General features: G+C 68.5%; 48 protein-coding genes and 3 pseudogenes (2 of these 51 only partly in view). 20 read left to right on the top strand and 31 right to left on the bottom strand.

The features are described 5' to 3' along the window. Both ACFHWT_RS11060 and ACFHWT_RS11055 read left to right on the top strand, forming a co-directional pair. Positions 1-248, top strand: partial view of a DUF2469 domain-containing protein gene (locus ACFHWT_RS11060; RefSeq protein ID WP_123604412.1) — the 3' portion only. Its footprint begins 76 nt before the window's first position; the window shows 248 of its 324 coding nt (coding positions 77-324); the start codon falls outside the window, past its left edge; its stop codon occupies positions 246-248. Positions 249-372: 124 nt separating this feature from the next. Continuing rightward, on the top strand, positions 373-930 hold the full coding sequence (locus tag ACFHWT_RS11055) for a M23 family metallopeptidase (protein ID WP_416594515.1): 558 nt from the start codon (positions 373-375) through the stop codon (positions 928-930). Here the strand turns inward: ACFHWT_RS11055 and ACFHWT_RS11050 are convergent. The 4 genes and pseudogenes from ACFHWT_RS11050 to ACFHWT_RS11035 all read right to left on the bottom strand — a co-directional run. Continuing rightward, complete coding sequence (locus ACFHWT_RS11050; protein ID WP_416594514.1) at positions 913-2115, bottom strand: aminotransferase class V-fold PLP-dependent enzyme; 1203 nt, start codon at positions 2113-2115, stop codon at positions 913-915. The genes ACFHWT_RS11055 and ACFHWT_RS11050 overlap by 18 nt on opposite strands. Before the next feature lie 84 nt (positions 2116-2199). After that, on the bottom strand, positions 2200-3189 hold the full coding sequence (locus ACFHWT_RS11045; protein ID WP_416594513.1) for a tyrosine recombinase XerC: 990 nt from the start codon (positions 3187-3189) through the stop codon (positions 2200-2202). After that, positions 3186-4448, bottom strand: coding sequence for a DNA-processing protein DprA (dprA, locus tag ACFHWT_RS11040; protein ID WP_416594512.1), 1263 nt, complete (start codon positions 4446-4448; stop codon positions 3186-3188). Before dprA ends, ACFHWT_RS11045 begins: the two co-directional genes overlap by 4 nt. Beyond that, positions 4448-5305, bottom strand: a pseudogene (locus ACFHWT_RS11035) (ATP-binding protein); the annotation flags it as partial. The pseudogene ACFHWT_RS11035 and the gene dprA, both read right to left, overlap by 1 nt. 258 nt (positions 5306-5563) lie before the next feature. Between ACFHWT_RS11035 and ACFHWT_RS11030 the strand changes: the two are divergent. Next, positions 5564-6916, top strand: a complete 1353-nt coding sequence (locus tag ACFHWT_RS11030) for a recombinase family protein (protein ID WP_416594511.1) — start codon at positions 5564-5566, stop codon at positions 6914-6916. Positions 6917-6978: 62 nt separating this feature from the next. Here the strand turns inward: ACFHWT_RS11030 and ACFHWT_RS11025 are convergent, their stop codons facing one another. The 7 genes from ACFHWT_RS11025 to ACFHWT_RS10995 form a co-directional block, all read right to left on the bottom strand. Next, positions 6979-7167: a hypothetical protein gene (locus ACFHWT_RS11025; protein ID WP_416594510.1), complete on the bottom strand. Its 189-nt coding sequence runs from the start codon at positions 7165-7167 to the stop codon at positions 6979-6981. Between the two features lie 850 nt (positions 7168-8017). Beyond that, positions 8018-10285, bottom strand: a complete 2268-nt coding sequence (gene fxsT / locus ACFHWT_RS11020) for an FxSxx-COOH system tetratricopeptide repeat protein (RefSeq protein ID WP_416594509.1) — start codon at positions 10283-10285, stop codon at positions 8018-8020. Positions 10286-10303: 18 nt separating this feature from the next. After that, entirely contained in the window at positions 10304-10756 is a 453-nt protein-coding gene (locus ACFHWT_RS11015; RefSeq protein WP_416594508.1) for a hypothetical protein, read from the bottom strand. Between the two features lie 42 nt (positions 10757-10798). Then, complete coding sequence (locus tag ACFHWT_RS11010; RefSeq protein WP_416594507.1) at positions 10799-12043, bottom strand: hypothetical protein; 1245 nt, start codon at positions 12041-12043, stop codon at positions 10799-10801. Continuing rightward, entirely contained in the window at positions 12040-12378 is a 339-nt protein-coding gene (locus ACFHWT_RS11005) for a helix-turn-helix domain-containing protein (RefSeq protein WP_416594506.1), read from the bottom strand. Before ACFHWT_RS11005 ends, ACFHWT_RS11010 begins: the two co-directional genes overlap by 4 nt. Then, the gene (locus tag ACFHWT_RS11000; RefSeq protein ID WP_416594505.1) at positions 12378-13496 is read right to left on the bottom strand and encodes a tyrosine-type recombinase/integrase; all 1119 of its coding nucleotides are present in this window, start codon (positions 13494-13496) and stop codon (positions 12378-12380) included. The genes ACFHWT_RS11005 and ACFHWT_RS11000 overlap by 1 nt, the downstream gene beginning before the upstream one ends. A gap of 381 nt (positions 13497-13877) precedes the next feature. Then, a complete protein-coding gene (locus ACFHWT_RS10995) occupies positions 13878-15566 on the bottom strand; it encodes a replication-relaxation family protein (protein WP_416594504.1) in 1689 nt (562 codons plus the stop codon). 776 nt (positions 15567-16342) lie between these two features. Here ACFHWT_RS10995 and ACFHWT_RS10990 point away from each other — a divergent pair. Beyond that, positions 16343-17203 carry a hypothetical protein gene (locus ACFHWT_RS10990; protein WP_416594503.1) on the top strand — a complete coding sequence of 287 codons (861 nt, stop codon included), beginning with the start codon at positions 16343-16345 and terminating at the stop codon, positions 17201-17203. Positions 17204-17223: 20 nt separating this feature from the next. On the opposite strand, the gene ACFHWT_RS10985 is transcribed toward ACFHWT_RS10990, so the two are convergent. Beyond that, complete coding sequence (locus ACFHWT_RS10985) at positions 17224-17700, bottom strand: hypothetical protein (RefSeq protein ID WP_416594502.1); 477 nt, start codon at positions 17698-17700, stop codon at positions 17224-17226. A gap of 1371 nt (positions 17701-19071) precedes the next feature. Between ACFHWT_RS10985 and ACFHWT_RS10980 the strand changes: the two genes are divergently transcribed. Continuing rightward, complete coding sequence (locus tag ACFHWT_RS10980) at positions 19072-20247, top strand: phosphotransferase (RefSeq protein ID WP_416594501.1); 1176 nt, start codon at positions 19072-19074, stop codon at positions 20245-20247. A 78-nt stretch (positions 20248-20325) separates the two neighbouring features. Here ACFHWT_RS10980 and ACFHWT_RS10975 read toward each other — a convergent pair whose 3' ends face one another. The 10 genes from ACFHWT_RS10975 to ACFHWT_RS10930 form a co-directional block, all read right to left on the bottom strand. After that, positions 20326-21411 carry a zinc-binding dehydrogenase gene (locus tag ACFHWT_RS10975; RefSeq protein ID WP_416594500.1) on the bottom strand — a complete coding sequence of 362 codons (1086 nt, stop codon included), beginning with the start codon at positions 21409-21411 and terminating at the stop codon, positions 20326-20328. 24 nt (positions 21412-21435) lie between these two features. Then, complete coding sequence (locus ACFHWT_RS10970; RefSeq protein ID WP_416594499.1) at positions 21436-22638, bottom strand: DegT/DnrJ/EryC1/StrS family aminotransferase; 1203 nt, start codon at positions 22636-22638, stop codon at positions 21436-21438. Continuing rightward, complete coding sequence (locus ACFHWT_RS10965; RefSeq protein ID WP_416594498.1) at positions 22635-23027, bottom strand: cupin domain-containing protein; 393 nt, start codon at positions 23025-23027, stop codon at positions 22635-22637. The genes ACFHWT_RS10970 and ACFHWT_RS10965 overlap by 4 nt, the downstream gene beginning before the upstream one ends. A 29-nt stretch (positions 23028-23056) precedes the next feature. Then, a complete protein-coding gene (locus ACFHWT_RS10960) occupies positions 23057-23989 on the bottom strand; it encodes a phosphotransferase family protein (protein WP_416594497.1) in 933 nt (310 codons plus the stop codon). Then, the gene (locus ACFHWT_RS10955; RefSeq protein WP_416594495.1) at positions 23986-24969 is read right to left on the bottom strand and encodes a Gfo/Idh/MocA family protein; all 984 of its coding nucleotides are present in this window, start codon (positions 24967-24969) and stop codon (positions 23986-23988) included. The genes ACFHWT_RS10960 and ACFHWT_RS10955 overlap by 4 nt, the downstream gene beginning before the upstream one ends. After that, a complete protein-coding gene (locus tag ACFHWT_RS10950) occupies positions 24966-25598 on the bottom strand; it encodes an AAA family ATPase (RefSeq protein ID WP_278172127.1) in 633 nt (210 codons plus the stop codon). Before ACFHWT_RS10950 ends, ACFHWT_RS10955 begins: the two co-directional genes overlap by 4 nt. Beyond that, the gene (locus ACFHWT_RS10945; RefSeq protein WP_416594494.1) at positions 25582-27084 is read right to left on the bottom strand and encodes a glycosyltransferase family 2 protein; all 1503 of its coding nucleotides are present in this window, start codon (positions 27082-27084) and stop codon (positions 25582-25584) included. Before ACFHWT_RS10945 ends, ACFHWT_RS10950 begins: the two co-directional genes overlap by 17 nt. 50 nt (positions 27085-27134) lie before the next feature. Further along, positions 27135-28046, bottom strand: coding sequence for a glycosyltransferase family 8 protein (locus tag ACFHWT_RS10940; RefSeq protein WP_416594493.1), 912 nt, complete (start codon positions 28044-28046; stop codon positions 27135-27137). Beyond that, complete coding sequence (locus ACFHWT_RS10935; RefSeq protein ID WP_416594492.1) at positions 28043-28222, bottom strand: hypothetical protein; 180 nt, start codon at positions 28220-28222, stop codon at positions 28043-28045. Before ACFHWT_RS10935 ends, ACFHWT_RS10940 begins: the two co-directional genes overlap by 4 nt. Before the next feature lie 669 nt (positions 28223-28891). Further along, on the bottom strand, positions 28892-29050 hold the full coding sequence (locus tag ACFHWT_RS10930; protein WP_416594491.1) for a hypothetical protein: 159 nt from the start codon (positions 29048-29050) through the stop codon (positions 28892-28894). A gap of 701 nt (positions 29051-29751) precedes the next feature. Between ACFHWT_RS10930 and ACFHWT_RS10925 the strand changes: the two genes are divergently transcribed. From ACFHWT_RS10925 to ACFHWT_RS10915, 3 genes are all read left to right on the top strand, one after another. Then, positions 29752-30630, top strand: a complete 879-nt coding sequence (locus tag ACFHWT_RS10925; RefSeq protein ID WP_416594490.1) for a helix-turn-helix domain-containing protein — start codon at positions 29752-29754, stop codon at positions 30628-30630. Then, positions 30630-30830, top strand: a complete 201-nt coding sequence (locus ACFHWT_RS10920; protein ID WP_416594489.1) for a DUF397 domain-containing protein — start codon at positions 30630-30632, stop codon at positions 30828-30830. Before ACFHWT_RS10925 ends, ACFHWT_RS10920 begins: the two co-directional genes overlap by 1 nt. Before the next feature lie 336 nt (positions 30831-31166). Further along, positions 31167-32462, top strand: coding sequence for a hypothetical protein (locus ACFHWT_RS10915; protein ID WP_416594488.1), 1296 nt, complete (start codon positions 31167-31169; stop codon positions 32460-32462). Between the two features lie 43 nt (positions 32463-32505). Here the strand turns inward: ACFHWT_RS10915 and ACFHWT_RS10910 are convergent, their stop codons facing one another. Further along, positions 32506-32820, bottom strand: a complete 315-nt coding sequence (locus tag ACFHWT_RS10910) for an MTH1187 family thiamine-binding protein (protein WP_278172118.1) — start codon at positions 32818-32820, stop codon at positions 32506-32508. A 1605-nt stretch (positions 32821-34425) separates the two neighbouring features. Between ACFHWT_RS10910 and ACFHWT_RS10905 the strand changes: the two genes are divergently transcribed. Together ACFHWT_RS10905 and ACFHWT_RS10900 are read left to right on the top strand one after the other, a co-directional pair. Next, on the top strand, positions 34426-35475 hold the full coding sequence (locus tag ACFHWT_RS10905; RefSeq protein WP_416594487.1) for a ComEC/Rec2 family competence protein: 1050 nt from the start codon (positions 34426-34428) through the stop codon (positions 35473-35475). A gap of 26 nt (positions 35476-35501) precedes the next feature. Then, positions 35502-36248 (top strand): hypothetical protein, encoded by a 747-nt coding sequence (locus ACFHWT_RS10900; RefSeq protein ID WP_416594486.1) that lies wholly within the window; start codon positions 35502-35504, stop codon positions 36246-36248. Positions 36249-36294: 46 nt separating this feature from the next. On the opposite strand, the gene ACFHWT_RS10895 is transcribed toward ACFHWT_RS10900, so the two are convergent. From ACFHWT_RS10895 to ACFHWT_RS10875, 5 genes and pseudogenes are all read right to left on the bottom strand, one after another. Beyond that, positions 36295-37287: a ComEC/Rec2 family competence protein gene (locus ACFHWT_RS10895; protein WP_416594485.1), complete on the bottom strand. Its 993-nt coding sequence runs from the start codon at positions 37285-37287 to the stop codon at positions 36295-36297. A gap of 303 nt (positions 37288-37590) precedes the next feature. Then, positions 37591-39459 carry a DEAD/DEAH box helicase family protein gene (locus ACFHWT_RS10890; protein WP_416594484.1) on the bottom strand — a complete coding sequence of 623 codons (1869 nt, stop codon included), beginning with the start codon at positions 39457-39459 and terminating at the stop codon, positions 37591-37593. A 1005-nt stretch (positions 39460-40464) separates the two neighbouring features. Next, a complete protein-coding gene (locus ACFHWT_RS10885; protein WP_416594483.1) occupies positions 40465-41328 on the bottom strand; it encodes a DUF2637 domain-containing protein in 864 nt (287 codons plus the stop codon). Between the two features lie 183 nt (positions 41329-41511). Further along, positions 41512-42183: pseudogene (locus ACFHWT_RS10880) on the bottom strand (magnesium chelatase domain-containing protein); the annotation flags it as partial. 235 nt (positions 42184-42418) lie between these two features. After that, positions 42419-42781 (bottom strand): YraN family protein, encoded by a 363-nt coding sequence (locus ACFHWT_RS10875; protein ID WP_416594482.1) that lies wholly within the window; start codon positions 42779-42781, stop codon positions 42419-42421. A 767-nt stretch (positions 42782-43548) separates the two neighbouring features. On the opposite strand from ACFHWT_RS10875, the gene ACFHWT_RS10870 reads away from it, so the two are divergent. The 8 genes from ACFHWT_RS10870 (at position 43549) to ACFHWT_RS10835 (ending at position 51236) form a co-directional block, all read left to right on the top strand. Then, positions 43549-43899, top strand: coding sequence for a hypothetical protein (locus ACFHWT_RS10870; protein WP_416594481.1), 351 nt, complete (start codon positions 43549-43551; stop codon positions 43897-43899). A 223-nt stretch (positions 43900-44122) separates the two neighbouring features. Then, complete coding sequence (gene rpsB, locus ACFHWT_RS10865) at positions 44123-44971, top strand: 30S ribosomal protein S2 (protein ID WP_416594480.1); 849 nt, start codon at positions 44123-44125, stop codon at positions 44969-44971. A gap of 39 nt (positions 44972-45010) precedes the next feature. Next, on the top strand, positions 45011-45841 hold the full coding sequence (gene tsf, locus ACFHWT_RS10860) for a translation elongation factor Ts (protein ID WP_416594479.1): 831 nt from the start codon (positions 45011-45013) through the stop codon (positions 45839-45841). 196 nt (positions 45842-46037) lie between these two features. Next, entirely contained in the window at positions 46038-46805 is a 768-nt protein-coding gene (pyrH, locus tag ACFHWT_RS10855; protein ID WP_370461410.1) for a UMP kinase, read from the top strand. 79 nt (positions 46806-46884) lie between these two features. Then, positions 46885-47442, top strand: coding sequence for a ribosome recycling factor (gene frr / locus ACFHWT_RS10850; RefSeq protein WP_416594478.1), 558 nt, complete (start codon positions 46885-46887; stop codon positions 47440-47442). After that, complete coding sequence (locus ACFHWT_RS10845; RefSeq protein ID WP_416594477.1) at positions 47442-48830, top strand: phosphatidate cytidylyltransferase; 1389 nt, start codon at positions 47442-47444, stop codon at positions 48828-48830. Before frr ends, ACFHWT_RS10845 begins: the two co-directional genes overlap by 1 nt. Before the next feature lie 83 nt (positions 48831-48913). Next, complete coding sequence (gene rlmN / locus ACFHWT_RS10840) at positions 48914-50041, top strand: 23S rRNA (adenine(2503)-C(2))-methyltransferase RlmN (RefSeq protein WP_416594476.1); 1128 nt, start codon at positions 48914-48916, stop codon at positions 50039-50041. 37 nt (positions 50042-50078) lie between these two features. Beyond that, entirely contained in the window at positions 50079-51236 is a 1158-nt protein-coding gene (locus ACFHWT_RS10835) for a DivIVA domain-containing protein (protein WP_416594475.1), read from the top strand. A gap of 79 nt (positions 51237-51315) precedes the next feature. Here ACFHWT_RS10835 and ACFHWT_RS10830 read toward each other — a convergent pair whose 3' ends face one another. Beyond that, positions 51316-51537, bottom strand: coding sequence for a DUF2631 domain-containing protein (locus ACFHWT_RS10830; RefSeq protein WP_416594474.1), 222 nt, complete (start codon positions 51535-51537; stop codon positions 51316-51318). Between the two features lie 250 nt (positions 51538-51787). Between ACFHWT_RS10830 and ACFHWT_RS10825 the strand changes: the two genes are divergently transcribed. Further along, positions 51788-53380, top strand: a complete 1593-nt coding sequence (locus ACFHWT_RS10825) for a Rieske 2Fe-2S domain-containing protein (RefSeq protein ID WP_416594473.1) — start codon at positions 51788-51790, stop codon at positions 53378-53380. A gap of 17 nt (positions 53381-53397) precedes the next feature. On the opposite strand, the gene ACFHWT_RS10820 is transcribed toward ACFHWT_RS10825, so the two are convergent. Continuing rightward, the gene (locus ACFHWT_RS10820; protein ID WP_416594472.1) at positions 53398-55011 is read right to left on the bottom strand and encodes a phytoene desaturase family protein; all 1614 of its coding nucleotides are present in this window, start codon (positions 55009-55011) and stop codon (positions 53398-53400) included. Between the two features lie 54 nt (positions 55012-55065). On the opposite strand from ACFHWT_RS10820, the gene ACFHWT_RS10815 reads away from it, so the two are divergent. Beyond that, positions 55066-57261: an MMPL family transporter gene (locus tag ACFHWT_RS10815; RefSeq protein ID WP_416594471.1), complete on the top strand. Its 2196-nt coding sequence runs from the start codon at positions 55066-55068 to the stop codon at positions 57259-57261. Here ACFHWT_RS10815 and ACFHWT_RS10810 read toward each other — a convergent pair. Beyond that, positions 57236-57671 (bottom strand): annotated as a pseudogene (locus tag ACFHWT_RS10810) (YhjD/YihY/BrkB family envelope integrity protein); its annotated part runs 383 nt beyond the window's last position; the annotation flags it as partial. The gene ACFHWT_RS10815 and the pseudogene ACFHWT_RS10810 sit on opposite strands and share 26 nt — an antisense overlap.

Below are 57671 nucleotides of genomic sequence, written 5' to 3'. Positions count from 1 at the left end.
GCCAGTTTTCGTACGTCGTCGAGACCGAGCGTCGCTTCTACCTGGCGAACCAGGTCGACCTGCACGTGCGCAATTCTGACGGCGAGGTGTACTTCGAGGTCGAGATGCACGATGCCTGGGTGTGGGACATGTACCGTCCTGCCCGTTTCGTGAAGAACGTCAGAGTAATGACGTTCAAGGACGTAAATGTGGAAGAGTTGGACAAGCCGGAAATCTCACTACCGGCAGATTCCGGGTTCAGCGGCTGACTTCAATGGCCGGTCCATAGCAGATCGACTGCGACGAAGTTTCGTTTTCCACAGCTGAGCCAGCATCCACAGTCTGTCGTCCGCCCGTCGAGGCCCTGCCCCGGTCGGGTGCCAGCCTGTCGGGATGAGATTCCAGCTCCTGCCGATGCTGGTCGCGGCGATCCTGTTCAGCACTACGCCCACGGTCCCCGCCACGGTGTTGGTCGCCGCCCCCGGGCCACAACCGACCGGGTCCGTGCGCCCAGCCGCAGACCCGCGTTTCCACCCGCCACTGGCCGGGGCCGTCCCGCTGAGCCGTCGATTCGACCCGCCCCTGGTGCCGTGGGGGCGCGGACACCGGGGCGTCGATCTCTCCGCTGACGTCGGCGCCACCGTGTACGCCGCCGGGGCCGGCACGGTCAGCCACTCCGGTCGGATCGTCGACCGGGGCGTGGTCAGCATCAGCCACCCGGGTGGATTCAGGACCACCTACGAACCCGTGGACGGCTGGCTCGATGTCGGCACCACGGTCAGCGCAGGCCGTCCGATCGGCACCGTCACCGAAGGCCATCCGGGTTGTCCTGCCGACGCCTGCCTGCACTGGGGCCTGCGGTTGACGGACGGCAGCTACCTCGATCCGTTGCTGTTGCTCGGCAACGGACGTGTTCGCCTGCTGCCGCTCGGGTCAACCGCCCCGGCGTAGCAGCGCGGGCAGCAGTTCCGCGAGCCGGTCGTAGTCTGCTGCCCGGTTGTAGACCTGGGCGCAGATTCGCAGCCACGCCCGGCCGGACCACCAGGCGACCGACACTTCAGTGGCCAGCTCGTCGGCGATCCGACGACGCAGCGCGGCCGCTGCGACAGCGCTGTCAGCCACGCCAGCCGGTAGCGGGACCAGCCGCATGGCCAGCTGGGCCGACTCTGGTCGGTGCGGATCGGGTACGGGCAGCCGCTGCTGCGGCACGCCCAGCGCGTCGGCGATGGTCCGCTGCCCGTAGCCGACCAGTGCGGCGTTGTGCGCCCGGACCCGGTCCAGGCCGAGGCTGCGTAACGCGTACAGACCGGCCGGCGCGGCCAGCCATGCGGTGTAGTCACGGGTGCCCTGCCACTCCACCCGCGACGGGAACCCGGATTCCTGCTCCCAGGAGACCCCCAGCGGCTCCAGCCGTTCCCGCCACTGGGGCGCGACCGCCAACAGCGCCGTCCCGCGCGGCGCGAACGCCCACTTGTGCAGGTTGCCCACCCAGAAGTCGGCGCCGATCCGGTCGACGTCGACCGCCAGCATCCCCGGTACATGGGCGGCGTCGACCAGGACCGGTACGCCGACGTCACGGGCCACCGGGACCATCTCGGCGACCGGGAAAACCTGCGCGGTCGGCGAGGTGACCTGGTCGACCACCAGCAGCCGGGTCCGGCCCGGCCGGAGTGCGGCGCGCAGCCGCTCGACGACCTCCTCGGCCGGCGCCCCCAGCGGCACCGCTACGACGCGTACCGTCGCGCCAGTGCGTCGGCACTCCCGCCCGACCGAGAGCGCGACCGCGCCGTACCCGTGGTCGGTCAACAGCACCTCGTCACCGCTGCCCAGATGTAGCGTCTGCAGCACGGTCGCGGCGGCGACGGTGACGTTGTCGACCAGCGCGGCACCTGCCGGGTCGGCGCCGAGAAAAGTGGCCAGGTGGCGGCGGGTGTGGTCGATCCGGTCCAGCAGACCCTGGGTGAAGAACCGCTGCGGGTTGGCCTCCACCTCGTCGCGTAGCCGCTGCTGCACCCGCTGCACCGTGACCGGGACCGCGCCGAACGCGCCGTGGTTGAGGTGGGTGACCGCCGGGTCGAGGGAGAACAGCATCCGTGCGCCGGGTAGCGGTTCGGGTGGGACCAGGCCGCCGCTCATCGGCACATTCTAGGCGAGCCGCCCCGGACCGGTCCGGTGAGCGGCTCCATACGGTGAACGGGCCCGGCTGCCGGGCTGGCAGCCTCAGGCCCGCGGGTGTGCCTGCCGGTACGCCGCCCGCAGCCGCTCCACCGACACATGGGTGTAGAGCTGGGTGCTGGCCAGCGAGGCGTGCCCGAGCAACTCCTGGACCGATCGCAGGTCGGCACCACCCTCCAACAGGTGGGTGGCCGCTGAGTGGCGCAGTCCGTGCGGGGTGATGCGGGGTACGCCCGCGTCGCGGGCAGCTGCGGCGACGATCCGGCGCACCACTGTGGCCTGGAGCCGGCCGCCCTTCGCGCCGAGCAGTAGCGCCTCACCGGAGCGGGGCGACGCGAGCGCCGGTCGCCCCCGGGCCAGCCACTCGTGGATCGCCGCCCCGGCCGGCACCCCGTACGGCACGGTCCGCTCCCGGCCGCCCTTGCCCAGCACCCGGAGTACCCGTCGGCCCGGGTCGAGGTCGGCGAGGTCGAGCCCGCAGAGTTCACTCACCCGGAGCCCGGTCGCGTACAGCAGCTCCAGGACCAGCCGGTCGCGCAGCCGCAGCGGGCCGTCCGGACCGGTGCCGGTCGGTTCCCCAGTCGGCTGAGCCTCCGAGTCGGTGCCGTCGCCGTCCGGCATCAGCTGCGCGGCCTGCTCGACCCGCAGCACCGCCGGCAGCGTCCGGTGCGGTCGAGGGCTGGCCAGCGCCGCACCGGGATCGGCGCTGGTCAACCCAGTTCGGTGCGCCCAGCCGCTGAAGGCGCGGGCGGCCGCCGCCCGCCGAGCCAGTGTGGCCCGGGCGGCGCCGAACGTCCGCTGCCGAGCCAGCCAGCTGCGCAACACCGTGAGGTCGAGTCCGGCGGGTGAGCGGACCCCCATCCGGGCGGCGTGGTCGAGCAGCGACACGACGTCACCGACGTACGCCCGTACGGTGTGGGTCGAACGGTTGTCGACCAGAGCGAGGTGCCGCGCGAAGGCGTCCACGGCGTCGCGCAGGCCGGACGGCAACCCAGCGTGCCGCGCGGCAGTGCCCCGGCCGCCGTCGTCGCTCACCCCCCGACCGTCGGCCCGGCGGCCTGATCGGTCAAGTCGCCACGCCGACCGACCCCGGTGGCGGACCGGGGCGGCAACCGGTAGCGGCCATCCGCGCCGGTGAGCAGGCCTCGGGCCTGCAGGGCGGAAACCGTACGCATCGCGGTGCGGATGTCGACGCCGGCCCGGCCGGCCAGTTCGTCCAGGTCGACCGAGCCGCGGCCGGGAACCGCTTCCAAAACCCGCGCCGCCTGCGGGTCGAGTGAGTCACGGGGACGCTCGGGCCCGCGCGGTGGCGGTGCCAGGTCGATACCGATCCGGCCGATCTCCTCCTGCACGTGGGCGACCCCGGCGACGAGCCGGGCCTGCGGGTGGTCGCGCAGAATCTCGTGACAGCCGACCGACACGGCGGAGGTGATCGGCCCCGGCACCACCATGGTCGCCCGACCCAGGGCCAACGCGCGCCGGACCGTCTGGGCGGCTCCGCTACGGGCACCGGCCTCGACCAGCACGGTCCCGGCCGTCGCGGCGGCAATCAACCGGTTGCGGGTGAGGAACCGGTGCCGCAGCGGCTCGGCGCCGGGCAGCCACTCACTGACCAGCAGCCCGGACTCGGCGATCTGGTCGAACATCGCCGTGTTGCCGGTGGGGTACGGCCGGTCGATCCCGCAGGCCAGCACCGCCACCGTGCAGCCGCCAGCGGCGAGCGCACCGCGATGGGCGCAGGCGTCGATGCCGTACGCACCTCCGGAGACGATCGTCCAACCCTGCTCGGCAAGGCCGTGGCCGAACTCCATGCTGACGTGACGTCCGTACTCGCTGGGTGCCCGGGAACCGACCACGGCGACCGACCGGGCCAGCGCCTCGGCGAGCGGCCACGGCCCGCGGACCCACATGGCCAGCGGTGGTGCGCCGCCCCGGGAACCTCCGGAACCGGTGCCGCCCGGCCCGCTGCCGGGGCGACGGGCCAGCCGGGTCAGGTCCTCGACCTGGCCTGGCCAGTCCGGATCCTCCGGTGTCACCAGCCGGGCGCCGACCCGCGTCGCCCGGTCGAGGGCGGCGGCGGCCACCTGCAGCGGATCGGCGGTCGCCAGCCGCGCGGAGCTCGCCGTGCGGGTCGAGTCGTCCGGACTCCGCCCGCCGCGCAGTCGGGCCAGCGCCTCGACCGGGCCGACCGCTCCGACGAGCCGGTGAACGGCTTCGTTTCCCGGCTCGGCGAGCCAGGTCAACGCGATCCGGGCCAGCCGGCTGCCGGCCGGGTCCGGCTCGGTGTCCGGCATCACAGCTCGCCCGTTCGTAGCTGGATGGCTTCGTCGATGTCGGCCGAGTCCGGCCGGGACCGTCCGTCCAGGTCCGCGATGGACCAGGCGAGTCGCACAATGCGGTCGAAGCCCCGGGCGGAGATCGCCCCGACGTCCAGCCGGCGGCGCAGCGCGGCGGTCTCACTGGCGGGTAGTCGCCACGGTGGACGTCGCAGCGCGGGCCCGGGGACCACCGAGTTGGTCCGCCACCCGTGGCCGGTCCAGCGCTGCCGGGCGGCTTCGCGGGCGGCGGCCACCCGGGCGGCGACCGTCGCGGTCGGTTCCGCCGGCGTCTGGGTCGTCATCAGGTCCGCGGCCCGCAGCGCGGTGAGGCTCACCTGCAGGTCGATGCGATCCATCAGGGGACCGGACAGTCGGTTGCGGTAGCGGCGGCGAACCACGGGCGGGCACTCGCAGAACTGATCGCCCGCTGGCCGGGCGCACGGGCACGGGTTGGCCGCCAGCACGAGCTGGCAGCGGGCCGGGTACTCGGTGACCCCCAGGGCGCGGGTGATCAGCACCCGCCCCTTCTCCAGCGGCTGCCGCAACGAATCCAGCACCCGGCCGTGGAACTCGGGTGCCTCGTCGAGGAACAGGACACCGTGATGAGCCAGCGAGACCGCGCCGGGTCGGGCCAGCCCGGAACCGCCGCCGACCAGCGATGCGACGGTCGCCGAGTGGTGCGGGGCCTGGAACGGCGGTCGGCGTAGCAGCGCGCTGCCCGGTGGCAGCGCCCCGGCGATCGAGTGCAGCGCGGAGACCTCCAGCGCCGCCGCGTCGTCCAACGGCGGCAGGAGACCGGGCAGCCGTTCCGCCAGCATGGTCTTGCCGTACCCCGTGTTCTAGCACAGTATCTAGGCATGGCTAGTTCCTCTCGGCGTCGGGCGATTCTGCTGGCGCGTCTGTCGGACAACAGGGAAGATGTGGACCTCACTGACGAGGGTATCCCTTCAGGACTGGATGACCAGCTGCGCCGTATGCGCGATCGGGCCGGTCAGCTGGGGTGGGACGTGTGGAAGGTGATCAAGAATCCGCGTCTGTCCGCCTACAAGCGACGGAAGATCACGCTGCCGGATGGCCGGCGGGAGTATCGGGTGTTCCGGCCTGATCTGCGGGAGGCCCTGGCGGACCTCGCGGCGGGTCGGGCGGACGCGTTGTTGTGTCTGGACCTTGATCGGGCGTTCCGTGATCCGAAGGACTTGCAGGACTTGATCGATGTGGTGGACCACTCGCCGCACGACATCGTGGTGGAGTCCGTCACCGGGTCGCTGCATATGGAGAAGGGGCGGGACAACTTCGACGCGGAGATCCGGGTTCTGGTGGCCAACAAGGCGTCGCGGGACACCGCGCGCAGGGTCGCCGCCGCGAGGGAGCGTCAGGCCCTTAGCGGCCGGTACGGCGGCGGGAAACGCCCGTTCGGGTTCTGCTCCGGACCGCCGAAGACCGTCCCGGACGGCGGACGGACGGACGAGGCGGTGTGCGCGTGGCACGGCGGACGGGACTGCCGGTCCGGCATTACTCCGATCAAGGCCGAGACCGACGTGATCGCGGACTGCTCGCACAGGTTGTTGCAGGGGGTGAGCCTGCGGTCGTTGGCCGCTGAGTTGCGGGACAGGGACGTGCCGACGGTGACCGGGGCGAAGTGGTCGGCCGAGACATTGCGCGACGTGGTGTTGCGTCCGCGCAACGCCGGTCTGATCGTCTACCGAGGCGAGATCCTCGAAGGGGTAACCGCGCCGTGGGAGCCGATCGTGGCGCGGGAGACGTTCGAGGCGGTGCGTGCGCTGCTGACAGATCCGGCGCGGGAGACGGCCCCGGGCGCTCCGCCGCGTTGGACCGGATCGGGCATCTACCGGTGCGGGTTGTGCACCCCGCCCGGCAGCGAGACGGACAAGCCGGTGACCTGTCATGTGACTCGTGGTGGGACGAACCCTCGGTACACCTGCCGGGAGTACAGCCATGTGGCCCGCAACGCCTACCGGACCGACGAGGTGGTGTTCGCGCATGTCCTGTACGCGATCACCCATCCCCGCGCGTACGAGCTGCTGGCCCCGTCCGCACCGGACGTGGACGTCGTCGCGTTGCGGACGGAGAAAGCCACGATCCGCAAGAATCTTGAGCGGATGGCCGAGGACGAGGTGTTGGGGCTGCGGACGAGGGCGCAGGTGCTCGCGGCGACCCGTAAGGCCAACGCCAGGGTCAGCGAGATCGATGAACTGCTGAACGTGACGGTGACCGAGGACCCGCTGGCCGAGGTGGTCAACGCTGTAGATCCGGTGAAGGCATGGAAAGACATGCCGTTGGCGAACCGGCGGATCATCGTGGACCGGCTGTGCACCGTGACGATCATGCCGGCCCGGTCCGGCCGCCGCTTCGATGTCTCGTCGGTGCGCGTCGATCCGAAGCACTCCCTGGGCGCGACCCCACCAGAGTTTCAGGCCGCATAGACGCGAGCGGCGACGTGAGGGGAGCCCGTGTAGGGCTCCCCTCACGTTTGCGGGGCTTGGCGTCATCGGGCTGGCGGTGGCCACAGCGAGGCGATCGTGTCCCGCTGTTCCTCAGTCAGCGGCGGCCACTGGTCGACGTTGGCGGTGACGTGGGCCATCAGTGCCTGGTCGCGGAGGATGGCCCGGAGTGCCGCGAGTTCGGGGTCGTCGGTGTCGCGGGGCGCGGCCATCGCGGCGAGGCGTGCCCGCATGATCGCTTTCACCTCCGATGTGTCTGTGTCCCGCTCGTGGTCGTGGTTGGGTGGGGTTGGCGGGTCCGGTCGGGTGATGCGGGCTGTTGTTCGGGTGCGGGGTGGGTGGGTGGCCAGCGGTAACGTCCCCCTGGCGTTGGGCTGGCCGGTCGGGTGGTCGGCGGGGGTGGGGTCGCCGTCTCGGCCGGGAGAGGCCAGGTCCGGCGACCGGTCGCCTCGTGGGCGACGGCGTGGGTCAGGTGTCGTCTGGCTTGTGGCCATCGTCCTCCACGGTCGGTTCCGCTGGTTTCCGGTTCACTGCGGTCATCGCTCGCCTTTCCTTCAGTTCAGAATGACGCGGGGGCGTTACCACCCGCGCTACCCGTAGCCTCCGGTAACAGCCGTTTCCGGCATGAGGCGACACGGGAGAACAAAGCCCGACACAGGCCGGGACAATGGAGTGTGATGAAGTGCACAGATTCGTGTCCGGGTATCAAGGTCGAGGCGTTACCAGGCGCGCGTAGGCGTTACCGCCTCCGGCTGGTGCTACGGGGCTACCGGTAGCGCCCAGACCACCAGGGCGACGGGCGTTACCAGTACGCCGGCACCGGTCAGGTGCCTTGTCCGGGCGGCCGGTGGCACCCCCTGCGACACGCTCGTGGTGCTGTACGCGACTCGTGCCGTGCTGTACCGTTCCGCATTGATTGGTCCGTGCCCCGTAGCGCGGTTGCGGTGACGACTCGCCGAATAGCCAGGCCGGTTGAGCAAGTTGTAGTACGGGTTACCAGATCTCGCGTACGCGCCGTCCGGCCGCGACTGGCAGGGCCGCGTATTCGATTGGTGCGAGTTCTCCGTCAGCGGTGCGCCCTGGTTACTGATTGTTGCCGCAATTGCTCGTCTGACTGCGCCAGTGGGCAAGGCTGTGGTGGGTCGCCAGGGTGTCGGGATGGTCGGGGCCGAGCACTCGCAAACGGTCATCAAGCAGCTGCTGGAAGGCTTCGGCCGCGCCGGCCGCGTCACCAGCCTTACCTCTCCAATACGCCAAGTGGCTCCGGGTGGCAAGAGCGCGAGGGTGGTCGGGGCCGAGCACTCGCAAACGGTCATCAAGCAGCTGCTGGAAAGCCACAGCCGCGCTGGCCGCGTCACCGGCCTCGCCCCGCAAGCGTGCGATGTTGCTGCGGGTGATAAGCGTTTCGGGATGGTCGGGGCCGAGCACTCGCAAACGGTCATCAAGCAGCTGCTGGAAGGCTTCGGCCGCGCCGGCCGCGTCACCAGCCTTACCTCTCCAATACGCCAAGTGGCTCCGGGTGGCCAGGGTGCCGGGGTGGTCGGGGCCGAGGACTCGCAAACGGTCACCGAGCAGCTGCTGGAAAGCAACGGCGGCGCGGGCGGCATCGCCACTCTTACCCAGCGACCAGGCTAGGTTGCTGCGGGCGATAAGCGTTGCGGGGTGGTCGGGGCCGAGGACTCGCACAAAGTCATCAATCATCTGTTGGAAAGCAACAGCCGCGCCGGCCGCGTCACCCGACTCCCCACACCAGCGAGCGAGACTACTGCGGGTAGCCAGCGTGTCCGGGTGTTCGGAGCCAAGCACCCGCAGCCGGTCGATGAGCAGATGCTCAAGCATGACGACGGCGCCGACCGGGTCCCCGGCCTCGCCCAACCAGCGCGCGAGCTCGCCCCGAACGGCCAAGCTATCGGCGTGGTACGGGCCAAGATGCCGCTCGGCGGCGGCGCGTAGGTCAGAGATGTAGTTCACAGCGATGGTGACGAGTCCGATATTGCCGAGGCTTTCGCCGGTCTTGGATAGGACGGGGTGGCCACCGTCCTCCTGGTTCCAGAGCAAAGCGCCGGTAGTCGTGTGCAGGTGGATCGTGTTGGTACGCAAGTGTTGAGCGTGGACGGCGTCGCGTTCGGTCCGCGGCCACAGCTCAACCAGAGCGTCAGCGGCGGTGACAGCGAGCGTGCGCCGGTGCTCGTCGGGGGTAGCTTCCCGGGTCGCGCGTTGCACTAGGGCGTGGACACGCAGGGCGGCGCTGCCAGGTGCGCGGGCGTCTGGTGTGGTGCTGGTCAGGCTGAGCCGGTGCAGTGCCCGGATCGCGTCGTGGGTGTCGTCGGCGTTGACGGGCTGGCCGAGACGCTGCTCGCAGTAGTCGATGACGGCCTCCGTGGCGAACAGGTCGAGTGGGATACCGTTGGGGTCGAGCAGGGCGGCAATCTGTAGCAGGATCCGGGCGAGGCCGCCGGTGGTGGCGTCGGCCAGGTCGACCGACAGCGTGTACGTGTTGGCGACCGCTGTGGGCTGGTCGTCCGGTAACACAGGCGGGCGTAGTGTGCCGAGCCGGCGGCGGGCCAGCCGTTTGCGGTAGCCGGCGCAGGTCAGGTCCTGGTCGAGGATGTAGGTAGCGGCCTGCGCCAACGCCAGCGGCAGATACCCGAGGTCGGCGGCCAGTTGGGCGGCTTCGTCGAGCCGGTGCTCCGCGTCGCCGAGTTTCCGGTGCAGGTAGGCCGCCGCCTCGTCGGGGGTGAACAGATCCACGTCGATCAGCGTGCGGCCGTGCAGCAGGGCGGTGTCACGGCGGCGGGTGGTGACCACGGTGCGGCCGGTGGTGGTGGCCGGTGGCCACAAGCCGCGCAGATCGGTCGGGTCGGTGAGGTCGTCCAGGACGATCAGCCATCGCCGGTCGGTGCCGGCCAGCCATGCCAACAGCTGGGCAGCCGCCTGTCCGGGATCGCTGTCCTCCGTGCCGGTGACGTCGGCGGCAGCTTGGGCGTAGCTGGTCAGGATGCTGGAGCGCGAGGTCGCGGTGACCCACATCAGCAGGTCGACCTGGCGATCCCGCCACACCTGGTGGGCGAGGTTCGCCGCGAGTTGGGTCTTGCCGACCCCGCCTAGCCCGGCCAGGACCTGACACACCACCACCGTCTCACCCACGGTTGCCGCAGCCAGCGCATCATCCGCCGGGCGGCGCTGGCGGCGGTCGGCCAGCACGGGTACCACCCCAACCTGGTGCGGCCAGGACACCTTACGACGGTCGTAGAAGTGGTTGTGCTGGGTGTTGCCGTCCCCGACCTGTAGTCCCCGCGCGTGCGAGGCATCGACCCGGTCACCATCCGGGTTGTCGCTGCGGGCGTTCACCGTCGTGGCCCCAGGGTGTTAGTTGAAGGCGTTGGTCTGGGAGTTGTGGTCGCCGACCTGGACGCCCTTGGCTTGGCTCGCGTCGACCTGGTACTTGCCGGCTCGTGCCCCGTCCGGGTCGGTGAGTTCGAGCAGCCGACGCGCTGCGGCGAGGACCTGCTCGTCGGTGTCCGCGCTGCTTTCGGTTAGCCCGTCACCGAGTGCCGCCTGCCAGCGGCCGGGCTCGGTCTCCCGCGCGTTGAGGGCCTCCCGCGCACTCGGACGATTGGCTAGGCGGCTTCGCAACAGGTTCTTCAGCCCGAGGTAGGTATCGGTTACCGCCGTCTTGGCCACGTCCGTCGAACCCGCCGTGGCGCCTGCCACGAGCGCGGCGATGATCACCTCAACATCAGTCACCATGATCACCTTCTGTGAGGGAGACCGGCTGATTCTGTCACCACCGGGCAAGTCGATGCTGGCGGGCTTCGCCACCGGACCGCGTGGTTCACCACGCGACGTGCGATCGGCTCTGCCCTACCTGTGGACGTAGCGGCTCCAGGTGGCGCCGGCGTTGCCGACCTGGCGGGCGGTGCTCTTCTCGTGGAAGCCGAGCGCGTCGGCGACGACGGGTGCTGGGGCTTGCAGTACGAGTTGGCGTATCGCGGAAACCCGGGCGTCCCTCATGGGGAAGCCGAGGGTGCGCAGGCGCCGGTAGATGGTGGTGTAGGAGACGGGTTCGCCGGGGAGCTTGCCGGGGAACAGCCAGGTTGTCCCGGAGTCGGTGGCGATGGCGGCGAGTTGGTGAAGCAGTTCGGCGAACGGCTCGGGCACCGGGGTGGGCGGGTCGCCGAGGCGAATCAGGAGTTCGCCGTCGTTGTCGGTGAGGTCCGTGGTGGTGAGTCGGTGGACGCGGGTGAGTGGCTGGGCGTAGAGCAGTAGCAGGCAGGCGGCGACCCGGGTCGGTAGCGGCGTGGTGTCGTCGGTGACGTAGCGGCGTAGCAGAGCGAGGCGACGCTGCTGGGTAATGGTGGTGCCAGGCTGGAACACGACCCGGTGCGGGGTCAGGTGCCGGGGTAGGTGCCCTTGCTCGATGGCCCAGGTGAGGAAGCCGCGTACCCGTTGGCGTTGGTGGACCCGGTGGGTGGCGTACCAGGTGTCGAGGTTGGCCTGGGTGAGCGCGGCCGGGGCGATGCCCTGGTCTTGCAGCCAGGTGAGAAACCCTTGAGCCTGGGTGAACTGCTGGGTGGCGTACGGCTTCGCGGTGGACCGCAAGGGCCGGTTGGCGGCGGTGGCGCGCAGCTTGGGAAGTTGGTGCCAGAGCGCGAACTGGCGCAGCAGCCGCTCGTGCGGGTGGTCGGCGAGCTGGGCCAGCCGCCGGTGCAGCCATACCTCGGTGTCGGCGAGGTGCCGGTCGACCGTGGGGAGCACTCCGCAGGCGATCAGCCGGTGCCGCAGGTGCTGGGCGGCGACGTGGTGGGGCCACCGGTTCAGCTCGTCGTGGGTCAGGAGGATCCGGCCGGTAGCCAGCGCGGAGAGCAACTCGGCTGCGTACGGTTTGTAGAGCCACATCCGGGCGGTGTCCAGGCGGGGTCCGGCCAGCAGTGCCGCCGCCAGCGGTTCGAGGGACGGGTTGATCCGACCGGTACCATCGTCGAGGACCTGCGCGATCCGGATGGTCAGCCGGCAGCGGTCGCAGGTTGGCCACCGTCCCGGGCGCCCGGGTGGGATTGTCCCGCAGCGGCGGCAGAGGACCAGCTCCGCCGGGGGTGGGGTGCTCATTGATCGGGCCGAAGCCGGGCCCGCTTGGGCCGGAACGCCGCCAGGTCCGCCACCGCCGCATCCCCGGAGGCGACGGCCTTCACCGGAGCCGCGTTCTCCGCCCGGGTCGCGATCAACTGCGCCGGGGTGACCTCGAAGATGTCGCACAGCGCGGCGAGGACCGGCAGCGACAGCCGCTCCGGGGTCTGGGTGACCAGCCGCCACACCTGCACCGCCGACAGATCGATGCCGCGTTCGGCGAGCAGTGGCATCAGGTCAGAGGCGTTGAACAGCCCGTTGGCGGCCATCACTTCCCGCAGCCGCCACTGGTAGGACACCTGCCGCTTGACGCCCATCACCCCGTCCTCTCCGGTCGGACCGCAGCCCGCATCGTGTCATCCAGCGCCCGCCGCAGAGTTCGGGTGCGGAAGTCCGACGACACGCAGGTGTAGATCGCGGTGGTGGAGGCGTGCTCATGGCCGACCTGCTGCTGCACGAACAGCGGATCCCACCCGTCCTCGATCAGGTGCGTCACGTAGGAACGGCGCAGGGAGTGGAAGTCCAGCCCTGGCCCGAACCCCAGTGCCCGCCGGTACTCGGTGAGCCGCTTGTTGACCGCGCTGGTGGTGATCCGCTGGCCCCGCTCGGACGGCCACAGCGCGGGCGAGCCCGCGCCGGGCATCAGCGGCCTGGCCTCGCGCACCCACTGCTCCAGGACCTCAGCCGTCCACGGCCAGACGGTCAGCACGCTGCGCGGCTTCGGCGCCGAGCCCTTCTTCGCCTTGCCGTACCGGACCCGGCAGACGCCGAACTCCCCGAACTCCGGTGCGTGCGGGTTGGTGCCGAAGTCGACCAGGTCGATCATGGCGATCTCGGTGCGGCGCAGGCCGAAGCCGTAGGCCACCTTGAGCAGCGTCGCGTCGCGGAACAGCGCCAGCCAGCCCTTGCGCCCGGCGGCCCGCACCCGGGCCACCTGCTCATCGGCGTGGTCGAACAGAGCTTGCAGCTCATCAATGGTGAACGCGCGCCGCGACGGGTCACCTTCCGCGTCCTGGACGTGCACCGCGCTGTTCCACTCGTGAACCACCTGCACCGGGTGCGACCCGAACCGCCTCTCGCACTCGACCACCCAGTGATAAGCCGGATCGGTCAGGTAGTCACAGAACGCGGCGACCGTCGAGGAGTAGTTCCGGATGGTCGAACGCCGAAGCCCTCGCACCGCCCGCAGATCGCCGAGCCAGTCGTCGAGCATCTGCGGACGCCACGACCACGGCAGCGTGTCCGCGTGCGCCACGAACGCCCGTACCGCGTTCAACCGCTTCTCAATCGTCGTGAACGCCAGATTCCGGGCGAGTTGCTGCGCCCGCCAACCATCCAGCATCGCAGTGAAGACCTGCTCCTCCGGACGCAGCAAGGCGACCCCGTCGACCAGGTGAAGTCCTGCCGCACCCGGCGCCGCCGCACCACGACCCATCTACGCTCACCCTCCGTCACTTTCACCAAACGAAAGGATCTTTCATCAGATGAAGGACGGAAGGCAAACCGGCAGGTCAAGCCAAGGCTGCTCGGTTGCCACGATCATGGGCCGGACGAGGCGCGGATGGCCCTTCGCACCGCCCGAACGCGTGCCCGAAGTCCGCCAACCCGCAGCCCCGAGGCTAGATCAACTGCCCATGCAGCCGGACTTCCTCGACGCGCTCTCCGGGGGTGACCACCGTGGCGAGTGCTTCATCTGATGCGACCCGCCGCGCTCGCAGCAAGATATGGCAATTGGCCGCCAATCTCGCGCAGCGAGATATGCGGATTGCTTATCAATCTCGACCGGGCGCGGTCGAGATTCCGATGGTGCGGGTGGTCAGGGGTCGTCGGCTGTCTGGGCGAGCAGCGCGGTGATGAGGTCGGCCAGTGGGGTGATCGAGTGTCGCTGGGTGTGGGGTAGTCGTTGGTGGTGGTGGCAGCCGGGGCAGTTGCCGGTGTCGTTGGTGGGCAGGGTGAGGGCGCAGCGGGCGCAGGCGGTGAGGTGTTCGTCGTCGAACGCGGCGGTGAGGGTGTCGCGGTGGGTGTGGTGGCGTTGCCACCAGGACAGTGCGCGCCACCGCTGGTCGACCTGTTCGTCGCGCCACTCGGGATAGGTGAGCCGGACGCGGTAGTGGTGGCGGTTGAAGGGCTGCCAGTCGCGCCAGACATCGGCCTGGACGTCCTCACGGCTGCGGGACTGGTCGAGCCAGCGGTGTTCGCCGGGGGTGAGCAGACGTTGTCCTGCGAGGTGGGTGGCGGCGGTGTACCAGGCGGGCCGGTCGTCTCCAGTTGCGGCGAGGTGGGCGAGGTGGTTGACCTGGTGGGACCAGGCGGTGTGGTGCGCCCGGGTGAGCGCGGCACGCAGCGTCGTGGCGGTGGCGGTGTCGTCGGGGTGGTGTCGCCACCAGTCGGCGAGCGCGGCCAGAACGCTGGTGGTGTCGAGGTCGGGGGTGAACGGGTTGCGAGGGTCGTGGTCGCGGTCGAACAGGTAGGCCAGCAGATCGACGGCGGCAGGGCCGAGGTCCGATTCGAGTTGCTGTGGATGGCGGCCTAGATCGCGCAGGGTGTGGGAGCGTCGGCGGTCGAGCTCGGCGGCGCGTTCACGCCGGTAGGCGGGTTGGGCGGCGGCGGTGACGGTGGCGCGTTCGCCGAGGATCGCGGTGAGGGTGGTTTCGGCGGCTTCGGGGTCGGTGAGGTTCCAGGCGTGGGTGGTGACGGCGCGGGCGGGGTCGCGGACGAGGCCGGTCGCGGCGACGACGAGCCGGCCGTGTTCAGCGATCAGGTCGAAGTCGGTGACGTGTCGCGGGTAGAGGGTGGAGGGTTTCTCTTCGCGCAGGTGTTTGGCGGCGTTGCGGGTGAAGGTGACGGCCCGGTGGGCGGTGGTGGTGAACAGCAGCAGGGGTGGGCAGTGCGGGAACCGGCCGCGCCACGCCTGGTCGCGGGCGTAGGCACGGTAACGGTCGAGCTTGGCCTTGAGCTGGGTTTGGGTCATGGAGGCGAGATCGATCTCCACGAACGCCGCCGTCGCCCTCCCATCGGGCAGGACGGCTTCGTACACCGCGTCAGGAGTGAGGCGCTTGGTGGTCGTGCCGCCCCACGCGGAGGTCGGGCCGTCCCATTCCTGCCAACCGGCCCGGTCGGTGGCCCAGCCGGTCATGGTGAGTCCGGCGGGCGGGCCGTTGTCGCGCAGGGCGAGCCACACCTCGGTGATCGTGGCGGCGTGGGCGGAGAACATGGCGGAGGGTCGGCGGCCGTCCGCCAGGGCGGTGCCGGTGATCAGGCGTGCTCCGGCGGGGCGGAGCCACCAGTGGTGGGGTGCGCTGCCGCTGTGGCGGCCGGGCCGGTCGTAGTCGACCATGCCAGCGGCACGCAGTTGTTCGAGCCGGTACAGGACGGTGCGTGCCGGGGTGGTGGTGGCGCGGGCGAGTTGGTCGGTGGTCATGACCCGGTGGTCGTTGAGTAGGAGCAGGAGTTGTTCGCTGGGGCCGCCGGAGGCCCGCAGCCGTTGGGTGGTTCCGGACGACATCAGCGTGGTCCTTTCGCTGTCGCGCTGATAAGCGCATCCCTGGGGAAGAGTTGACATCTATGTCAGTCGCCGGCCGATGAAGGATGGGCGAAGCGGCGTTGACCTGCGTGTTCACGCCGTGTTGGGTTGCGGATCGGGTGCAGAGCAGTCCGCAACCCCTGACAGCCGCACCACGCCGGGCACGGACCGACACCCGGACCGGGCACCTTCTGTCAGCACCTGGACCGGGGTGAACCCCGCGAAGACCGCTGTTCAACCTCGAATCATCCGGTTCAACCACTAATCGGACACTCTCTGTCGGTGGTGGACTTCTGTCAGGCGTGGGTGGTGACAGACACCGTCGGGGACCTGACAGCCCCGCACCGCCACCGTCGCGACGGGCTCGGGTGTTGGGCGGGGTGATGGGTGTCCGTTGGGTGGCAACAGCCCCAGCACGGGGCGAGCTGCCCCTTCACCAAGGCGATTACAAATCCGGGGCGCCGATTGGAAAGCCGCAGGCCACAGCCCTTCAACCTGGTACGCGATCCGTCGACTTCATCCCGGTACGCGCGGACTGTCACCCACCGTGGGAAGACCCGGGTCCTCTACCTATAGAGGGGAAGCGTGGGTGGTCGAACTTTCCGTCCGCGCGAAAAGAATCTTGGACACCTGCGCGCGTAGGCTCGTGACCACGGCCAGAAGCGCAGCCCGCTCCAGCGGTGAGCAGCGACGAACGGGGCACCGGCATGGGATCACCGCGCCGCACCAACAACCGGCGCCGCTGACAGGGATACTCCGTGTCCGCCCCGCACCAGCCGACCACACTGTCCAACGCCGGACTGGGACCACCACGACGGCGGGCCGACCTCACCGTCCTCGGCCAGATCGAAGCCCAGGCCCGCACCCGCATCACGCTGACCGTCCCGAGCAATGTCATCGACCCGGACATGCCGCCGGCCTCGCTGCCGATGGTCGACTTCCGCCTCCACGTCATGCGCGCCCCCGGGCATGTTCGGGACCGGGCCTGGCGGCACCTCGCCGAGGCCGCCCGCGCCCACCGCGGCGACTGGAACCTGTACGCGCTCGGCGTCGCCTACCCGAAACTCCGCGCCCAGGCCAACAAGCTCACCGCGTACCTCGCGCCTGGCCCGGCTGCCCAGGCGCACTACACCCTCGCCATCGAGTTCCTGTTCGCCCTGCACCGCCTCGACCTGACCACACCGCAGCTCTTCCCCCGACTGATCGACGCCGCCTACACCCACGCCAGCGGACGCAAACGACGCCGCCTACCACCGCTGTATGACCTTGACGCGCTACCCGACGACCGCGTCCCCCGCTCTGGGCACGGCAACCCCGAACACGACGCCCACCTCGACGACGTCAACCAGGAAACCGTGCACGACGTCCTGGACCGCCTCGTCACCCACTCTGATCGGCGGACGATCAGCGACACCCAGGCCACCCTGATCCGCCGCACCTACCTCGACGGCGAAACCCTGCGCCACGTCGCCGCCGACCTGCACCTCAGCGAACCCAGCGCCTCCAAACAACGCACCCGCGCCGCCACCACCATCGCCAGACTCCTCGGCAGGCACGACCTCACCGAACCCACACCCACAGGCCCGGCCGCCCGACACCACCCGCCGGAGCGGAGATAGCCGCCTCGGTGCCCGCCGGGTCAATCCGGAGGCAGGCCGCCGTCGGCGGTCAGCGTCGCCCTGGTGCCGAACGCCAACTCGATCCCGGTGCGTAATAGGGCCAGAGCATCCAGTGCCGGCGGATCATCCTCAGAGATCCACATGCAGTGATCTTCTAGGTCGTCCACGCACACCAACACCGGCCCGGCGAACGGCTCCCACGGAACGACCATGCTCCAGTCGTCCATCCCACCCTCGAAGCAATGCACGTACAGGACCACCCCGCCGCGCCCAGCGACACGACCAAACCGGCCACCGAGGGCGATTACACGCGGAGCTTGATCGAAGGCAACCTGAGCGTCAACAGCGGAAGCCCACCGGACCCGCACCGCCGCAGCCGCCACGAAGTCACTCAGCCCATCACGCGGAGCCTGGGGGTCCGGATGCGCCAGCTCCCACGCCAACCGCTCCGCCAACCTCCGCCGACGCCGCTCAGCCCGCCGGTCGACGTCAGCCACGGCGGCCTCCGACGGTCTGTCCGGCAGCACGCTCCACCCCGCCAGCTTGACATCCTCAGGGCCGACACCGCGAGCCCTCGTTGGTTGTCGGCGTACAGACAGCAGCGTAGGTTGATGGGGCAGCGGGGACGCAGACCAGCAGCCCTGGCTCGGGCTTGAGTCCACGACAGCCGAGGATGCCAGCCCCGACGAGCCGCACATGTAGAGCCTTGCGGCCGTCACCATGCGCCGGTAGCTCGCCGCTTGCCGCGCCATCTACCCGCGTATCATGATGATGTGGCTGTTGGATGTGACACGTGCGGCATTCTGGCAGTTGGTCGGTGTGTCAGGTGTGATCGCGCCTTTTGTCGATCCCATGCGGCTATTTCTGCTGGCTTTCTGAGCGAGTGCGGCAACTGCCATAGAGAACGAAGTGCATTGGACCTAAGGCTGCGGGAGGCGCCGGTAGAATACTTGCGACAGGCGCCTAATGAATTGCGATCACGCGGCGTTCCGTCGGTAGCCTTGCATCACATCCGTACGGAGATGCAACGCAGTTGGAGAGGCTGGAAGACGGTTGAGATCACCGAACCTACGCAAGAAGGCTGGTTGCTCGGCGAGTTCCACTGGGTTGTGCTCGGCGAGCCGAACGTTGCCAGTAGGAACCTAACAGCGCTTGTCGATGACGCCCGGATCTCCAACCCTCTCAGTCTTGTCAGGGTCACGGAGAAGAACGGCCGCAACATAATTCTCGGCGCGGATGTCTTCTTCGGTTCAAGTGCACCGACCGGTCATGAACGTCTGACCGTTAACCAATTCTCCATTGGAAACGGGAGCGAGGCAGTCGCTGCGGTAGAACGATTGCTCGCGTCTCGCTGAGGTCCATGATCAGAGGCCGCAATCCAAGCGCGTCGGCGCTTGACCGGTTGTTCGTTCAGGGCCGTGACGCGGTCCTGTCTGGACGCACTACCGGGACGCGCCGCCGGTCGAGAGTGGCTAGTGGGATCTCTGTGGGGTTCGTTCCCGATATGGACAATGTGTCGAGGCTGGCTGCGGTGACCGCCGAGGTGATGAGGTTGGCCCGGTCCGGGTCATTGGCGGAAGCGGCTTCGGCACGGGGTGGCTGTGGCTACCGGCAACCCTCGGATCTAGGAACCGTGATCAAAGCTTTCCCGTCATGCCCCAGACCCACGACGGCCGATCAACACCGGCCCATCCAGCCAGCCAGATCTGTATCGTGGAGTGGTCGTGATGTTTATGGGTACGGCAGTTGGCGATGGTAGCGAAGTGGTTCGGGTCGAGTTGTTGGCAGGAGTCGAGGAACTGGGCCGCGAAGGTCGTGAAGCTTTCGTTGTGACCTGGGTGGTGTGTCGATAGGCACCCCGGCCCACTTTGCGCCAGCTGCTTGGGCGCTGTTCGCGATGCCACTTGAGCCGCCGCTGGCTGTCCTCGGTGCCTGCGCGGCGTGCCGCGCCTGCGCGGGGCTGTCCGACGGATTCGGTAGCGTACGTCCCTGTGACAGCTTCCGTGCTTGCCGAGGTCGCCGCTCTCGACCTGGCTGCCCAGGATCTGCCGTTTCTGGTCGACGTGTACCGGCTCGGCGAGGTCGAGGAGGTCCGTTATCTTCCCGACGGGTTGATGAACCGCAACTGGCAACTGCGTACCGCCGGTGGCGCGTTTGCGCTGAAGCTGCTGTTGGACGCGCCGGTGTCGACCGTGCGACGCAATCTGAGCGTCGCTGCGTCGCTCGCTGCGGCCGGTGTACCGGCGTGTCCGCCGGTGCCGACCCTCGGCGGTGACGTCGTCGCCGAGGTGGATGACCGCGCTTACAGCCTGTTCGGCTGGCTGGAGGGCGAGCACGTTGCGGGTACCGGATTGTCGGCCGGTCAAGCACATCACCTTGGCGGCGTGCTGGGCAGGCTGCACCGCGAGCTCAACGATCCGGGCCTGCGGAGGTGGCTGCCGGCTTCCGGTGCCGTCACTGCCACGGTGACAAATCCCGGCGAGGCGGTGGCCGAGGCTGACCGGTATCTGCGCGCCATCGACGCGTTCGCTTCGGCTACACCGTTCGACGTCCAGACGGTCGAGCTGCTGCGGCGGCGCAAGGCGCTCATCGCGGAGTATGGGCATCTGCGCCCGGCCACCGATCAACCGGCCGGCCCTGCCGGATACACCCATGGTGACCTTCAGCATCGCAACATCATCTGGCGTGACGGGGTAGTGGCCGGAGTGATCGACTGGGATCGGATCAGGGTTCGCCCGTTCGGCGAGGAGATCGCCCGGACCGCCACGCTGCAGTTCGGTGGTGAGACGGGCGAGTTGGATTTGGAGCTGGTGGCCGCGTTCGTCGCCGGGTACCGTGCCGTAGTCGCGATCAGCGATGCCGAACTGGCCGACGCGGTGGACCGCCTATGGTGGAAGCGGGCCTCGGACTTCTGGCAGCTGGTCTTCCACTACGACCGAGGCGACCACTCCTGTGACCACCTGTTCTTCTCCGGTGAGACGTTCCTGCACTGGTGGACGGCAAACCGGGGTCAGGTTCGCGACGCCTTCGCGGCGCGACCCTGACCCTCGCTACTCGCAGGGCGATGTGCTCGATCCTCCGGAGCGGGACTGGAGGCGCTACCGGGTCCGCGCTGGACGAGGCTAAAAATGGATCATGGATCGGATGCCTTGGCGTGCTTCGGCGTCGGCCATCGCCTCGTTCACGTTGTGCAGCGGCCTGCTGCTGGTGATGATCTCCTCGCTGCGCAGGATGCCTCGTATCGCCAGATCGGCGTAGCGCGGGATGTCGAAGCGAGTGCGCACCGATCCCATCACGGTGCCGGTGATCCCGCGACCGTGCCGCAACAGGGCCGCTGGCAGGCGAATTTCGGCACCGGGCGGCATCATTCCCAGAACGGTGGCCTGCCCACCGGGGCGCAGTACGGCGAACGCCTGTCCGGCCGTCTCGGCTAGGCCGACCGCCTCGATCGCGGCGTCGACGCCGCCGGGCGCGATCGCGAGAACTTGCTTGGTGACGTCGCCGTCGGCTGGATCGATGGTGACGGTGGCACCGAGCTTGGCGGCGATCTCCCTGCGGTGCGGCTCCAGATCCACGGCGATCGTCTCGGCAGCGCCGCTGATCCGTGCGGCCTGGACGGCTGCCAGGCCGACCCCGCCGCAGCCGAACACGGCCACTGTCGACCCCGGTGCCGGGTGGGCGACGTTGAACACCGCCGCGAGACCGGTGGTCAGACAGCAACCCAACAGCGCTGCGGCGTCGAAGGACAGCCCGGCGGGCATCGCCACGAGTGCGGCCTCGTCGACGAGCATCAGCTCGGCGAACGCGGAGACACCCAGGTACTGGCGCACGAGCCGCCCGTCGATGGTCATTCGTGTTTTCTGGCGCTGCTTGGTGCCTGAGTCGGTGCAGTAGACCATGCGTCCGGTCAGGCAGGCAGCGCACCGTCCGCAGAAGGTCTGATCACACACGATCACCCGGTCGCCGTCTTTGAAGCCGCTGACTCCGGCACCGACGGCCTCTACAACACCGGCGGCCTCGTGCCCGAGCACGGTGGGTACGGGGAAAGGCATGGTGCCGCGGGCAAAGTGCAGGTCGGTGCCGCAGATCCCGGCCGACACGGTGCGCACCAGGACTTCGCCGTACGCGGGCTCGCTGAGTTGGATGTCTTGTAGCTGGAAGGGCTCGCCGGGCTTGTGCATCACTGCGGCGCGGCAGATATAGGTCATCGGTGGACCTCCTGGGGCGGTGGGTCAGGAACGGTGGGTCAGCACGTGAACCAGGGCCTGGCCGACCTGGGCCATGTAGTCATCGGCGGCCACGGTGGGGATCTTGAGGATGAGGGTGCTGCGGCGTGCTTGCCGGTAGTGGGGGAACGCGCCGGGGTCTGGGGGCCGCCATGGGCTGTGTTGTAGGTGTGGCCAGTAGCGGTGCAGCAGCGCCGGAGTGTGCAGCAGCGGGCTGGCCAGCCAGTCCGGGTAGATGCGCCGTACGGGGATGCCTTGCGCGGTAAAGGTTTCGTGCAGCGCTTCAGCGTCGGCGCCGGGCTGAAGAAGCCGTAGCGGGGTGCCGTACCAGCCTCGGACGCCGCCTGGGCCGGGGTCGGGCACGGCGATCGGGGCGGCGTGGTCGTGCAGTACGTCACGCAGGATCGCGAGGTTCGCCTCGGAGGCCGCCATGCGTTGTGGGAGGCTCGCCAGCTGCTGCCGGGCGATGACGGCCGACAGAGCAGGCATCCGGTATTTGTGTGCGGCGCCGGTGTCGGCGGTCGCCACCAGTTCGGGCAGGGTGAGCTCGGCCTGCAGGCGGTGAGGATGGTGCCCGAGGCTCATCGCCCGTTCGTAGACGGCCTGGTCGCCGGTGGTCAGGATGCCGCCCTCGCCGCCGGAGACCGACTTGGCCTCCTGCAAGCTGAAGCATCCGGCGGTGCCCCAGGAGCCGACTGGGCGGCCGGCGTGGCGTGCCCCGTGGGCGTGGGAGCAGTCCTCGACCACAGGGACTGCGGCGACTGCGGTCAGTGTGTCCATGGCGGCGGGCAGGCCCCAGGCGTGCGTGACGAGCACGGCGCTGACGTCGCCCGTTTCCGTGAGCGCGCATGTGTCGAGGTTGGCCGACTCGGCCGCGACGTCGGCGAATACTGGGAAGCTCCCGGCCTGGAACGCGGCGGTGATCGGCGAGATCCACGTCATCGGTGACATGAGCACGCCGGCGTCGGGACGGGCACCGACCGCGTGTAGGGCGGCCTTGAGTGAGGCGGTGCCGGAGTTGAACGACAACGCGAAGGCGGTGCCGGCTACGGCGGCGAAGGCGTCCTCGATTGAGGCGGTCGCCGGGCCTCGGGTGGTCTCCGACAGGTGTCCGGTGTCGAGCAGTTGCAAGACGGCTGCACGCTCGGCTGGTCCGTACTTCGGCTGCTTCGGGAACGGAAGTTTGACTAGCGGAGCGGTGGCGGTCATCGCGGCCCGCCTGCGGGGACGACCCGTACGGCGTGTTTGATCGCGTCGTGTTCGGTGCGGTGCAGGTGTGCGCCGCTGCCGCCTGGGGCCGGTGGCAGGGACAGCCAGAACACGCGCAGCTCTTCGGCGACGGCGATCACGTCGTGGTCCAGTCCGGCGGCGGTGAAGATGATGTCTCCGGCCGTGATGTGATGCTGCTCGTCGCCGACCTGGACCGTGCCGGTTCCTGCGGCGACGAGCCAGAACTCGTCGAAATCGTGGTAGTGGCGGTCGAAGGTGGCGGTGCCGTCGGAGCGGATGACGAACATCCCAGCTGATTGGACCGGGCAGCCTGGCGGTCTGCTGTCCGGGGTGATCCGCTGGCGGGCAGCGGTGTGGATGACGGTCATGCGGTTCCCTTTCACATCGGTGGTGCGGATCAGATGGCCAGGCGCGGGATCGCGCGCGGAGCTCCGTGGTCGAGGTCGTCGAGGTCGGCGGCCAACTGCGCGGCGCGTAGGCGTACCGTTTGCGGGTTGCCCTGGCGGGCGTGCCAATGCAGCAAGGAAGTGGCGATACGCAGGCGGTATACGGTGAGGCGGTAGCGGATCTGCAGGCTCGGCGGTTGGTCGAAGTAGCCGTCGAACAGCGCGGTGGTCAACTCGGGCGGCTCCTGCAGCGACCAGCCCGCCAGGTCGGTCAGCGGGTCGGCTCCGCGCACGCTCTCTAGGTCGACAAGTCCGGTGACCCGGCTGGCGTCGGCGATGACGTGCCGTGCGGCCCAGTCGCCGTGGACCAGTCGCGCGGCAACACCGTCGCAGTTCCTGGCGTGCTGTATCAGGGCGCGGCGCGTCCGGGCCTCCAGCGCCGGCAAGCTGACGCCGGCGATCCGCGAAGGAATCGCGCAGGTGCGGCCGCCGAGTAGCCAGCTGCGCATCGACGGATGTCGGCCGTGTCCGTCGGCGTCGAGCTTCCCGAACCCGTCGACCGCGGTTGCGTGGACGCGGCGTAGCAGCCGGCCGGCCTGCCGGGCGACGGCAGTATCTGCGGCGGCCAGGTTTACGTCGCCCGCCGGATCGGCGAGCGGCAACCCAGGGCACCGGGTCTCGACGCAGCTGTGCTGGTCGAACCAGAGAATGCGGGGCACGGGGACGCCTGCCGCCGCGAGGGTGGCGCTCGCCCAGGCCGCGACGTCGTACCGTGCGGCCTGGTGCCAGCTTAGTTTGATCATCACTGGGCCGTGGGCGGTGGTTGCCGAGTAGAGCCGGTTGTCCGCGCCGCCGCACAACAGGGTCAGCCCGACCCGGTCGGCTGCCGGCTCTGCCCTGGCCAGCGCGGCACGAGCTGCGGTGTAGGAGTCGCTGCCGATCATGACCGTTCCCAGGCCGGGGCGACCGGGGCCGGGCGGCCGGTGCGCGCCGAGGTCAGCGCCGCGTCGAGTAAAGCGATCGGGGCCAGCGGCGGCGGTGCGGCGGTTCCGGCGTGCAGCGCGTCGACCATCGCGTCGATGCACAGCCGGTATCCCGGTGGTGTGTCCGGCAGGTGGATCGGGCGATCGCTGTCCTGACGGCCGGCGCAGGCGGTGACGGTGCCCGCGCCGTCCCAACGGGCTGCGAATTCGTGTGCTTCGACCCGCCAGATTCCATTCGCCGGGGTGCGCAGCTGCGGCCCGGTGTACCCGACGCGGTAGCTGGCGAGAGAACCGTCCGCGAATGTGACGATCATGGTGGCGAGGCCGCCGTGAGGGCCGACGAACCCGATCGGCGTCTCGGTACAGCAGACCTGCACCGCAGGTGCCGGCACCAGCTCGCTCAGCTGGTCGAACGCGTGCACGGCTAGGTCGGTGGTCACCGGCAAACTTGTCTTGCTGCGAAACCCGGGGTCGGGCAGGCTGACCAGGACGTCTCCGGTAACCATGAGCGGTCCCTCCGTAGCCTGGCGCAGCAGGTCCCGGAACTGCAGGAACTGGCCGTCGCGGGCACGGTTGCGCATCACTGCGAGCAGCAGGCCGCGCTCGGCGGCCATCCCGGCCAGCATGCTGGCATCGGCGAGGCTGGTGGCCAGCGGCTTTTCGGACAGCACATGCAGTCCTGCCGCCAGAGCGCTGCGCGACACGGCGGCGTGCAACGCCGGTGGCGTGAGATTGACCGCCACCTCGGCGTCAACGGCGGCGAGGGCGGCCGCCAGGTCGGGGAACCACCGCGTTGCCACGCCGGGTTGCCGAAGATCCAGCCGTTGCGCGGCCGTGGCGTCGGGATCCACGAACGCGGTGACGCGGACGCGGGGATCGGCGCTGAGCGTTCGAAGCCACCGCGAGGCGATCGCGCCGCAGCCGATGATGACCGTGTTCACGTCGTCGCCTCGACCGCCGCTGGGGCTTGCCCTCGCGCGACGCGAGCACGCAACCGCTCGGCCTGCTCGGCGACGGCCGAGGTGAGGTCATCGAGTCCACCGGCGCTGTCGAAGCGGATCACCGTCGGGGAGATCGGACCGGAAAAATAGGCGTTGAACCCGGCTGCGAAAGGCGGCGCGTAGAAGATGCGAGGCATCGCAGTCCGCCGGGCTGCCCGCTGTTCGATGACCTTGGCCGGGGCGTGCAGCAGCACCGTCATGTCCGGCACCACGATCGAGCTGGCCAGCACCAAGGCGCGACCGGCGGCGTCGGTGTCGAAACCGCGAAGGCGGCCCACGGCGTGGGAGTGAGCGAGCAGCGTGTCAACTGTCCGGTCGAGGATGACGTCCCGGCCCTGATCGTGAGCCTGGATCGCCAGTCGTCGCCGCTGCGCCTCGATGTCGAGAAAGGCTGCCAGCGCGGCCATCTGTTCGTCTGCGGTCGTCGCCGATGGGGCGGGAAGCTGGCTGGGGTCGGCGGCACAGTGGTAGTAGCAGGGAATCACCAGGGGGTTGTGCAGCCGCTGGGCGAGTTGGGCCGACAGCGTGGTCTTGCCAGTACAGCTCACCCCCTCAATCCCGATGATCACGGCTATCCTCCTCGGACGGTGGGACCGTTGTGTTGCGCCGGTTTGTTTTCGGCGACAGCGCGCCGTCGCCTCGGGTAATCCGGTCCGCCACCGCAGCGATCGGGCCGGTGGAGCGCAGCAGGTAGGCGGCGAGAACCTCGATGGACTCGCTGGCCTGCTGCCGCACGGTCAGGTGCCGGCCCTCGGTACCGGCGAGCATCCGCACGGGGGTGACTGTGCCCAGCCACAACGCCGCAGCGGCCAGAACGCGCACCGGTGGGCGGAACCGGCCGGCGGCCAGCACGAGGCACGCCGCAGTAGCGGGACCGGCGGCGAGCCACGCCAGCCCCCGGTAGGCCGCCACGGTCAGTACGGCCGCGTGTTCGGCGGTGGTCCCGACGGCATCGGCGCGCGCCCGCGCTGCGCACCGGGGGTAATCCAGGTAGTTCTGGAACCAGCGTCGTCCCTGGGCGATAAGGTCGCGCACGTCCTCCGGTGCGTCGGCGACCGCCAGTCCTGGCACGCAGTCCACTGGGATGCCTTCGACTGTCAGGCGGTATCCGAACGGCAGATCGTCCAGGACTGTGTAAGTCGGCAGGCCACCAAGCCGGGCAAAGACATCACAACGCACCAGTAGCCCGTGGCCGACTGTCTGGGCAAGGCCCCGCATCGCCGCATCCAGCAGCGGCACGCCTGTGACACGCCGGGTCGCCCACGCGAACCGGCGGAAACTGGGGACCTCGCGGCGCAGCGTCCACAGCGTCTGCACCCGGGCCGCGCCGCGACAGATGGCCCGGTCGGCCCAGCTCGGACCGGTGCCAGCGGTGGTGAATCGGGCAGACTGCTGCACTACAGCCGGAAGCTGCCCATCGGCGCTGGCCCGTGCGGCGATGAACGCCAGAGTGCGCCGCATCAGGCTTTCACTAGGGCGGGAGTCGACATCGTAGACAGCGATGTAGCCGACCGCATCGTTCCCTAGGCTGGCTGCGGCGTGGTTGACCTGGGCTGCCTTGCGGCCGTCCCCGTCGAACTGGACATGACGCACGTGCGCTGGCCACAGCAGCCGGTCGAGTTCCTCCTCAACGACGTGCGCGGTCAACGGAAAACGCTGAAGGACCTCCCTAGCCGCAGCCTCGGTCAGCACCCCGCTTTGGGTCTTGGCTGCGGCACCTACCAGATCGTGCAGCTCCGCGTCACACAACTGGGGAAACCGGACCGGGGTGATCGACTGCGCATGGCAGCCCGTCAACAACCGGATCATGTGTTCCCGCTCGCGCTGCTCCCGGCCGGTGCTGACGATGGTGAGCGTCGAGCCGGAGAACTGGTCCAACAGCGGAACGAACCACTCCAGCGCCGGGCGGATGTGAGGCTGCTCGCGCAACACCGGGATGACGACGTGGATCGGAATCGGGGGTATGCCGTCGCCGTCGCCGTCAGCTGGCCTGGCTACGGCGGCGAACTTGAGGGTGCTCCGCAGGTTGAGGGCACCGATGGTGTGCCGAGTCAACACTGCGGTCGCCAGCCAGAATTCCGGCCGTCGCCACAGACTCCGGCCGCTCATCGGCTTGCTTCTGAAGTGGCGAGCAGGAAAGACCGGTAGCGCTGCAGCGCCGGGCCGGCCGGGTAGCCGGGAAGCCACGGCTTGTCGCTGCCCGCGAAGTGGAGCACGGCCGCGGTGTGCTCGTCGTCGAGCAGTTGCGCAAGCGGCATCACCGGCTCGGTGTCGGTGTGGACGAAGCCGGGCTGGTCGACCAAGGGGGAAAGCACGAAGGTGTTCCACCGGCGGTCCAGCCGCAGCCACTGATCGTCAGCCGCCACGTTGAGTGCGTCCTGATCCCAGAGTCGTACCTCGTCTGGGAAGTCGGCCAGGAACCGGGCCGCCCGCTCGAACAGCCCTGTCCTGCGGCACTGCCCGAGGTCCATCAGCATGACGCCGGAGTTGAAGTAGTCCCGCCCAGCGGGTACGCCCAAGCGCCTCCATCCGGGCAGGGCGATTCCGCCGCCAACCAGCGGATTTCGCGGGTCACGCACCGCAGCCAGCGCCGCTCCGTGTAGTGGCCGGCGCAGTAGCGGCCGCAGATCGGCGACTGCGAGCACGTCGGCGTCAAGGTAGAGGATCACACCATCGAGATCGAGAAGCTCGGCGAGCTGCAGGCGGAGATAGACCGCCGGGCTGACCCAGCCGGACACAGGTCCGGGCGCAGTGATGCCATCGGCGGCGACGAGCCGGATCGGTAGGCCAAGCTCGTCGGCGACGCGGGTCAACGCCGTTCGGCTGCCCTGGCTCAGCCGGTGATGCACGACCAACAGGTGCAGCTCGCCGACGGCGTCGGGGTGCGCGGCAGCCAGCGAGCGCATCAACGCCTGCAATGGCGTGGCGTAGCCGTCATCAATCGCGCAGACGATGGGCGGCAGCGGGGCACGGCCGTTCGATGCCGCAGGAAGGGGTGGGGAAAAGACAGTGGTCATAGTGCGCCTTTCGTCGCAGAACTGGTGTCCCGCTGCGCCTGTACGAGAATTTTCGACAGTGATTCGACGATCGCCTCACTCTGGTCGATTCGCAAATAGAACGACTGTCGACCTTCGAAATCACCCAATTCCAGCCTGATGAAGTCGGTCGGCTGCGGGTCCTCCGGATAGCGCACCAGTTGGACTGTCACCTCCGTGCCGGGCTTCTTCGGTGGCGGGTTGCAGATGTACTGGCGGCTCCAGTGGGCCGGTGGCGCCGACGTGGGGTGAAACTCAGCTGGACCGGCGACGGTGCACTGGTCTGGATCACACCACACCGGGTGGTCCAGGCCGTCTGAAGCCGCTGGGGCGAGTCTGTCCAAGATGTGACCCTTTCTATTGCTGAAGTGGCGCTGGAGACAAGTAGGTCACACCACGATTGGAGTGCCGGTAGATGTGGGCTGGACGGTGTGTGGACGACGCGGTAACGGCGGGTCAGTGACGCCACCGTCGATCCCCACGTCGCGCGGCATGACATGTCGCGGGAGAAGTGAATCAACCGCAGTCCCGCCGCCAGGACCAAGAACGAAGGTCACCAGAACTGCGAGTCCTGAACTTGTGTCGACGACGCCCGGCCGCCACTGGCCGGTGCGGGGCGCCCATACCCAAACCGGATCGTTCTTGCGATAGGTTCCAGCGTCCACGATTTGATCGGGCCGGCGCTGATTCGGATCAATATCGGGGAAAGGGGACGACATCATCGCTCCTCAGCCACTTTGCTAATGGTCAATCAAGGGGGGCTCGGCGGACACCGCTCGTGGCCTGCCCGCCGCCACGCCCTCCCCGGCAGCGACGGCGGGCAGGAGTCAGATCCGCCAGATGTAAGCCAGTTCCTCCGGGACCGCCCCGACCCGCACGGCCACCAAGGCCAGCATGAACAGCCCTGCAGCCTCCGTTGGATCAAACACGCTCTCGATCGGGAGTAGTCCGCTGTCGTCCAGCGCGTTATACGTCTGCCGTTCCACCGCTTCCGCGTCAACGGGACTCAGCCGACAGCCGCAGGGAGAGCGATAGCACCGCCTGCCACCGATCGATTCCAGGGGTCGCAAAGAGAGGTCACAGGAATCGCAGACCAAAAGTCCGTTGAGTGGGTAGGGCAGGTCTGCGCGAGCCGAGTAGCCCACCCGCGCAGGAGGATCTTCAGTCGGTGATCCCTGACCTGGCGTCGACTTCGTGGCCAGAGGGCGGCGGCCGAGGCCCGGTGGCGTCGATAGCTGCGGCGGGGAGACCATGGCTGCGGCTTCGACGTGGCTGGTGGTCGCTGGTGCAGCCAGCCTCAACCCACGGCGTTCCGCGCGGTCGGGTACCCAGGAAGCAACGGGGACAGCGTGAAGATGGCGAGCTGCTTCCGCATGCATGGTGCCTCCACCGAACTCGACCGGATATGTGCTCGGCACGCAGCCGATTGACGCACTTCAGAGTGATCGCCATCAACCATCGCGTGCCGTATGTCCACGATCACGGACAGTCCTAGACTGAGCAACGCTGACTTGGCAGTAGGCTTGGCAGGAGACTTGCCAGGCGACAAGCCGCTGACCTGCCGGTTTGCTTGAAATCCGCTTCGTCGGTCCGGAAATATGCGGCGGGGCCGGGCTACGCTGTTGCTGCACACGATGTTCACCTGCGCCACGTAACCTGCTGCCTTTCTGTCGTACGGAGGTATCCCGTGATCAGTCCGTACGTCCGCCGCCGGAGACTTGCTGCCGAGTTGACGCGGCTGCGAGAAGAGCATGCATACTCCTCTGACAAGTTGGCAAAAACTATCGGGGTCGCGCGTCAACGGATTAGCCGCCTGGAAAATGGACATGTCGCACCTGATCTCGACGAGATCATGCGCATTCTGGCAGCTCTCGATGTCGGAGAAAAGCGCTGGACGCAGATCATGACCATCGCGCGCGAGGCCCAGGAAAAAGGATGGTGGGAGAAGTTCGCTAAAGAGATGGGTCCGCGCCAGGCGCTATACGCCAATCTTGAAGCCGGAGCCTGCTCCATCAACGAGTATCAGATGACGCTGCTGCCTGGCCTACTTCAGATTCCGGCCTTCACCGAGGTCCGGGCACGAGCCGACCGCGCCACCTACTCCGCCGACTTCGACCCAGCCCGCGCACTGGAAGCCCGCGCCGCCCGGCAAAGGGTTCTGGAGCGACCGGGGGGACCAATCTACGAGGTGATCGTGGATGAGCTAGCAGTCCGTCGGTTCGCCGCACCACCCGATGTGGTCCGCGCCCAACTTGACCACCTCGTTGACGTCGGACACCACCGAAATCAGGTCACCATCCGGATTCTCCCGCTGTCGGCTTCGATCGAAGGATACGCGGTGCCCCGTTCGCCGTTCTTCACCTATCGCTATCCCGACCATGACGATCCAGTCGTTGTCGCCGTCGACACCGTCACCTCGGATCTCGTCCTCACGGATCCCACTGAGGTCAACAAATATCTAGATCTCTACCGGCGGTTACAGGAAGCGGCGATGACATCCGCAGACAGCAGAGACTTCCTCGCCGAGGTGGCAGAGGGCTTGGTTCATATGACAGGGAGCAGATGATGAACTTCACCATTTTCACCAACTGGCGTAAGTCAAGTCGAAGCGGAGGCGGAGACAACTGCGTCGAAGTCGCGTCCGCCGCGACCGGCGTCGTCGGCGTTCGCGACTCAAAGAACCTCACCGGTCCGATCTTGGCGTTCACCGCAGCCGAGTGGGGCGCCTTCACTCATGGCGTTCGCCTGGGCGAGTTCGACAGGTAGGAGGTGGGCTGATCAAGCACGACGAGGCTGCGCCACGCGCCCCCAAGGGAATCCGCAGGGGGCGCGTGGCTCCCGGCCTCCCTCGGCCTCCCTCGACCCCGTAAGTCTGGAGCCGTGCTCAGCCACGCAATATGCTGACGACAGCGCCGTGCCGGCCGAGGGTAGCCGTGACGCGGCGGTATCGACAGCATCGAACCGGGGGAGGGCGCCATGCCGCCTCAACCACCACGGCGGAAGCACTCCGCTTCAGGCCTTGACCGTGACGCCCAGCAACCGAACGACCTCCTACGTGACGCCCGTCTGGGATGTCAGTCGCCGTCCGGATCTTCCCGCCCGATGTCTCGCCAGGAGTTGGCTGAGGCCGTCAACAACTACCTCTGGGACAAGCACCGGCGCCGCGTCGCCTTGGACGACACCTACGTCGGCAAACTTGAACGCGGCCGGCACCGATGGCCACAAGCTCTTTACCGCGAAGCATTTCGTGCCGTCCTCGGGGTGGCAAGCGATAAAGAGCTTGGCTTCTACATAGTTCGCTCCTCCTCGTCTCCACTCCCGAACCGGACACCCGGAAATGGTTCGTCTGCGGGTCTGGCACTGAGTTTGGTTTCGTCAGAACTGAGCGCAAGGCGCGACCAGGAAAACCGTGTCTCTTCAGGTGGCACTGCGCCCTACTTACTGCCTGAGCCAGACAAGATGCTTCAAGCGATTGAGGCAGCAAATGGCGAAGGGCTGCTGTATGCGGATCGCCTATCTCGATTGCAGGAGAAGGTTCGCGAACATGCAGCCAATGTTGCCACAATGGCGCCTGCGGACATGATCCGCCACATCACGCCGGACCTGATCGACGCAAATATGATGCTTCGGTATGCCCGGAACGTGGATGACGTTCAAGTGCTGAACGGCGTAATCGCCCGCTTCTCTGCCGTAGTCGCCGACGAATTCAGCGTGCTGGGAGACACCAAGCAAGCCTACTCCTGGTACGCCACGGCGATGGCCGCCGCCGATCAGTCCGGCGCAACGCAGCTGCAGGCCGCAGTTCGGGCACTCAGCGCGATGGTGCCGCTCTACAACGGACGGCAAGCAGATGCTGTGCGCCTCGCCCAGCAGGCACAACAGATCGCGAACATGAAGCCGTGCTTCCCTGTGGCGCTGGCATCGATGTTGGAAGCGCTCGCACGTGCCCGGCTTGGCGACCACTGCGAGGCGCGCGTCGCGCTTCACCGAGCCCAAGATTCACACGACGCACTGAATGAGACAGACCGTGCCGAATCCTTCTTCGGATTTTCCCTGCGCCGACGCCTGTTCTACGAAGGGCGAGTGCGCACGATGGTCGGTGAGTATGATGCGGCACAAAAAACCCATCGACAAGCCCGGCAACTCTACTCTCCACAAGTAGTTGGCGATCCCGCGATTATGAGCCTCGACCGAGCTATGGCGCTGATTGAAACCAATGAGCCCGAAGCTGGTTCGCAACTAATTGTCGAGACGTTGTCGAGCCTTCCCGTCAGTCACCGGCAAGGGATCTTCCTATCCCTCGCCAATCGTGTCTTTGCTGCAACCCCAATCGCAGCACGTAACCTACCAGGACCACGAGAATGCGCAGAACTCCTAGATGGAATGTCAAATTCTTAGCGGGTAGGCTGCACTGCGCTGGAGCGCCGACACCGCGGTCTTCTCACTCGCCGACGCCTTCGCTGAGGTACTGTTCCACCGCCTCGACCTTCCCGGTAAGCGCCCCAGAAACACCCGGTCGGTAATCGACCTTCACTACCGTACTTACCCGTGGCGCCAACGCAGCCACAGCCTCCACCGCCTGCTTGACCACTCCCATGACCTCATCCCACGTATCCCCCTCGACCAACGTGAACATCGCATCGGTCTGGTTCGGCAAGCCCGAGGCCCGGACCACACGGATGCCCTCAGCGACGATCCGACCCACGTCCTCGCCTACGCCCAACGGTGTCACCGAGAACGCCACCAGCACGGACATAGCCACTCCCTCCGCTGTGCTTCCGACTGCCCGCCCAGCGTAGAGCAGCGGGTCCCTGAACCCCATAGATCACGAACAAGCTTCCCCCTGTAACCCGAGCGCACGACCCCGTTCCCTTCGTGTTTCGCCAGCCCCGGGGCACCAGACCAGCGTGGACCAGAGTTGGCGACCGTCCGGAAGCTAAACCGGCACCACCACGAGTGAAGTGCTTCGACCGCTCGGTCGCAGTTCAGGACACCGTCGCCGTACCGCCCACAGCATCAGGGCCGGCTCCTGTCGTCTCCTGCTCTGCCCTGAGCACCTTCATCAGCAGTGATGCACGTTCATTGGACACGCCATGACCGTGCCTTGGTGCTCCGACACCTGACGTGCGGAGCGGGCTCGCATCGGCGCGCTGGCCAACCTGGCCCGAGACAGGAAGCGTCCCGTGGCCGCCAGTGCCGCCCGAGCGATCCGCGGCCGGAAGCAGGTGCGCCACTGTGCGCGCGTCCACCGGGCATGGGTTCGGATGCCGGGTCGCTCGACCGTCCGGGGGTGAGCCTGATGGCCCGGCCCGGCCCGCCGGTCGCGGACGGGCCGTGGATACCGGTCGGCCCGTCCGGTGTCGGCCCGGACAGCGGGCCACCGTCCGGGCCGGTCTGCGCGACCCTTCCGGGGACGAGCAGACGATCAGCGGACGGCCGCTGATCGTCTTCGCTGTGGTCGACCATGCCGAACAGCAGCTTGGCTGCAGTGATCATCGATAGCGCCGGCCACCCGGCCAACGCCTTGTCGATGGGGTCGTTGCCACCAACCGCGATGTTCGCGGCGAGGCTGGCCATCGTGCCGATCACGAGCCATTCAGGGGATCCAACCGGTCGGGCGACCCGAGCGGCGCTGCGCCACGAGGTACAGGCTTGGCCACGATCTTCAGCCCGTCCACACTGATCCGGAAGGCGGGCTGTGGCCAACTCATCGGCGCCCACCTCCTCGACGGAAGCGCGCACCGTAGCCGGCGCGGCCAACCCGGCGGCAGCGGCCGAGACGACAATCCCCGCTCGCATCGGCCAGCTACCGGCCCCACTATCCGACCAACTTGGGGTGTAAGCGGCGAACTAGTCTGTCGTACTCCGGGACAGGGCACCCGGTGTCAAGTCTCAATAGCACTCAATTGAGTTGACTGACTTCGATCAGTTTGGCGATGTTTCTGCTGGTCAAAAGGTATGTGGTCTCGTCGAGCATTAGCGCAGCTCGCAGAGTCCGACGGGTTGGGTTGTCTCGCGCTCGCCGGCCACTTTGTGGAGCGGATCGGGGTTCAGTTGGTGAGTCGTCGATGACTCCGTGTCGGACCGGGCAGTGAGGCGGGATGCCGGCTCCGTGGAGGCGAGGCCGCGCACCATGGAGTCCCGGTGGGATGGTGCAACCAGGCGTCGGCCACCAGGGCCGTTGCCCACCGTTGAGCTGGACGCCCTCCTGGCATGGCTTCTGCGGCCCTGGCGCGAGCCGCAAAGGAGTGGCCGGCGTCAGCGTCGTGGCCGGTGGGGTAGCGGTGGCTTGAAGGCCGGCGTACAGTCGTCTAGCCCTCGATCACATGTTCGAGGATTGGCGATCGCAATGGGATGATCGGTGTACGAGGTCGACTTTCTGCCAGTCGAGAATGAGAACCAGGATGGCGGTAAGAGTGGCGACGCGGTCACAGTCCGCTTCACTTGCGAAGTCGAGGCCCGCCATGTAGTTGTTGTGATCGATGGTGGGCGCGGTTACACCAGCGAGGAACTCGCCGACCACGTCGGCCGGTACTACGGGACCGATCGGGTGGATCTAATGATCTCCACACATCCCGACGCTGATCACCTCGACGGCCTTGCCGGTGTCATCGAACGACTGGACGTAAAGGAGTTGATGGTCCACCAGCCGCGGTTGCACGCCTACGACGTCTCGGAGTTCTCCAACTTGGAAGCGCTCGACGAGCTGCTCGCGGTCGCGCGGAGGCGCGACGTATCGGTGATCGAGCCGTTTACCGGCTTGTCACGGTTCGGCGGCCAGATCACGGTGCTGGGGCCGACGCAAGGTTACTACGAGGAGTTACTCCAGCAGCACCTCATTGATGCTAGGGCTGCTGTCCTGTCGGCCTCGGCTGGAGCATGGCTGATGCAGCGCGGAGTCAATCTGCTGGAGCGCTTGGCGTCCTGGCTTCCCATGGAGACCTTGACGGACGACGGGGTGACCAGCCCGAGGAATAACTCATCGGTGATCACCCTGCTGCGCGTGGGCGGCGAGCGAATGTTGTTCACGGGGGACGCGGGAATTCCTGCCTTGACCGCCGCAGCGTCCTACTACGAGACGATCTTCGGGCCATTCCCGGCGGCGCCACTCACTTTCCTCCAGGCTCCGCACCACGGCAGCCGTCGCAACGTCGGCCCAACCATCCTCAACCGACTTCTCGGATCCCCACAAGCGCCCCATGCCGCCATGTGCACGGCGTTTATCAGCTCGGCGAAAGCGGCGCCGAAACACCCCTCGCCGAAAGTCGTCAACGCCCTGACCCGGCGCGGATGCTTCGTGGCCGCCACTGAGGGCCGCACAATCTGTCACAGCAGCTGGGACTCCCCGCCTCGCCCCGGCTGGGCCGGTCTCAGCCCACTTCCCCCGCTGGTCGAAGACCTCGAAGACTGACCGTTAGCGATCTTGAGGAGATGCGGGTGAGCCTGCTGCAACTGGTCACCGACCGGTACAACCGGAAGGCCCGGTTCACGCCGGCCGTCCTGGTGGTGCTCCCGGTGATCGTTTACGCGATCTTCGCGGTACCTGTCTTGGTTACTATCTGGAGCAAAATCGCCGTCCTCGCCACGTTCTGCCTGCCGTTCGTCGTCTCGCAGGTGGTGAGGGACCGCGGACTTCGGATTCAGCCAGTGCTGTTCGAGAAGTGGGGTGGCCGGCCCTCCGACGCCCTGTTGCGGTGGCGTTCGGGGGAGGCGCAGACTGTCATCGCCCGGCGGCATCAGCTCGTCCGTAAGCACCTCGACATTGAGCTGCCCGACAAGGCCACGGAGATCGTGGATCCCGCCGAAGCGGACGCGGTCTACGCGATGGCTACCGATGCGTTGCGAGAGCGAACCAGGGACCAGAAGAAGTTCCCTTTGGTCTTCGAGGAGAACATCACCTACGGGTTCCGTCGTAACGCCTATGCCTGCCGTGTCCCGGCATGGGTAGTCTGCGGCCTCGCCGTGGCGGCAACGCTCGTGCTCGCCCGGTGGTCGCTTGTCCCGCTCGGCTGGAAGCAGCAGACGGGACTCATTGCCTTCGACGTTCTTGCGGCAATCGGCTGGTGGAATTGGTCCACCAGCGACGCGGTCCGCCGCGCGGCCGACAAGTATGCCCGCCAGCTGTTCGTGTCGCTGGAGACCTTGAGTACCGAGCCCACCCCGCCGCAGCCCGAGGCGGCGTGACCCGGGAAGGCCGTAACGTATACGCGACCGCCGAGGCCGAGGTCAGCTAGTCGATGGTGCAGATGCGCTCGCCCTTGTGGTTGTCGATCCAGATGTCGCCGTCCGCCCACACGGTCATCTTGATCGTGCCGTGGAAACGGGTGGACAGCACCGTTGCCCCGTGGCTCGCGTACTCGTCGGAGGCGTCCGTGCTGGGTTTCTTACCCACGGAACAGATCACGGCCTTCGGTGACATCGCCATCACGGCCTTCTCATGATAGCCGGATTCCCGGCCGTGGTGAGACGCTTTGAGCACGTCGCAGCCGATCTGGTTGGCGCCTGGCTTGTCGAGGACCGAGTTCCAGGCGGCGGACTCCGCGTCGCCTGGCAGGATGATGGTGCGCCCGGCGTAGGTGATCTTCAGGACGTACGAGACGTTGTTGTACTTGTCGGTGGTGTTACAGACCTCGATCAGCTCGGCGGTCGGCGACAGGATCTCGATACCGTCATCGTCCCAGTAGTCTCCCGTGTCACCACGGAGCAGATTGAGGACCTTGTGGTGCTCTTTGTCGAGCGAGCCGTTGCTCTTGGGTCCCCAGCCCTCACGTAGAGCCAAGTACGTCACCCAGTCTGTGTAGTCGTAGGGGCAATTCTTGAAGTTGTCCTCGTCGAGTTCCTTCGTGTGCGCAACGTCCCAGAAGTTTTCCAAGCCGATCTTGTCCTGCCAGAAGAAGCGGTGAAGGCCGCTCATGTGGTCAAGATCGGGATGCGTCTGTACGTACCGGAAGACCGATTTCCCGGGGAAGTTGGCCTTGAAGTAATCGGCTGGATCGACGAGTAGCGATTTATAGTAGTCTTCCCAGGACTTGCGTACCTCGACGGCCATCCGATAACGGAAATCCCAGGTCGACATGCCTTTATTCTCCGCGAGAGCGACCACATCGTCCTCGGGGAGGGTTTTGGTGTTGTTGATATCGATCATCATGATCCGACCGGAGGGAAACTCGATGATCGTGCAGTCACCGTGCCCGACGTTCAGAAAGTGGATCTCCATGGACATTCGTAATCCTTAAAGTGATCGTGCCGAATACCGTTCGCACCCTACTTTGGGCCTACGACATTCCGGACCAGCGAGTTGTTCTCACGTTTGGCCGCAGCGCCGGGTAGCGGCACAGCATGGAGACGCCCAAGTGTGCCGGACGTGCTCGCCACGCTGAGTCACGAACTCCTGCTATGACTCTTCGGCGAGTACCCGCTTCAGCATGCCGGGCACGTTTCCCAGCGCGTTCCCGCCTCGACGCAATGCCGAGCCCAGTGCGTCTACCAGCACGCCGTTGCCCCCGCAGCCGGGTCGTCTCCGTGGTCACGGCGTCGCGTCCGATATCAGCCGGGCGAGCAGAACCTTTCGCTTCTCCAGGTTGTCTAGGGAGGCGGTTGCCACGGTGTCTCCACAGTGCTTGTTCAAGTCGGCGTTGATGTGCCTGTGTGGCTTGTTGGTGATCCGGTGTAGGCGGCCCACGAGCCGGTTGAGGTCCTTCCGCACCGCTGCTTTTTTGTCAGTCAACGCGGCTGGTGCGGTCTGAACCGGGTCCGGGGCCGCGTGCCGCATCCCAGCGATGCGCAGAAGCTGTGCCGCCTGGGCTGGCGTGACGTTTGCCGGGAGGTTTGCAAGCTTTGCGTACTCTTCCGCTGACCGCAGTTCGGCCTCGGTGAACGAGTCGCCTGACAGGATCGTGGCCATGTGCACCGCCTCGGACGGGGCCAGGGGCACAACCATGTCGAACTCCAGTTGTCGGCCGCTCCCGCTACCTTCTTGGGCCTCGCGTTCGGCTCGCTCCTCGGCCTCCTTCAACGCCCGCGGGACTGTCCGCTCGATCTCCGCTGCGTATGAGACCAGCGGATCAACCGACGGGATGTAGAGGGTGGCGCAGCTGTAGTCATCCTCGCCGCGCGTACGGACGAACCGGCCGGCGACCTGCTTGAAGAACAATTCGGTGGACTTTGCGGTCGCGTACACGCCGACGACTAGACGCGGGATGTCGACACCTTCGGACACCATGGCGACGGCAACGATCCACCGCGTATCCGCCTTGGTGAACCTGGCGATCTCCTCTGAGGCGTCGGGGATGTCGCTGATAGCCAGAGTGGGCTTCTCCCCGCTGATCTGTTCGAGGAGGCTGGCGTACTTCACCGCCTTGAACTGGTCGTCCGCTACCACCAGCCCTGCGGCATCTGGAACGAGTTCGCGGTGGGAGGTGAGTTCGTCGTTCGCAGCCCGCAGCACCGATGTAATCCAGGGGCCATCGGCGAGCAGTGCCGATGACAGGGCCTTCGCTCTGGTCGTCGGGTCAGTCTGCGACAGCTTCAGTTTTGACTCCACCGAGCTGGCATCGAGCCATCGTGCGTCCCCATCCATCGCGGCGAACGCGATCGGCCGCACCACGCCCTGCCGGTCAGCGAGGGCCTGACCATAGTCGTACGAGTAGTCGGCGACGAACCGACGGTCCTTGTCGTATGTGACGAACGGGACCGCGTTTCCGTCGGTCCGGTCCGGCGTGCCTGAGAGCAGAAGCCGCCGCGAGGCATCCCCGAACGCTTCCCGCAGAGCGCTACCCCATGACAGGGTGTCCCCGCCGTGGTGTACCTCATCGAGGATGACCAGGGTGCGGGACATGGTGGCGATACGCCGGTAGAGCAGCGGCTGGCTGGCGACAGATTGATAGGTGACCGCGATTCCGTCGAAGTCTCGGGCAGGCGCTCCGTCGCCGTTGGTGAACCGCGGGTCGAGTTGGATTCCGAACACAGCGTTGGCGGCTCTGGCCCACTGGTTGCGCATGTGCGCGGTCGGTGCCACCACGATGATCTTCTGGATCTCGCCGCGCTGAACAAGCGCTTCGGCGGCGGCCAAAGCGAAGCGAGTCTTGCCAGCGCCAGGGGTAGCGACGCACAGGAAGTCACCAGGCAGCCGGAGGAACTTTTCTAGAGCTTCGCTTTGCCACTCGCGTAGTTCTGCCACGGTTCTGTCGCCCTTCTTCAGGTTGCAGGTCGGGCAGAGCGCCTGCCCGTTGATGACGTCTGTCGCGCCGCCACGCGAGTGCGGCCGGTGATGGTCGGCGTGCCAGCCGGGTTCAAGCTCCGAGCCGCAGGCCATGCAGCGGCCGTCAGCGGCGAGGTAGAGAGCAGTTCGCTCGCCTCGGTTGAAGCGGCGTCGGGGGTCGGGGATGGGCCTCACGCGACTCCTCGTAGGACGCGAAGGGTTACCAAACGATCATCTGCCGGACGCCAGTGAGACGTTCGTAGCAAGGTGCTTGCACGAGATCGTGACGCACATGGGCTTCCTGAGTAGGACTCACAGCCGACGGTGGGCGGCCGTCTGAGTTACCCTCCAGCGCCTGTGCTTCTGTTCACAGCCCTGCCGGTGGACAGCGCGGCCCACAGCCGCATCTGTCAGGTTCTCCTGGTCATCGCAGGGCCGCCTTTCTAGCCCCAGCGGAGGTCAATCCGCAGCGCGACAGCGCCGCTACCAGCGGTTTCTTGTCAGGAAAGCGCTGGTAGCGCTATCGTCGGCGGTGGAAGGCGCTGTTGCGAGCAGACGCCGTCCGAGTGCCGCTGAGGCGGTACTGAGTCGTGATAGGTGCTGGCGGGACTGGTTGCTGACGCGTCCAGTCCCGCCACTTTCGTTCTGGACACCAGCGAAGCACACCGGGTAGGCCGGCAACGGCGGCCGATGCCGAGAAGTTACTCTGCACCACCCCGCTCACGCAAGCCCGGGTCGTGACACTGTGTGCGTGCGGCACGGTTCAGCACACTTCGACACCAGTAGGGATGCGCCGGCGATTGTCCTAGTGGACACGGATGTCTGCTCCTCTGCCGACCGAGTCTGGTGTGGACCGGTCCGGAGCTTTCGTTACTTTCTGTAGCCTCCGCGAAGTGAGCGTTGTAGCGGAGCGCGGATCGCTGGTGCATGGGCTGGCACCTGCTGGCAATTCGACACAGATCTCCTGCCGCGAGCACTGTGCGGTTCGCTGCCGATCTGACTACAGATCGTCACCGAAGTGGCGTTGGGCGGCGCTCCGCTGCACTGGCCACCCGCTGACGGCGAGGATCGAACGGGAACCCATGTTCGTCTGGTCAGACCTCGGTTTGCTACCGCCAAGGTCAGTGCAGATCGACCTGGTAGGGGACGCGGCGCACCCCAAGCGTGGTCCTTACCGCTGGCGAGCAATCCTGTCGGGCTCTACGCCGTGTCCGGTGTTGCTGCGGGCGTGTCTGTCATCGTGTCGTCGTCGTCCGGAGCCGGCACGGGGGCGTCGGGCTTGGCTTCTGTTTTGAGGATTCTGAGTAGTAGTGATGCGCGTTCGTTGGATACGCCGTGCCCGTTGTTGCGCATGGTGTCGGCCAGTCTGTCTCTTGACAGCGAACGTCCTGTGGCCGTCAGTGTCTCGTGGGCGGTTCGTGCGGCTGGGAGGAGATGTGCCACGGTGCGTGTGTCTACCGGTGTGGGCTTGAACGCCGGACCGGCCGAGCGCTCTGATGTGAGTTCGGTGGCCCGGCTCGTCCCGCCGGTCGTGGGCACCCCACAGGGACTGGTCTGCCTGTCCAGCGTTGGCCCGGACGGCGGTCCGCTGTCTGGGCCGGTCTGGGGGACTGTCCCGGAGTTAAGGGGACGATCAACGGACGGCCGTTGATCGTCTCGGACGGTCTGCTGGTCGGCCTCACTGTGGTCGATCATGCCGAACAGCAGTTTGACGGCGATGAGCATGGATAGTGCGGGCCAGCCGGCGAGGGCTTTGCCGATGGGGTCGTGGCTGCCGACGGCGATGTTCGCGGCGAGGCTGGCGATGGTGCCGATCACGAGCGCCACCCAGGGGATCCAGCCGGTGGGGCGTCCGGCGCGGCGCTGGGCCACGAGGTAGAGGCTGGCCACGATCTCCAGCCCGTCCACACTGATCGGGAAGGCATAAGCTTTCCAACCCGTCTGGCCGTGTTTGATGGCCAGTTCGGTCATGTGAGCGAACGAGATTGCACCGGCCACGATCGCCAGGGCGGCAACCGTGAGCCACGTCAACCCCCGTAACGCCTTGTCGGTACGGCTGGTCATCAGCCCACCCCCTCAGTCGAGAAGGAAGGCCTTGCGAACCGCGGGAAAAAGCTGGCGGTAGGAGCGGTGGGGGCAGAGTGGACGGCGGTGGTCCGGCACCGCCGGCAGCCACGGCTTGTCATCATTACCGGGCAAATCAGGGCAAAGGGTGGTGATAGATATGTGTCATATTTCTGCATGGGGCTTGCCGGCACCGGGCGGTCCGATCAGTGCCAGGTGGTGGCCACCCGCAGCGGCGATTTCCAAGGCCCGCTTGCCGAACGCCTGCCCGGCGACGTCGGCCAGGTCCGGGCCGGCCTGGACGGTGCCCGGCTTCGGTGGCGGCGGATCGAGCAACTCGCCGGCGCCGCGGATGAACGCGATCAGCCGGTGCAGCGTGTCGGCGGCCTTCACCCGCACCCCCGGCACCACCGCCGCCTCGGCCGCATTCGCGGCCGGCACCACCACCTGGGTCACCCCGGCCCGGGCCGCCGCCACCACCATGGGTAGCAGCCCGCGCACCGGTCGTACGGTGCCGTCCAGGCCCAACTCGCCGAGCAGCGCCACCCCCTCGACCGGGGCGAGCGGCAGTTCTCCGGTCCCGCCGAGCAACGCGGTGGCCACGGCGAGATCGAACCCCGAACCGACCTTGGGCAGCGTCGCCGGCAGTAGGTTGACGGTGATCCGCCTATTCGGCCAGTGCTGCCCGGAGTTGACGATCGCGGCGCGTACCCGGTCCCGTGCCTCGTGCAGGGTGGTGTCCGGCAACCCCGAGATGATCACTGCCGGGAGCCCGGCGGCGAGGTCGGCCTCCACCTCCACGAGATGCCCGGTGACGCCGACCAGGCCGACGCAGAGCACCTTCGCGTAGCTCATCGTCCGGTCTCCAACGATGAGCCATCCTCCGTGGAGGGCGGTCGGTCGTCGGCGCGCGGCGGGCGGTGGATGTCATTTCTCATGGCTCGACGTTCGCCGTCGGCGACCCGGGCCGCCGGGCCGGCCAGGGGTGTACCTGTGGACAGAGGTCCCGCTGTGGACAACGTGGCGACCGGTTGACGACGGATGCTAGGCAGCGGGTGCCGGGCGACGCCGATGGGTCGAGCGACGCTGGTCAGAAGGCCGCCGGCAGATGCCGGACCTGGGCCGCGCCGGACCGGCCGACGGTCACGCAGACCAGATCGAATCGCACCGGCCGCCGGCCATGTGCCGGGTTGGCGGCCAGCCAGCCGGCGGCCAGCCGGCGGATCCGCCGGGCCTTGGCCGTGGTGACCGCCTCCTCCGGCGCGCCGTAGCGGTCACTGCGTCGGGTCTTCACTTCGCAGAACACGATGGTGTCGGCGTGCCGGGCGACGATGTCGATCTCGCCGGCCGTGCAGCGCCAGTTGCGTTCGACGACGACGAGCCCGGCGTCGATGAGGTGCCGTACCGCGCAGCGTTCGCCGTAGGCGCCGACGGCCTGCCTGATGTTGGTCATGCCCGGCAAAGTGCCCGGCGGCGATGGCTCATGCCCGGTGCGGTACGCCGTGGCTGTGGACGGCGGGCTTGCTGTGGACGCCGCGACGGTGTCGGCCGCCGACCTGCTAGCGCCGGTCTGACCAGCACCAGTACAAGATCGCCCGATACGTCGGTGGAGCGGACCCGAGTGGCGGCGGCGGTTGCGGTGACATACGGTCCCTGTCCGTGGACCCGAACCGAAACTATCCGGACGACCCCGATCCTCGGTGGTACTCCGAGCGCACATACGTCGATTCGTCCTGGCAATCCACCGAGTCGAGCAGCGACCGGCTCGGTGACGATCCGTTCGGCGGCGCCAGCCGGTACGCCAGTGGCGACGGTACCGGCGAATTGCGGGCCGCCCGGGCTGCCCGGGCGGATACGACGGAAGGGGGCCGCCGGCGCGCGGCGCCGGAACCGTCGTCGGCACCGCCGTACGGGTCTCCCGCGTCGGCACCGCCGTTTGCTCCGCCGGCCTCGGCACCGCCGTTCGCTCCACCGGCGTCGGCACCTCCCGGGCCGGCGAGCGGTCCACCGTTCGCGACCCCGGAGCCCCGGCCGGAGCCAGGTCCGGCGGTCGATGCCGGCCGGCGGTCCGAGTCGGCAAGGCGGTCCGAGTCGGCACGGCGGTCCGACCCCGGCCGGCGGTCCGATCAGGTGCGGGCGGACGATTCGGCCAGTTCGGTCGACATTCCCACCGGGCTCATGCCACCGGTCACGCCCCGTCCGGCCGGTGATCCACCACCGATGGGGGAATACGGCGGCCGGCGGGCACCGGCGGGCAGCGTCGTCAGCGACGGGGTGTACCGCAGTCGACGTCCTGCGCTGGGGATCCTGTTCGCCGTCCTGGTGATGATCTTCGAGGTGCCGGCGTTGCGGCTGTTGCTCGACGGAGCGTTCGCCGATCCGGCCGAGGTCGGCGCGGTGGTCGCCGGTACGGCGCTGATGATCGGACTGCCCGCGTTCGGTATCGGTCTCTACGCGCTGGCCACCGGGGCGACCAAGGTGGGTTCCCCGGTCGAGGCGTGGCTGCGTCCGCCGACCGCGCATCTGCTGGTCGGCCTGCTGCTGTTCGTGGTGGCCGGACTCGCGGGCTGAACCATCCGGGCTGGCCGGGTCGCGACCCGGCGCAGGGCGTACACTTGTCAACCGGCGACCGCCTCGCGCGGTCGACCTCGCGCGCCCTTCTCCCCGGCGACAGCTGTGGGGGCGACGGTCCCCTGGTCCTGATCACTCAGGCCCACCATGACCGCCGACCGGGCGCCAGGACGCCCGGCCGCCGGCCGGCGTGACAACCAGGGACATACAGGGAGAAGACACCATGGCCGTGGTGACCATGCGTCAGCTGCTGGAGAGCGGTGTGCACTTCGGGCACCAGACCCGGCGCTGGAACCCGAAGATGAAGCGGTTCATCTTCACTGAGCGTAACGGCATCTACATCATCGACCTGCGCCAGACCCTCGACTACATCGAGAAGGCGTACACCTTCGTGCGTGACACGGTGGCCGACGGCGGCAACATCCTGTTCGTCGGGACCAAGAAGCAGGCGCAGGAGGCCATCGCCGAGCAGGCGACCCGGGTCGGTCAGCCGTACGTCAACCACCGTTGGCTCGGCGGCATGCTGACCAACTTCCAGACGGTGTACAAGCGACTGCAGCGGATGAAGGAGCTGGAGGCGCTGGACCTGACCGGCACCGCGCAGGGCTACACCAAGAAGGAGACCCTGCAGCTGTCCCGGGAAAAGGACAAGCTCAGCCGTACGCTTGGCGGCCTGCGGGACATGCAGAAGGTGCCGGCGGCGATCTGGGTCGTCGACACCAAGAAGGAGCACATCGCCGTTGACGAGGCCCGCAAGCTGGGCATTCCGGTGATCGCGGTGCTCGACACCAACTGCGACCCGGACGAGGTCGACTTCCCGATCCCGGGCAACGACGACGCGATCCGCTCCGCTGAGCTGCTCACCCGGGTCGTCGCGACCGCCGTGGCAGACGGTCTGATCGCCCGTTCCGGCAAGTCGCGTGGTGCCGAGGAGAAGCCGGAGCCGGGCGCCGTCGCCACCGACGAGCCGCTGCCCGAGTGGGAGCGCGAACTGCTCGAGGGGCCGGCCAAGAAGGAGAACGAGCCCTCGGCCAGCAAGGAAAACGAGCCCGCTGCCGCCGCTGCGGAATGACGACCACCCAAGCCGTCTGACGAGACTGAAGAGAGAGTCATGTCCAACTTCACCGCCGCGGACGTCAAGAAGCTCCGCGACCTCACCGGCGCCGGCATGATGGACTGCAAGAAGGCACTGCAGGAGGCCGAGGGCGACTTCGACAAGGCCGTCGAGATCCTGCGGATCAAGGGTGCCAAGGACGTCGGAAAGCGGGCCGGCCGCACCGCCGCGAACGGTCTGGTGGCCCACGCCGGGTCGGCGCTGCTGGAGCTCAACTGCGAGACCGACTTCGTCGCGAAGAACACCGACTTCATCGATTTCGCGCAGTTGCTGGTCGAGCACGGCGAGCAGATCAAGGCCACCGACGCGGAGGCGCTGCTCGGCTCCACCCTGCCGGACGGCCGGCCGGTGGCCGACGCGGTCCAGGAGCAGTCCGCCAAGATCGGCGAGAAGCTGGTGCTCAACCGGTTCGCCCGGCTCGACGGCACCGTCACGGTCTATCTGCACCGCAAGGCGCAGGACCTGCCGCCGCAGGTGGGCGTCCTGGTGGCGTACTCCGGCAAGGAGGACGAGGCGGCCGACGCCGACGCCCGTGGCGTGGCGATGCAGATCGCCGCGATGCGGCCGCGTTTCCTCACCCGTGAGGAAGTGCCGGCGGAGACGGTCGAGTCGGAGCGCCGGATCGCCGAGCAGACGGCCCGCGAGGAGGGCAAGCCGGAAGCCGCCATGTCCAAGATCATCGAGGGCCGGGTGAACGCCTTCTTCAAGGACTTCGTTCTGCTGGAGCAGGCCTCGGTGGCGGACAACAAGAAGACGGTCAAGAAGGTACTGGCCGAGGCCGGCATCGACGTGACTGGTTTCGTCCGGTTCGAGGTCGGCCAGGCCTGAGCCGGTCCGGGCCGGGTGTCCGGCACGCCGGCCGGTCGGCGGCCGCCGCAGCCAGGTACCCGGTGAGGATCGAGACGATCGATCGACGGAGGAGGCCGTTGGTGTACGTGACAGGCACCACGGCCTCCTCGTTCCGTAGTGTGGGCACGAGGGTGAGTACGGCGGCGCTGAGGGCAGCTAGCGAAGGGCGGGTCGGATGACGCAGGTAATGAGTGGACACACGCTGGCGGCGGACGACCCGACCGCGCCCCCACCCGGGCGGTCCCGGCGGGTGGTGCTGAAACTGTCCGGTGAGGTATTCGGCGGCGGAGCGATCGGCGTCGACCCGGACGTGGTGCAGGACATCGCCCGGCAGATCGCGACTGTCTCCCGGCTCGGGGTCCAGGTCTCGGTGGTGGTCGGCGGCGGCAACTTCTTCCGCGGTGCCGAGCTGCAGAAGCGCGGCATGGACCGGGCTCGCGCCGACTACATGGGCATGCTGGGCACCGTGATGAACTGCCTGGCCCTGCAGGACTTCCTGGAAAAGGAAGGCGTCGAGACCCGGGTGCAGAGCGCCATCACCATGGCCCAGGTCGCGGAGCCGTACATCCCACTGCGCGCCATCCGGCATCTGGAAAAGGGCCGCGTGGTGATCTTCGGCGCGGGTGCCGGGATGCCGTACTTCTCCACCGACACTGTCTCGGCGCAGCGTGCCCTGGAGATCCACGCCGACGTGGTGCTGATGAGCAAGAACGGCGTGGACGGGGTGTACACCGCCGATCCACGGACCGACCCGACCGCCAGCAAGCTCGACACCGTGACCTTCGCCGAGGCGCTGCGGCGCGGACTGCGGGTCGCCGACGCCGCGGCGTTCAGCCTCTGCATGGACAACGACCTGCCGATGTTGGTCTTCGGCGCGCAGGGCGACGACACGATCGTGCGCGCGGTCGCCGGTGAGCGCATCGGTACCTTGATCACGACCTGACCGGCCGGCCCGCGCGGCGGATCCGTACCGGCAGGTGCCAGCAGGGACACCGGACCATCAGAAGGAGGCGACGGAACAGGTGATCGAGGAGACTCTGCTCGAAGCAGAGGAGAAGATGGAGCGCGCCGTCGAGCACGCCAAGGAGGAGCTCGGCGCGATCAGGACCGGTCGGGCCACTCCGGCGATGTTCTCCCGCATCGTGCTCGACTACTACGGGACCCCGACGCCGATCACCCAGATGGCATCCGTCGGGGTGCCCGAGCCGCGGATGGCCATCGTCAAGCCGTACGACATGTCGCAGCTCGCCGCGATGGAGAAGGCGATCCGCGACTCGGACCTCGGAGTCAACCCCAACAACGAGGGGACCCAGCTCCGGATCCTGCTGCCGCAGATGACCGAGGACCGCCGGCGAGAGATGATCAAGGTGGCGCGCGGCAAGGGTGAGGACGCCAAGGTCGCCATCCGCAACGTCCGTCGCAAGGCCAAGGAAGAACTCGACCGCATCGTCAAGGACGGCGAGGCCGGCGAGGACGAGGGACGCCGGGCCGAGAAGGAACTGGACGATCTCACTCACCGGTACGTGTCCAACGTCGACGATCTGGTCAAGCACAAGGAAACCGAGCTGCTCGAGGTCTGATGTCCTACCCCGAGACCGCTGGCGGCGATCAACCGGACGCTCGAAGGAGGGCGCGGCACCCCGGCGCCGCGCCCGAACCGTCAGCTCCGGAGACCCGTAACGGCCACCCGCTGGCCGAGCGGTCCCGGCCGTACGGCGGCCCGAACGGAGTGCCCGGCCCCGGCTACGGCGGTGCCGGCTACGGCGGTGCAGCCCACGGCGGCCCCGTCCCCACCGGGCCGTACACCGGTACCGGGGAATTCCCGTACGCCGGTCCCCGCCTCGGCAACGGCGGTCTGCCCCAGGCCGGCGCGCCGACCGGTAACGGTCACGGCAGCGGGTACTGGTCGACCGGGTACCGGGACGGCGAGCAGGCAGAGCCGCCACCGGACCCGGCCCCACAGGCGGGGCCCGACAGTTCGGCAGCGCGTCGGCGGGCCGGCGCGCGACGCCGTCGATCCGGCCGGTCCGGTCCGGCCCGGCCGGCCACCGAGCGCTCCGACCCGGATCAGTCGGTGTCGGAGCCGATCGACCCGCGTCGGGCCGGTCAGGATCCGCCCGGCGAGGCCGGGAACGCATCGCCGGCTGCCGACCGTCGGCCGTCGGCCGGCCGGAATCTGCCGGCCGCCATCGGCGTCGGCCTCGGGCTGGTCGTCGTGGTCCTCGGTTCGTTGTTCCTGTGGCGGCCAGCCTTCCTGGTCGTCCTGCTGGCCGCCGTCAGCCTGGGCACCTGGGAGATGATCCGGGCGGTGCGCACCAGCGGTGCCCGCCCGCCGACGACCCCGTTGCTCGCCGGCGGCGCGCTGATGTCCGTGTTGGCCTGGCGGATCGGTCCGGATGCGCTGGCGCTCGGGCTGCTGGTGACGGTTCTGGCGATGCTGATCTGGCGGCTGGGCGACGGACCGTCCGGCTATCAGCGGGACGCGGCCACGGCTACGCTGATCGCAGTCTACGTTCCGTTTCTGGGAGGTTTCGCCGCGTTGCTGGCCAGCCGGCCGGACGGCGACCTGCAGATTCTGGTCACCCTGGGCGCGGTGATTCTCTCCGATACCGGTGGCTATGCCGCTGGTGTCTTCTACGGCAGGCACCGGATGGCGCCGACGATCAGCCCGAAGAAATCCTGGGAAGGATTTGCCGGGTCGGTGGCCGCCGCCGGGATCGGCAGCGCGGTGCTGCTGTTTCTGCTGCTCGACGTCATGCCGCTGTGGGGGGCGTTGTTCGGCGTGGCGGTGTCGGTCGCGGCCGTGCTGGGCGACCTCGGCGAGTCCATGCTCAAGCGGGATCTCGGGGTCAAGGACATGAGTAACCTGCTACCCGGACACGGCGGGCTGATGGACCGGCTCGACTCGATCCTGTTCGCGTTGCCGGTCTCCTACCTCGTGCTGTCGTTGATCGCGCTGGCCGACTGAGCGGTCGTTCAGGAGGGGTGGCCGGTCGATCCGCCCACCGTGGCGAGCCGGCCACGGTGGGATCGTGGGAGACTGGTCCTGCCATGAGAAGCCTGCCGCTGACCCCGAGCCGTCCGGTGACCACCGCGTCCGACGGTCGCCCCGCCCTGCCGCCCCAGCACCTGGCCGATCTCGACCTCGGCCAGCGGCAGACGTTGCTGGCCGGGCTCGGCCAGCCCGCGTACCGGGCGAAGCAGGTCTCCACCCACTACTTCGGCCGACTGACCCGGGATCCGCAGGCGATGACGGATCTACCGGCCACCGTCCGGGCCGGGGTCGCCGAGCGGCTGCTGCCGACCCTGCTCACTCCGGTGCGCGAAAGCGCGTGTGACAGTGGTGCCACCCGCAAGGCGCTCTGGCGGTTGCACGACGGAGCCCTGGTGGAGAGCGTGTTGATGGGTTACCCGGACCGGGTGACCGTCTGCGTGTCCAGCCAGGCCGGGTGCGGAATGGCCTGTCCGTTCTGTGCCACCGGTCAGGCCGGGCTGACCCGAAACCTGTCCACCGCTGAGATCGTCGACCAGGTCGTCCACCTCGCGGGGGTGGCCGCAGCAGGTGGCGTCACCGGTTCACCGCCCCGGCTGTCGCACGTCGTCTTCATGGGGATGGGCGAACCGTTGGCCAACTACGGCCGGGTGATCGCCGCCGTCCGACGGCTCTGCGCGCCACCACCGGAAGGGCTGGGCCTGTCGCAGCGGCACCTGACGGTATCGACCGTCGGACTGGTGCCGGCAATGCGGCGTCTCGCTGGGGAAGACCTATCGGTGACTCTTGCGCTGTCGTTGCATGCGCCCGATGATGATCTGCGCGACGAACTCGTGCCAGTCAACCAACGGTGGAAGGTCGCCGAAGTCCTGGACGCCGCGTGGGAATACGCGGACCGTACGGGCCGGCGGGTGTCCATCGAGTACGCGATGATCCGGGATGTGAACGACCAGCCATGGCGAGCCGATCTGCTGGGTCGATTGCTGGCTGGTCGCATGGCCCACGTGAATCTCATTCCGCTCAATCCGACTCCGGGCAGTCGTTGGGACGCCAGTCCCAAGCCGGTCGAGCGGGAATTCGTTCGTCGGCTGCGTACAGCCGGTGTCGCGGTGACCGTCCGCGACACCCGGGGCCGGGAGATCGACGGAGCATGCGGGCAGCTCGCGGCCGCTGAGACGGCCTCATGAGCTACCGGTGTGATCAGCGAGTGAATCAGGAGACGTAGTGGCGAGTCAGGGACAGCGCTTCCGGCGCCGGGCGCTTCGTCGGGGCTACAAAGTCGACGAAGTGGATGCCTTCCTCGACCGTGTCGAGGCCACACTCGCCGGCGAGCCGGTGGGATCACCGGTTTCCGCACAGGAAGTGCACGATGTCGTATTCAGAGTCCGGTTCAACGGCTACGACGAATGGCAGGTCGACCTGCACCTGGACCGGGTGGAACGACAGCTGACCGAGCTGGAGGAGCGTGGCCCAGCCGGTCGTGGCCCAGCCGGTCGTGGCGCGGACACCCTTGCCGGCCGCCCCGACCGGCTGACCCCGGCCGGGCGTGACGATCGTCCGATGCGTGACGATCGTCCCGTGCCGTCGGCCGCCGCCGCGCTGCCGCCGCGGCCGCCCGGTCAGCCGGGGCCGATGTCCGGTCAGCCGGGGCCGGCCCCCGATCCGTACGGCCACTATGCCGACCAGCCGACCGGAAGTTACGGCCGCTACGAGGACCCCCGGGGCAGCTACCCGCCGGGCGCTCCGGCAGGCGGCCCGCCGGTGCCGGCTCCGGGCGGGCCGCACCGCGGATTCGGCCCCGGCCCGGACGGTCGGTTCGACGGCTTCGAGCAGGGCCGGCACGGCAAGGCCGACATGACGGCCGAGATCTACTTCCCGGATCGGCGATCTGGCCCGTCCGGTCCGCCGCCGGGTGGACACCCCGGCCACCACCCCGGCATGGGTGGTTCCCCCGGTGGCCATCCAGGGATGGCAGGCGGCCACCCCGGCATGGGTGGCCCTCCCGGCGCTGGCCCGGGCATGACGGGCGGCCACCCGGCGATGCCGAATCAGCCCGGCGTCGGCGGATACCCGGGTGGGCCGGGCGGCCCTGGCCCCCTGCCGGGCGGACCGGCGGGACCGTCCGGTGGTGGTGTCCTGCAGCGGGTGGACCAGATCCGGCGGACCTTCCAGGTCCGCCGGTTCGGCAGCGGCTACGACCCGGCGCAGGTAGACCGGCTGTTCGAGGAGATCCTCACCGCGATGGCCGGTCGGGGACCGATGCCGGTGGACACGGCGGAACTTGACACAGTGCAGTTCGGGCTGGTTACCGGCGGTTACTTCGAGGCCGAGGTAGACGCCGCGCTGAAGGAGGTACAGGACATCCTGCAGCGCGGCCGGTGACCGCCGGCTGCGGCCGCCGCCCTGGCCGGATCAGCCCTGGCGGTCAGGGCCGGCGGTTACCGGCCGGGCCCGGCCCAGGTCAGGATCGCAGGCCGTTGCGTCGTAGCACGGCGTCGCCGACGACGATGGCCAGCAGTCCGACGGCCAGGCCGATCAGCCAGATGTCCTCAACGCGGCCCTCATGGTTGCCGATCAGCATGGAGAGCAACACCAACGCCGAAACGACAGCACCGATCCGCCCCAACTTGCGATGGCCCGGCTTGTGCTGGTCGGGTGAGGTCACCGGCTCGGTTCCGGCCACGGCTGGTCCTCCTTCTCGAACCGGCCCGTTCCGATGAACGGAGCCCGGTCACTCGCATGGATCCCACCCAGTCTGGCATGGTGCCGCCGGGCGCGGCATCGGGACCCCGCCGGGGGATCCGTGCGGGCGCGGGTCATCCGGGCAGGCAGAGCCGGGAGCCAGCGGATCCGGACGTCGCCAGCCGGGGCGACTGCTGCCTCCGGTAGCGTTTCCGGCGTACACATCGCTTGTGACCGAGGGGGTCTGTACGGTGCGACTGACGGGAACCGGGCACGCCAGTATGCGGATCGACACGGCTGCGGGCAGCATCCTGTGCGACCCGTGGGTCAACCCGGCCTACTTCGCCTCATGGTTTCCCTTTCCGGACAACTCCCAGCTGGACTGGGAATCCCTCGGTCAGGTCGACTATCTGTACGTCTCCCACCTGCACCGGGACCACTTCGACGCGGCGCATCTCAAACGCTTCGTGTCGAAAAAGGCGACCGTGCTGCTGCCCGAGTACCCCACCTCGGAGTTGGAGGACGAGCTGCGTGAGCTCGGCTTCACCAGCTTCCTGCGGACGAAGACCAACGAGGTGGTCGAGCTGGACGGCGGCCTCAACGTCATGATCCAGGCGTTGACCAGCCCGACCGACGGCCCGATCGGTGACTCGTCGTTGTGGGTCGAACACGACGGAATCCGGCTGCTCAACCAGAACGACGCCCGCCCCACCGATCTGTCGGTCTTCGCCGCGCTCGGCCACGTGCACGCGCACCTGCTGCAGTTCTCCGGCGCCATCTGGTACCCGATGGTCTACGAACTGCCCACCAACGCCAAGACCGCGTTCGGTAAGCAGAAGCGGGAGCGCCAGTTCGACCGGACCTGGCGCTACATCGACGACCTGAAGGCGTCGTACGTCTTCCCGATCGCCGGGCCGCCCTGCTTCCTCGACGACGCGCTGTGGCAGTTCAACGACATCCACGGCGACGAGGGCAACATCTTCCCCGACCAGCAGGTCTTCCTGACCGAGTACGCCAAGGCCGGCGGCACCAACGGAGTGGTGCTGCTGCCCGGCTCGGTCGCCGAGGTCACCGCCGACGACTGCCGCACCACTCACCCGCAGCCGGTCGACGAGTTCTTCGCCAACAAGCAGACCCACCTGGTCGAGATGCGGGAGCGCAAGCGCCCGGTCATCGAGGCTGAGAAGACCTCCTGGCGGCACCCGGAGATCGACGTACTGGGCGAAATGAAACGTCGTATCGAGCCGTTGCTGGAGGAGTCGGTCTACCTGGCCAAAGGGGTCGGCGGCCCGGTCCGGTTCGACCTGGTCGACTACGACGGCGAGTCGGTCGAGTCGATCGTGGTGGACTTCCCCGGCAAGCAGGTGCGGCCGTACGGCGACGAGAAGGTCCGCTACCGGTTCCGCACCGACCGGGCCCTGGTGGAGCACCTGCTGCACACCGGCGAGGTCGACTGGGTCAACTCGCTCTTCCTGTCCTGCCGGTTCTCCGCCGCGCGGATCGGCCAGTACAACGAGTTCGTCTACGCCTTCTTCAAGTGCCTGTCCACTGAGCGGCTGCAGTACGCCGAGGGCTGGTACGCCGAGCAACGTCCGGACGCCGAGGACGTCAAGATCGGTGACTGGATCGTGCAGCGCCGCTGCCCGCACCTGAAGGCCGACCTGACCCGGTTCGGCATCATCGACGGCGACCAGCTCACCTGCCAGCTGCACGGCTGGCGGTTCGATCTGACCAGCGGGCGGTGCCTGACCAGCGTCGGGCACGAGATTCGGGCCCGACGGGCCGGCACCCCGGCACCGGTGCAGTCCCAGACCCCGGCCGGCGAGCCGGCGGCGCAGGCCTAACGTCCGCCGCGACGCGACTAGCGCTCACCGCGCCCCAGGTCGATGAGGATCCGCCGGGCGGCGTTGTGCCCGGCGGCCCCGATCACGCTGCCCGCCGGGTGGCAGCCGGCGCTGCCCGCGTACAGCCCGGGCAGCCCGGTGGCGTACGGCATCCGGTCGGTGAACGACACGGTGTTGTCCACGTGGTGGATGTGTCCGCCGGTGATGCCGAAGTGCGCTTCGATGCCGGGTGGGGGCAGCGGTACCGCGTCGGCGACCAGCGCGCTGGTGCCCGGCGCGTACCGGTCGCAGACGGCGAGTAGGTTTTCGACGTACCCGGGCAGCTCGGCCGGCCACGACGAATCCGCCGGCTGCCACGGCACCGACTGGACGAACAGCGCCGAGGAGTGATGCCCGGCGGCGTCGCGCAGCGACGGGTCGACGGTGGTGTGCAGGTACCACTCGATGGTCGGCTCGGCCGGCAGTCGGCCGGCCCGCACATCGGCCCACATCGCCCGCAGCGCGGTCATCGGCGACTCGCCGTCGCCGCCGGGCAGCAGCGACGCAGCCCCGGGCAGCAGGTGAATCGTGGCCCCGAACGGGCTGGGCGCATCGGTGGGCAGGCAGCTGAACCGGGGCAGCCCGGTCAGCGCCAGGTTGACCTTCAACGTGCTGCCCGGCCGGCGGGTGGCGGTCATCCGGTCGGTCAACGCGGCCGGCAGCGCGCCTTCGGGGGCCAGCTCCAGCAGCCGGTACGGGTCACAGGCACCGAGCACCACCTCGGCGGCGACCGACCGCCCGTCGGCGACGACGACGCCGCTGGCGTTGCCGGCGTCCACGGTGATCCCGGTCACCGGTGCACCGGTGACGATCCGCGCCCCGGCGGCCCGGGCGGCGTCGGCGAAGGTCCGTGACACGGTGCCCATCCCGCCGGCGGCGATCATCCAGGTGCCGTCCGAGCCGGGCAACCGGCACATGTTGTGGGCCAGGAAGTTGTGACCGGTGCCGGGGTCGTCCGGCCCGGCGGTCAGCCCGCTCAGCCCGTCGGTGACGGCGTACATGGCGACCAGCAGTTCGGAGCGGAACTCGAAGCGGGCCAGGTAGTCGGCGACCGAGCCGCGGACCAGGTCGACGAAGACCTGCCGCAGCGCCGGGCGGACGTAGCGGTCGGCGGTCTGCTCGACCGGCAGCGGCTCGGCCAGCCAGGCCGGCGCGAGGTCGTCGCGTAGCGCGGCCAGCTCGGCCTGCATGGCGTCGTCGGCGGCCACGTCGGCGGGGGAGAAGGTGGCGGCCATCTGCGCCCGGGTCGCGGCCCGGTCGGCGCCGAACAGCAGGTGCGGCGACCCGGGCCCACCCGGGGTGGGCAGGAAGTAGTGCGGGTCGCGGCGCAATACCGGGATGGTCACGTCGAGGGTGGCCAGCAGCTCCGGCGGCATCAGCCCGAGTAGGTACGAACCGGTCGAGTGGCGCAGCCCCGGGACCCGGGTGAACGGCTGCTCGGTGCGGGTGGCGCCGCCGATCACCTCGGCGGCCTCCAGCACCAGCACGTCCAGCCCGGACCGGGCCAGCAGGATCGCCGCGACCAGACCGTTGTGCCCGGACCCGATGACGACCACGTCGGCCTGGGTCGGCAGAGAATGTGACGTACCCATGTCCCGACCCTAGTCGCCGTGCGGCGTCCACGATGGGCCTGCGATAGTCGAGACGTGTTCGCATGGTGGGGACGGACCGTGGTCCGGTTGCGATGGGTGGTGCTGGCCGCCGCCGCGTTGCTGGTCGTCGTCGGAGTGACCTGGGGGACCGGCCTGTTCGGGGCGGTCTCCGGTGGCGGTTTCGCCGACCCGGCGGCCGAGTCGACGCAGGCCCGGGAGCGGATCAACGCCGAGCTGGGCAACCAGGACGTCGACGTGCTGGTGCTGTACCGCAGTGAGACGGCCACCGTCGACGACCCGGCGTTTCGCGAGCCGGTCACCGAGACCCTGGAGTCGCTGGCCATCCGGCCGGAGGTGACCAGCGTCACCAGCTACTACGACACGGAGTCGCCGGCGCTGGTCGCCACCGACCGGCGGGCCACCTACGCCCTGGTGCAGCTCACCGGCGACGACGAGGACGCCAAGACCACCGCCTTCGAGCAGATCCGGCCGCTGCTGGACGCGCCGGGGGTGACCACCCGGGCCGGCGGTGCCGTGCCGTTCCTCGACCAGGCCAACGAACAGACCATCCGCGACATCACCCGCGCCGAGCTGATCGCCCTGCCCGTCCTGCTGGTGCTGCTGGTGCTGATCTTCGGCGGGCTGGTCGCGGCGTCGATGCCGCTGCTGGTCGGCATGCTCGCCATCCTCGGCGCGTTCGTGGCGGTCCGGGCGTTGACCCTGGTCACGGAGGTCTCGGTGTTCGCGATCAACGTGATCACCCTGATCGGGCTGGGCATGGCGATCGACTACGCGCTGTTCGTGGTCAGCCGGTTCCGGGAGGAGCTGGCCGCCGGCCACCCGACCCCAGAGGCGCTGGTGCGTACGGTCGCCACCGCCGGGCGTACCGTCGCGGTCTCCGGTCTGATCATCGGTACCTCGCTGATCAGCCTGCTGATCTTCCCGCAGCCGTTCCTGACCGGGATAGGCTTCGGCGGGATGGCCGCCGTGCTGGTCGCCATGCTCGCCTCGGTGACCGCGCTGCCCGCCCTGCTGGCGGTGCTCGGCCCGCGGATCAACGCGCTCACCGTACCGTTGCCGTGGCGGCGCCGGTCGGCGCCGCCACCGCCGGGGGAGGCCGCCCGGGCCGGTGCCTGGGCCCGGATCGCCCGCAGCGTGATGCGGCGTCCGGTACGGTACGCCACCGTCGTGGTGGTCGGGCTGCTGCTGCTGGCCACCCCGTTCCTGCGGGCCGAGTTCGGTGGCTTCGACGAGCGGGTGTTGCCGGCCGGTGTGCAGTCGCGGGTGGTGGCCGAGACGATCGCCGAGGAGTTCCCCGACGGCGCCAGCATCGGCCCGATCGAGGTGCTGGTCTCCGGAGCCGGCCCCGACGTGGCGCAGGCCTTCGCCGAGGACGTCGCCGGGCTGCCGGGCGCCACCGGTGCCCGGATCGCGGCGGTACGCGACACCTCGGCGCTGATCCGGGTCAGCTACGTCGGCGAGCCGACCGGCGACGAGGCCGAGGCACTGGTGCGGGCCATCCGGGACCTGCCGCCCCCGGCCGGTGCCGAGGTCCTCGTCGGTGGCCGCACCGCCGCCGACATCGACATGCTGGACAGCCTCGGCCGCTACCTGCCGTGGATGGCGCTGCTGATGGCCACCGCCACCATGGTGCTGCTGTTCCTGGCGTTCGGCTCGGTGGTGCTGCCGGTCAAGGCGGTACTGATGAACCTGGTGTCGATCGGCGCCTCGTTCGGCGTGGTGGTCTGGGTGTTCCAGGACGGGCACTTCGCCGACTGGCTCGGCTTCACCCCGACCGGGTTCATCGACCCGACCAACCCGATCCTGATGCTCGCCGTGCTGTTCGGGCTGGCCACCGACTACGAGGTGTTCCTGCTGTCGCGGGTGCGGGAGGAGTGGGACCGCACCGGCGACAACACCGCGTCGGTCGCCGCCGGGCTGCAGCACACCGGGCGGATCATCACCGCCGCCGCGCTGCTGCTGATCGTGGTGGTGGCCGGCTTCGCCACCGGCGGCATCTCGTTCATCAAACTGATCGGGGTCGGGATGATCGTGGCGATCGTCGTCGACGCGACCCTGGTGCGGGTACTGCTGGTGCCGGCGACGATGCGGCTGCTGGGTCGGTGGAACTGGTGGGCACCGGGTCCGCTGGGCCGGCTGTACCGCCGGTTCGGCCTGCACGAGACCCCGGCGCAGCCGCAGTTGGCGTCGGTCGGCTCCGGCCCCGGTGCCGACGGCGCCACCGGCTGAACGCCAGCGTGGCGGAGTAGCCGGCCAGCACGATCACGTGCAGCAGGTAGAGCCAGAGCAGCACCGCGACCGCCGCGCCGACCTCATCGAGCCCGCCGAACGGCACCCCGAGGTCCAGCGGCAGCGAGCAGAACAGGATGAACCCGTGCAGGAAGCCGGACAGGTTGGCGGCGGTGAACGAGCCGACCGCGACGGCGGCCAGCCAGTCCGGTTTGCCCGGCCCGACCACCCGGAACACCCAGACCAGCACCGGGCTCAGCCCCAACCAGACGGCCAGGAACGACACCACCACCCCGAGCACGCCGGCCCAGCCACCCCGGGCGAACAGCCCGGCGGCCGACGGTAGGGCCAGCAGCACCAGCAGCATCAACGCCGGTGCCGCGCCGAGCAGCGGCAGCAGCAGCACCCGA

This window comes from Micromonospora sp. LOL_021 (assembly GCF_048060215.1).
Taxonomy (GTDB): Bacteria; Actinomycetota; Actinomycetes; order Mycobacteriales; family Micromonosporaceae; genus Micromonospora_E.
This window is presented reverse-complemented; position numbering and strand designations above follow the sequence as displayed.

Coding starts and splice junctions, on each gene's coding strand:
- ACFHWT_RS11055 (WP_416594515.1), top strand. CDS start 373: ATGAGATTCCAGCTCCTGCCGATGCTGGTCGCGGCGATCCTGTTCAGC.
- ACFHWT_RS11050 (WP_416594514.1), bottom strand. CDS start 2,115: ATGAGCGGCGGCCTGGTCCCACCCGAACCGCTACCCGGCGCACGGATG.
- dprA (WP_416594512.1), bottom strand. CDS start 4,448: ATGCCGGACACCGAGCCGGACCCGGCCGGCAGCCGGCTGGCCCGGATC.
- ACFHWT_RS11025 (WP_416594510.1), bottom strand. CDS start 7,167: ATGCGGGCACGCCTCGCCGCGATGGCCGCGCCCCGCGACACCGACGAC.
- ACFHWT_RS11010 (WP_416594507.1), bottom strand. CDS start 12,043: ATGAGCACCCCACCCCCGGCGGAGCTGGTCCTCTGCCGCCGCTGCGGG.
- ACFHWT_RS11005 (WP_416594506.1), bottom strand. CDS start 12,378: ATGGGCGTCAAGCGGCAGGTGTCCTACCAGTGGCGGCTGCGGGAAGTG.
- ACFHWT_RS11000 (WP_416594505.1), bottom strand. CDS start 13,496: ATGGGTCGTGGTGCGGCGGCGCCGGGTGCGGCAGGACTTCACCTGGTC.
- ACFHWT_RS10995 (WP_416594504.1), bottom strand. CDS start 15,566: ATGTCGTCCGGAACCACCCAACGGCTGCGGGCCTCCGGCGGCCCCAGC.
- ACFHWT_RS10975 (WP_416594500.1), bottom strand. CDS start 21,411: ATGACCTATATCTGCCGCGCCGCAGTGATGCACAAGCCCGGCGAGCCC.
- ACFHWT_RS10970 (WP_416594499.1), bottom strand. CDS start 22,638: ATGACCGCCACCGCTCCGCTAGTCAAACTTCCGTTCCCGAAGCAGCCG.
- ACFHWT_RS10965 (WP_416594498.1), bottom strand. CDS start 23,027: ATGACCGTCATCCACACCGCTGCCCGCCAGCGGATCACCCCGGACAGC.
- ACFHWT_RS10960 (WP_416594497.1), bottom strand. CDS start 23,989: ATGATCGGCAGCGACTCCTACACCGCAGCTCGTGCCGCGCTGGCCAGG.
- ACFHWT_RS10940 (WP_416594493.1), bottom strand. CDS start 28,046: ATGACCACTGTCTTTTCCCCACCCCTTCCTGCGGCATCGAACGGCCGT.
- ACFHWT_RS10920 (WP_416594489.1), top strand. CDS start 30,630: ATGAACTTCACCATTTTCACCAACTGGCGTAAGTCAAGTCGAAGCGGA.
- ACFHWT_RS10915 (WP_416594488.1), top strand. CDS start 31,167: ATGTCTCGCCAGGAGTTGGCTGAGGCCGTCAACAACTACCTCTGGGAC.
- ACFHWT_RS10910 (WP_278172118.1), bottom strand. CDS start 32,820: ATGTCCGTGCTGGTGGCGTTCTCGGTGACACCGTTGGGCGTAGGCGAG.
- ACFHWT_RS10895 (WP_416594485.1), bottom strand. CDS start 37,287: ATGTCCATGGAGATCCACTTTCTGAACGTCGGGCACGGTGACTGCACG.
- ACFHWT_RS10885 (WP_416594483.1), bottom strand. CDS start 41,328: ATGACCAGCCGTACCGACAAGGCGTTACGGGGGTTGACGTGGCTCACG.
- ACFHWT_RS10875 (WP_416594482.1), bottom strand. CDS start 42,781: ATGACCAACATCAGGCAGGCCGTCGGCGCCTACGGCGAACGCTGCGCG.
- ACFHWT_RS10870 (WP_416594481.1), top strand. CDS start 43,549: ATGGGGGAATACGGCGGCCGGCGGGCACCGGCGGGCAGCGTCGTCAGC.
- rpsB (WP_416594480.1), top strand. CDS start 44,123: ATGGCCGTGGTGACCATGCGTCAGCTGCTGGAGAGCGGTGTGCACTTC.
- tsf (WP_416594479.1), top strand. CDS start 45,011: ATGTCCAACTTCACCGCCGCGGACGTCAAGAAGCTCCGCGACCTCACC.
- pyrH (WP_370461410.1), top strand. CDS start 46,038: ATGACGCAGGTAATGAGTGGACACACGCTGGCGGCGGACGACCCGACC.
- ACFHWT_RS10845 (WP_416594477.1), top strand. CDS start 47,442: ATGTCCTACCCCGAGACCGCTGGCGGCGATCAACCGGACGCTCGAAGG.
- rlmN (WP_416594476.1), top strand. CDS start 48,914: ATGAGAAGCCTGCCGCTGACCCCGAGCCGTCCGGTGACCACCGCGTCC.
- ACFHWT_RS10820 (WP_416594472.1), bottom strand. CDS start 55,011: ATGGGTACGTCACATTCTCTGCCGACCCAGGCCGACGTGGTCGTCATC.